At 66.4% G+C, this 55803-nt stretch carries 53 protein-coding genes (1 of these 53 cut by a window edge); 29 read left to right on the top strand and 24 right to left on the bottom strand.

The window, feature by feature from the left end:
• Positions 1 to 115: 115 nt before the first annotated feature.
• Positions 116 to 982 carry a LysR family transcriptional regulator gene (locus QX041_RS13240; protein ID WP_315717945.1) on the bottom strand — a complete coding sequence of 289 codons (867 nt, stop codon included), beginning with the start codon at positions 980 to 982 and terminating at the stop codon, positions 116 to 118.
• Between the two features lie 97 nt (positions 983 to 1079).
• Here QX041_RS13240 and QX041_RS13235 point away from each other — a divergent pair, with 97 nt between their 5' ends.
• On the top strand, positions 1080 to 2000 hold the full coding sequence (locus QX041_RS13235; RefSeq protein WP_316165586.1) for a DMT family transporter: 921 nt from the start codon (positions 1080 to 1082) through the stop codon (positions 1998 to 2000).
• Positions 1997 to 2776: an MBL fold metallo-hydrolase gene (locus QX041_RS13230; RefSeq protein WP_316165585.1), complete on the top strand. Its 780-nt coding sequence runs from the start codon at positions 1997 to 1999 to the stop codon at positions 2774 to 2776. Before QX041_RS13235 ends, QX041_RS13230 begins: the two co-directional genes overlap by 4 nt.
• An 11-nt stretch (positions 2777 to 2787) precedes the next feature.
• Here the strand turns inward: QX041_RS13230 and QX041_RS13225 are convergent, their stop codons facing one another.
• From QX041_RS13225 to QX041_RS13205, 5 genes are all read right to left on the bottom strand, one after another.
• Entirely contained in the window at positions 2788 to 3567 is a 780-nt protein-coding gene (locus tag QX041_RS13225) for a TIGR02186 family protein (protein ID WP_315717942.1), read from the bottom strand.
• Positions 3564 to 4490 (bottom strand): sulfite exporter TauE/SafE family protein, encoded by a 927-nt coding sequence (locus QX041_RS13220; protein ID WP_316165584.1) that lies wholly within the window; start codon positions 4488 to 4490, stop codon positions 3564 to 3566. The genes QX041_RS13225 and QX041_RS13220 overlap by 4 nt, the downstream gene beginning before the upstream one ends.
• Before the next feature lie 153 nt (positions 4491 to 4643).
• The gene (locus QX041_RS13215) at positions 4644 to 5477 is read right to left on the bottom strand and encodes a hypothetical protein (RefSeq protein ID WP_316165583.1); all 834 of its coding nucleotides are present in this window, start codon (positions 5475 to 5477) and stop codon (positions 4644 to 4646) included.
• A gap of 156 nt (positions 5478 to 5633) precedes the next feature.
• A complete protein-coding gene (locus QX041_RS13210; RefSeq protein WP_316165582.1) occupies positions 5634 to 9155 on the bottom strand; it encodes a hypothetical protein in 3522 nt (1173 codons plus the stop codon).
• A 188-nt stretch (positions 9156 to 9343) separates the two neighbouring features.
• Positions 9344 to 9931 carry a PadR family transcriptional regulator gene (locus tag QX041_RS13205; protein ID WP_315717938.1) on the bottom strand — a complete coding sequence of 196 codons (588 nt, stop codon included), beginning with the start codon at positions 9929 to 9931 and terminating at the stop codon, positions 9344 to 9346.
• Positions 9932 to 10068: 137 nt separating this feature from the next.
• Between QX041_RS13205 and QX041_RS13200 the strand changes: the two genes are divergently transcribed.
• The 4 genes from QX041_RS13200 to QX041_RS13185 all read left to right on the top strand — a co-directional run bounded on the left by QX041_RS13200 (position 10069) and on the right by QX041_RS13185 (position 16062).
• A complete protein-coding gene (locus tag QX041_RS13200; protein WP_315717936.1) occupies positions 10069 to 10467 on the top strand; it encodes a nuclear transport factor 2 family protein in 399 nt (132 codons plus the stop codon).
• A gap of 129 nt (positions 10468 to 10596) precedes the next feature.
• Positions 10597 to 12387 (top strand): acyl-CoA dehydrogenase C-terminal domain-containing protein, encoded by a 1791-nt coding sequence (locus QX041_RS13195; RefSeq protein WP_315717935.1) that lies wholly within the window; start codon positions 10597 to 10599, stop codon positions 12385 to 12387.
• An 83-nt stretch (positions 12388 to 12470) separates the two neighbouring features.
• Positions 12471 to 13679, top strand: coding sequence for an acetyl-CoA C-acetyltransferase (locus QX041_RS13190; RefSeq protein ID WP_315717934.1), 1209 nt, complete (start codon positions 12471 to 12473; stop codon positions 13677 to 13679).
• A 169-nt stretch (positions 13680 to 13848) separates the two neighbouring features.
• A complete protein-coding gene (locus QX041_RS13185; RefSeq protein WP_316165581.1) occupies positions 13849 to 16062 on the top strand; it encodes a 3-hydroxyacyl-CoA dehydrogenase NAD-binding domain-containing protein in 2214 nt (737 codons plus the stop codon).
• A gap of 188 nt (positions 16063 to 16250) precedes the next feature.
• Here the strand turns inward: QX041_RS13185 and gstA are convergent, their stop codons facing one another.
• Positions 16251 to 16865 (bottom strand): glutathione transferase GstA, encoded by a 615-nt coding sequence (gene gstA / locus QX041_RS13180; protein ID WP_315717932.1) that lies wholly within the window; start codon positions 16863 to 16865, stop codon positions 16251 to 16253.
• A gap of 146 nt (positions 16866 to 17011) precedes the next feature.
• Here gstA and QX041_RS13175 point away from each other — a divergent pair, with 146 nt between their 5' ends.
• The 3 genes from QX041_RS13175 (at position 17012) to QX041_RS13165 (ending at position 19861) form a co-directional block, all read left to right on the top strand.
• Positions 17012 to 17500 (top strand): helix-turn-helix domain-containing protein, encoded by a 489-nt coding sequence (locus QX041_RS13175; protein WP_315717931.1) that lies wholly within the window; start codon positions 17012 to 17014, stop codon positions 17498 to 17500.
• A gap of 96 nt (positions 17501 to 17596) precedes the next feature.
• Positions 17597 to 18967, top strand: a complete 1371-nt coding sequence (locus QX041_RS13170; protein WP_316165580.1) for a glutamate--cysteine ligase — start codon at positions 17597 to 17599, stop codon at positions 18965 to 18967.
• 243 nt (positions 18968 to 19210) lie between these two features.
• On the top strand, positions 19211 to 19861 hold the full coding sequence (locus tag QX041_RS13165) for a PAN domain-containing protein (RefSeq protein ID WP_315828023.1): 651 nt from the start codon (positions 19211 to 19213) through the stop codon (positions 19859 to 19861).
• 269 nt (positions 19862 to 20130) lie between these two features.
• Here the strand turns inward: QX041_RS13165 and QX041_RS13160 are convergent, their stop codons facing one another.
• The 4 genes from QX041_RS13160 to tldD form a co-directional block, all read right to left on the bottom strand.
• On the bottom strand, positions 20131 to 20700 hold the full coding sequence (locus QX041_RS13160) for a nucleotidyltransferase family protein (protein WP_316165810.1): 570 nt from the start codon (positions 20698 to 20700) through the stop codon (positions 20131 to 20133).
• A 76-nt stretch (positions 20701 to 20776) separates the two neighbouring features.
• Positions 20777 to 21115, bottom strand: a complete 339-nt coding sequence (locus QX041_RS13155; protein ID WP_316165579.1) for an MmcQ/YjbR family DNA-binding protein — start codon at positions 21113 to 21115, stop codon at positions 20777 to 20779.
• Positions 21116 to 21125: 10 nt separating this feature from the next.
• On the bottom strand, positions 21126 to 21914 hold the full coding sequence (gene lepB / locus QX041_RS13150) for a signal peptidase I (protein WP_316204550.1): 789 nt from the start codon (positions 21912 to 21914) through the stop codon (positions 21126 to 21128).
• Positions 21915 to 21925: 11 nt separating this feature from the next.
• Positions 21926 to 23350, bottom strand: a complete 1425-nt coding sequence (gene tldD / locus QX041_RS13145) for a metalloprotease TldD (protein WP_315717927.1) — start codon at positions 23348 to 23350, stop codon at positions 21926 to 21928.
• Between the two features lie 84 nt (positions 23351 to 23434).
• Between tldD and QX041_RS13140 the strand changes: the two genes are divergently transcribed.
• A complete protein-coding gene (locus tag QX041_RS13140; RefSeq protein ID WP_315717960.1) occupies positions 23435 to 23935 on the top strand; it encodes a GNAT family N-acetyltransferase in 501 nt (166 codons plus the stop codon).
• A gap of 84 nt (positions 23936 to 24019) precedes the next feature.
• Here the strand turns inward: QX041_RS13140 and QX041_RS13135 are convergent, their stop codons facing one another.
• Entirely contained in the window at positions 24020 to 24646 is a 627-nt protein-coding gene (locus QX041_RS13135) for an invasion associated locus B family protein (protein ID WP_315827982.1), read from the bottom strand.
• A 481-nt stretch (positions 24647 to 25127) separates the two neighbouring features.
• On the opposite strand from QX041_RS13135, the gene coxB reads away from it, so the two are divergent.
• The 10 genes from coxB to QX041_RS13085 all read left to right on the top strand — a co-directional run bounded on the left by coxB (position 25128) and on the right by QX041_RS13085 (position 32957).
• Entirely contained in the window at positions 25128 to 25964 is an 837-nt protein-coding gene (gene coxB, locus QX041_RS13130) for a cytochrome c oxidase subunit II (protein WP_315717925.1), read from the top strand.
• A 67-nt stretch (positions 25965 to 26031) separates the two neighbouring features.
• The gene (ctaD, locus tag QX041_RS13125) at positions 26032 to 27645 is read left to right on the top strand and encodes a cytochrome c oxidase subunit I (protein ID WP_315717924.1); all 1614 of its coding nucleotides are present in this window, start codon (positions 26032 to 26034) and stop codon (positions 27643 to 27645) included.
• A 146-nt stretch (positions 27646 to 27791) separates the two neighbouring features.
• On the top strand, positions 27792 to 28730 hold the full coding sequence (locus QX041_RS13120; RefSeq protein ID WP_315751287.1) for a heme o synthase: 939 nt from the start codon (positions 27792 to 27794) through the stop codon (positions 28728 to 28730).
• A 20-nt stretch (positions 28731 to 28750) separates the two neighbouring features.
• A complete protein-coding gene (locus QX041_RS13115; protein WP_315717922.1) occupies positions 28751 to 28927 on the top strand; it encodes a CoxF protein in 177 nt (58 codons plus the stop codon).
• Between the two features lie 7 nt (positions 28928 to 28934).
• Entirely contained in the window at positions 28935 to 29594 is a 660-nt protein-coding gene (locus QX041_RS13110; RefSeq protein WP_409977986.1) for a cytochrome c oxidase assembly protein, read from the top strand.
• A gap of 87 nt (positions 29595 to 29681) precedes the next feature.
• On the top strand, positions 29682 to 30539 hold the full coding sequence (locus tag QX041_RS13105; RefSeq protein WP_315751289.1) for a cytochrome c oxidase subunit 3: 858 nt from the start codon (positions 29682 to 29684) through the stop codon (positions 30537 to 30539).
• A gap of 166 nt (positions 30540 to 30705) precedes the next feature.
• Complete coding sequence (locus tag QX041_RS13100) at positions 30706 to 31095, top strand: DUF983 domain-containing protein (protein ID WP_315717920.1); 390 nt, start codon at positions 30706 to 30708, stop codon at positions 31093 to 31095.
• A gap of 205 nt (positions 31096 to 31300) precedes the next feature.
• Positions 31301 to 32062 carry an SURF1 family protein gene (locus tag QX041_RS13095; protein ID WP_316165578.1) on the top strand — a complete coding sequence of 254 codons (762 nt, stop codon included), beginning with the start codon at positions 31301 to 31303 and terminating at the stop codon, positions 32060 to 32062.
• Positions 32063 to 32146: 84 nt separating this feature from the next.
• Positions 32147 to 32614, top strand: a complete 468-nt coding sequence (locus tag QX041_RS13090; RefSeq protein ID WP_316165577.1) for a MerR family transcriptional regulator — start codon at positions 32147 to 32149, stop codon at positions 32612 to 32614.
• Positions 32553 to 32957, top strand: coding sequence for a carboxymuconolactone decarboxylase family protein (locus tag QX041_RS13085; protein ID WP_315751295.1), 405 nt, complete (start codon positions 32553 to 32555; stop codon positions 32955 to 32957). Before QX041_RS13090 ends, QX041_RS13085 begins: the two co-directional genes overlap by 62 nt.
• 25 nt (positions 32958 to 32982) lie before the next feature.
• Here QX041_RS13085 and QX041_RS13080 read toward each other — a convergent pair whose 3' ends face one another.
• On the bottom strand, positions 32983 to 33570 hold the full coding sequence (locus QX041_RS13080; RefSeq protein WP_315828026.1) for an NAD(P)H-dependent oxidoreductase: 588 nt from the start codon (positions 33568 to 33570) through the stop codon (positions 32983 to 32985).
• An 86-nt stretch (positions 33571 to 33656) separates the two neighbouring features.
• Positions 33657 to 34490 carry a PhzF family phenazine biosynthesis protein gene (locus QX041_RS13075; RefSeq protein ID WP_315827986.1) on the bottom strand — a complete coding sequence of 278 codons (834 nt, stop codon included), beginning with the start codon at positions 34488 to 34490 and terminating at the stop codon, positions 33657 to 33659.
• A gap of 1386 nt (positions 34491 to 35876) precedes the next feature.
• On the opposite strand from QX041_RS13075, the gene thrC reads away from it, so the two are divergent.
• From thrC to QX041_RS13055, 4 genes are all read left to right on the top strand, one after another.
• The gene (thrC, locus tag QX041_RS13070; RefSeq protein WP_315717913.1) at positions 35877 to 37292 is read left to right on the top strand and encodes a threonine synthase; all 1416 of its coding nucleotides are present in this window, start codon (positions 35877 to 35879) and stop codon (positions 37290 to 37292) included.
• A complete protein-coding gene (locus QX041_RS13065; RefSeq protein ID WP_315751523.1) occupies positions 37292 to 38581 on the top strand; it encodes a pitrilysin family protein in 1290 nt (429 codons plus the stop codon). Before thrC ends, QX041_RS13065 begins: the two co-directional genes overlap by 1 nt.
• A 114-nt stretch (positions 38582 to 38695) precedes the next feature.
• Positions 38696 to 39283 carry a GNAT family protein gene (locus QX041_RS13060; RefSeq protein WP_315717912.1) on the top strand — a complete coding sequence of 196 codons (588 nt, stop codon included), beginning with the start codon at positions 38696 to 38698 and terminating at the stop codon, positions 39281 to 39283.
• 142 nt (positions 39284 to 39425) lie between these two features.
• On the top strand, positions 39426 to 40043 hold the full coding sequence (locus tag QX041_RS13055; RefSeq protein ID WP_316165809.1) for a hypothetical protein: 618 nt from the start codon (positions 39426 to 39428) through the stop codon (positions 40041 to 40043).
• A 107-nt stretch (positions 40044 to 40150) separates the two neighbouring features.
• Here QX041_RS13055 and QX041_RS13050 read toward each other — a convergent pair whose 3' ends face one another.
• From QX041_RS13050 to QX041_RS13030, 5 genes are all read right to left on the bottom strand, one after another.
• On the bottom strand, positions 40151 to 40642 hold the full coding sequence (locus tag QX041_RS13050) for an ATP F0F1 synthase subunit B (RefSeq protein ID WP_315717911.1): 492 nt from the start codon (positions 40640 to 40642) through the stop codon (positions 40151 to 40153).
• A complete protein-coding gene (locus tag QX041_RS13045) occupies positions 40642 to 41217 on the bottom strand; it encodes a F0F1 ATP synthase subunit B' (RefSeq protein ID WP_315717910.1) in 576 nt (191 codons plus the stop codon). Before QX041_RS13045 ends, QX041_RS13050 begins: the two co-directional genes overlap by 1 nt.
• A gap of 28 nt (positions 41218 to 41245) precedes the next feature.
• Positions 41246 to 41473, bottom strand: a complete 228-nt coding sequence (locus QX041_RS13040; protein ID WP_006615622.1) for a F0F1 ATP synthase subunit C — start codon at positions 41471 to 41473, stop codon at positions 41246 to 41248.
• A gap of 40 nt (positions 41474 to 41513) precedes the next feature.
• The gene (locus QX041_RS13035) at positions 41514 to 42257 is read right to left on the bottom strand and encodes a F0F1 ATP synthase subunit A (protein WP_315735910.1); all 744 of its coding nucleotides are present in this window, start codon (positions 42255 to 42257) and stop codon (positions 41514 to 41516) included.
• 87 nt (positions 42258 to 42344) lie between these two features.
• Positions 42345 to 42722, bottom strand: a complete 378-nt coding sequence (locus QX041_RS13030) for an AtpZ/AtpI family protein (protein ID WP_315717908.1) — start codon at positions 42720 to 42722, stop codon at positions 42345 to 42347.
• Between the two features lie 286 nt (positions 42723 to 43008).
• Between QX041_RS13030 and QX041_RS13025 the strand changes: the two genes are divergently transcribed.
• The 3 genes from QX041_RS13025 (at position 43009) to QX041_RS13015 (ending at position 44793) form a co-directional block, all read left to right on the top strand.
• Positions 43009 to 43632 (top strand): 2-hydroxychromene-2-carboxylate isomerase, encoded by a 624-nt coding sequence (locus QX041_RS13025; protein WP_316165576.1) that lies wholly within the window; start codon positions 43009 to 43011, stop codon positions 43630 to 43632.
• A 102-nt stretch (positions 43633 to 43734) separates the two neighbouring features.
• Positions 43735 to 44301, top strand: coding sequence for a hypothetical protein (locus QX041_RS13020; protein WP_315828027.1), 567 nt, complete (start codon positions 43735 to 43737; stop codon positions 44299 to 44301).
• Between the two features lie 24 nt (positions 44302 to 44325).
• Complete coding sequence (locus QX041_RS13015) at positions 44326 to 44793, top strand: secondary thiamine-phosphate synthase enzyme YjbQ (RefSeq protein ID WP_316165575.1); 468 nt, start codon at positions 44326 to 44328, stop codon at positions 44791 to 44793.
• Between the two features lie 108 nt (positions 44794 to 44901).
• On the opposite strand, the gene QX041_RS13010 is transcribed toward QX041_RS13015, so the two are convergent.
• A complete protein-coding gene (locus QX041_RS13010) occupies positions 44902 to 46572 on the bottom strand; it encodes an MFS transporter (protein ID WP_316165574.1) in 1671 nt (556 codons plus the stop codon).
• 352 nt (positions 46573 to 46924) lie between these two features.
• Here QX041_RS13010 and QX041_RS13005 point away from each other — a divergent pair, with 352 nt between their 5' ends.
• Positions 46925 to 47599 (top strand): response regulator transcription factor, encoded by a 675-nt coding sequence (locus QX041_RS13005; protein ID WP_315717903.1) that lies wholly within the window; start codon positions 46925 to 46927, stop codon positions 47597 to 47599.
• Between the two features lie 834 nt (positions 47600 to 48433).
• On the opposite strand, the gene QX041_RS13000 is transcribed toward QX041_RS13005, so the two are convergent.
• Together QX041_RS13000 and QX041_RS12995 are read right to left on the bottom strand one after the other, a co-directional pair.
• The gene (locus QX041_RS13000; protein WP_315827991.1) at positions 48434 to 48796 is read right to left on the bottom strand and encodes a hypothetical protein; all 363 of its coding nucleotides are present in this window, start codon (positions 48794 to 48796) and stop codon (positions 48434 to 48436) included.
• Positions 48797 to 48822: 26 nt separating this feature from the next.
• Positions 48823 to 49794, bottom strand: a complete 972-nt coding sequence (locus tag QX041_RS12995) for an alpha/beta hydrolase (RefSeq protein WP_315827992.1) — start codon at positions 49792 to 49794, stop codon at positions 48823 to 48825.
• Positions 49795 to 49897: 103 nt separating this feature from the next.
• Here QX041_RS12995 and QX041_RS12990 point away from each other — a divergent pair, with 103 nt between their 5' ends.
• Positions 49898 to 50830 (top strand): LysR family transcriptional regulator, encoded by a 933-nt coding sequence (locus QX041_RS12990; protein ID WP_315827993.1) that lies wholly within the window; start codon positions 49898 to 49900, stop codon positions 50828 to 50830.
• Positions 50831 to 50844: 14 nt separating this feature from the next.
• Here QX041_RS12990 and QX041_RS12985 read toward each other — a convergent pair whose 3' ends face one another.
• The gene (locus QX041_RS12985) at positions 50845 to 54363 is read right to left on the bottom strand and encodes a PAS domain-containing hybrid sensor histidine kinase/response regulator (protein ID WP_315827994.1); all 3519 of its coding nucleotides are present in this window, start codon (positions 54361 to 54363) and stop codon (positions 50845 to 50847) included.
• Between the two features lie 598 nt (positions 54364 to 54961).
• On the bottom strand, positions 54962 to 55803 hold the 3' portion of the coding sequence (gene hemA / locus QX041_RS12980) for a 5-aminolevulinate synthase (protein WP_315717898.1). 388 nt of this gene lie beyond the right edge of the window; the window shows 842 of its 1230 coding nt (coding positions 389-1230); its start codon lies beyond the right edge, outside the window; the stop codon is at positions 54962 to 54964.

Raw genomic sequence — 55803 nt, 5'->3', positions numbered from 1 at the left:
GGCGCCAAGCGCAGCGCCGTCGGAACGGCCCCTCCCTAGCCCTCCCCCGCAAGCGGGAGAGGGAACGCAGCGTCCTCGTGGCGTCATGGTCGCCGGAGCCGCGGACGAATGCCCGTCAGGCCGCCTTCGCCTGCACCTTCTCGCAGAACTCGGCCAGCCGGTCGGCCAGGCGCAGCGTCGCCGGGCTGGCGTCGGGCGAGGCGACCAGCGCGACCTCGGTGCGCTCGATCGGCGCAAAGCCCTCGCGGGCGGTCAGCACGCGGTGCTCCGACTGCACCGACATCTCGGACAGAATGCTCAGCCCCATGCCGGCGGCGACCGCGGCCTGGATGCCGGCGAGGCTCGACGAGGTGTAGGCCATGTGCCAGGCGCGTCCCTCGCTCTCCAGCGCATGGATCGCGCGGGTGCGATAGATGCAGCCGAGCGGGAAGCCGATCAGCGGCAGCGAGCGGGCCTCGAGGTTGACCGGATGGCTCTTGCTGGTCACCCAATAGACCTGCTCCGGCCATGCCGCGATCGCTGCGTGTGCGTCGTCGGCACCGCGCTTGAGCAGCGCCAGATCGAGATCGCCGCGCTCGATGTCGCGCTTGAGGTTGAGGCTCTGGTCGGCGCGCACGTCGAGCCGCAGATCGGGGTGGGCGCGCGAGAACGCGGCGAGCAGCTTGGCGAGCCGGTAGGCCGCGAAATCCTCGGGGATGCCGAGCTTCACCGCGCCGTCGGGTCCGGGCCGCGCCACGACGTCGCGGGCCTCCTCGGCGAGCGCGAGCAGGCGGCGGGCATAGGACAACAGCCGTTCGCCGGCCTCGGTCGGCGTGACCTCGCGGCCGTCGCGGTTGAGCAGCGTCTGGCCGAGGTCGTCCTCCAGCCGGCGAATCTGCTGGCTGATCGTCGACTGCGTGCGGTGGACGCGCTCGCCCGCGCGGGTGAAGCCGCCGGCCTCGACCACCGAGACGAAGCTGCGCAACAGGTCCAGATCGAGCACTCGGGACCTCCATTCGGAAAACCACTGAGTGTCAGTCTATCATTTAATTTCCAAATGGGAAAGAACAGCCCTACACCGGCGGCGAAGGAGACCTCCGATGTCGTCCGTATCCTCCGTTGCCGTGAGCCCCGAGAAGTCCAACCTGCTGCCGCTCCAAATCGGCCTGTTCTGCCTGTTGTGGAGCTTTGCCTTCGTTGCCGGCAAGATCGGGGTGACTTATTGTCCGCCGCTGCTGCTGCTCGCGGCGCGGTTCTCGCTCGCTGGTGTCCTCATTCTTGTGGTGCCGGCGGTCCGGGGCGAGCTGCGCATGAGCTGGCGCGATGCGGCCGTGTTCGCGATCATCGGCATCGCCAACAACGCGCTGTATCTCGGTCTCGGCTACACCGGGCTGCAGACCGTGTCGGCGGGGCTCGGCGGCCTGATCGTCTCGGCCAATCCGGTGTTCACCGCGGTGTTCGCGGCGCTGCTGCTGGGCGAGCCGCTGACCCTGCGCAAAATCTCAGGCCTCGCGCTTGGCACCATCGGCGTCGCCATGATCGTCTGGCACCGTATGTCCGTCGGCACCGACCAGCTCGAAGGCATTCTCTATACGCTGGCGGCGCTGGCCTCGATCGTGACCGGCACCATTCTGTTCAAGCAGCTCGCCCCGCAGGGCAGCCTGTGGGTCGGCAACGGCATCCAGAACCTCTCAGCCGGGCTGGTGTTATGGCCGGTCGCGCTCGGCGTGTCGCACGTGGGCGAGATCGTGCCGAATGCGCAACTGATCGGCGCGTTCGCCTTCCTCGTGCTCGGTGGCTCGATCCTGGCCTATGTGCTCTGGTTCCATCTCTTGAAAGTATGCGGCGCGACCGCGGCCAGCGCCTATCATTTCGTGATGCCGCCGCTCGCGATGATCTTCGCCTTCCTGGTGCTCGGCGAGCACGTGGCGCTGCAGGACCTGCTCGGCGTCGTTCCCGTCGCGCTCGGGATCTATCTGGTCACGCGGGCGCCGGCCCGTACCATTGGAGCATCGTCATGAGTGTTGCGATCACCCTGATCGGCGGCCCGACCGCCCTTATCGAAATCGATGGCTTCCGCCTGCTGACCGATCCCACATTCGATGCTCCCGGCCGCTATGAATTGCCGCATGTCGTACTGGAGAAGCTCACTGGACCAGCGATGACCGCTGAGGCGATCGGGGAGGTCGATGCGGTGCTGCTGAGCCATGATCAGCACTCCGACAATCTCGACCATGGCGGCCGCGCCTTCTTGAGACGCGCACCGCGCGTGCTCACGACGGAAGTCGGCGCAAGCAGGCTCGGTGCGCTGGCGGAAGGATTGGCGCCGTGGCAGACGACGCAGCTCAGCAAAGGCGGCAGGACATTGACGGTCGCGGCGACGCCGGCGCGCCATGGTCCCGCCGGCATCGAGCCGCTCGCGGGCGATGTGATCGGCTTCGTCCTGATCCCGCAGCACGGCGCGCCCGTCTATGTCAGTGGCGACACGGTGTTCTATGACGGCGTGGCGGAGGTGGCGCGGCGTTTCAAGCCTGGTGTCGTGATGCCTTTTGCCGGAGCGGCGCAGACACGCGGGCCGTTCCACCTCACCATGGACACCAACGACACGATCGAGACCGCGCGCGTGTTTGCCGAGGCCGCCATCGTTCCGGTTCACACGGATGGCTGGGCGCATTTCCGCCAGAGCGCGCAGGACCTGCGCAAGACCTTCGATGCGCTCGGGTTCGGTGCGCGGCTGAAGCTTCTGGAGCCCGGTGTTCGGACGGTGATCGCCTCGTCACCCAGCTCCTCCCACTGACGAGAAAAAGATCAATCCCGACGGAACACGATCGACGCCATCCATCCCGTCATCAGCGCCATCGCGGCGGTGACGAGGCCGTAGACGAAGCCGCTCTGCCGCGCCGAGTTCGCGACGAACTGCTCGAAGCCGACCTTGACGATCTCGAACGCGGTCTCCGTCTTGGTGACCAGCGCGCCGTCGGCGAGCAGCTTGATCTCGACCTCGTAGGTGCCGATCGGCACCGCAGCGGGGAGCGGAATGCCGGTGCGGAACAGCGTCGGCGTGAGGAAGGTCACCGCGGACGTATCCTCGCGGTACAGGCCGTGCTGCGATTGCAGCCGCACGAAGGCGCTGCGGAACGCGTCGTTCGGGACCACGTCGGCATAGTCGGGACCGACGCGCTGGGTCAGCAGCACGTTGTTGAGTCCGAGCTGCTGCCGGCGCAGCACCTCGGGCGCGGCCATCGCATCGAACTGGCGGTTGGCGAACAGCGCCAGATAGCCGGGCACCTTGAGGAACTGGCGCGAGTCGGTGTTGATCCAGATGCCGAACTTGCGCTCCTTGCGCCGCGTCACCATGTCGGCCCGCGGGCCCCGGACGGTGACGACGAGGTCATAGGCGGTGCGACCCGGCGGGGTCTGGGTGTCCTTCTCGACCGAGCCGAACAGCACCAGCTCCTCCCCGGAATAGTTCGGCGTCACCGTCACGCGATGGTTGGAGACCGAGACGATCAGCCGCTCGGCGCGCGCCGATGCGGCGCCGGCAAGCAGCAGCATGAAGGTGAGGCTGGCGAGGCGGAGCGGCGTCATCTGCTGATCTCGGTCTCGCGGATCGTGAACGGGTCGTCGGGCTTGATCACGAGCTCGATCGCGAACCGGATGCCGACGGCGAGGATCAGCAGGCCGAGCAGCAGCCGCAGCTGCTCGCCGCGGATCATCTGGCCGGCGCGGGCCCCGAACTGCGCGCCGGTGACGCCGCCGACCATCAGGATCAGCGCCAGCACGGCGTCGACCAGATGATTGCTCATCGCGTGCAGCATGGTCGCGATCATCATGGTCGCGAGCGTCAGGACCATCGAGGTGCCGATGACGGTCGAGGTCGGCACGCGCAGCAGGTAGATCAGCAGGGGCACCAGAATGAAGCCGCCGCCGATGCCCATCACGGCGCCGAGGAAGCCGATGATGAGGCCGATGGCGATCACCGGAATGACGGAGACATAGATCTTCGAGCGCTTGAAGCGCATCTTCAGCGGCAGGCCGTGGATCCAGACATGGCTGCCCGGACGCCGCACGGTCGCGACCGCGCCCTGGCGCGCGCGCATCATCGCCCGCAGACCCTCCCAGAACATCGTGCCGCCGACGCTCGTCAGCAGGACGACATAGGACAACGCGATCATCAGATCGAGCTGGCCGAGCGACCGCAACAGGGTGAAGGTGGCGACGCCGAGTCCGGTGCCGAGCGAGCCGCCGATCATCAACACCGCGGCCAGCGAGGGATCGATGGCGCGCCGTCGCCAATAGGACAGCGCCCCGGAGAACGAGGAGGCGGCGATGTGGCTGGAGACCGAGGCGACCGCGACCGCGGGGGTGATGCCGACGAAGATCAGGAGCGGCGTCATCAGGAACCCGCCGCCGATGCCGAACATGCCGGAGACGAAGCCGACGGCCGCGCCCATCGCCAGCAACAGGAAGATGTTGACCGGGATGTCGGCGATCGGAAGATAAATCTGCATCCGCGCGGCCTCTGCGATCCTTCGAGCGAGCATCCCGCGCATGCGACGCAGGATGCCGAACTCCTGCATAACCGAAAATGGCAGCGAAGGGATCAGTCATTCCCGCCCAAAGTGACATCCACCGGCGCCGAGCGTGGGGGTCTGGCCGCTCCGTCAAAGGGCCTTGAGCGGCGCGGTCACCAGCCTCATGGCCTCGGCATCGCCCGGATCGAGCCAGCGGATGTCGCGGGTCTGCGACATCGCCTCGATGACCTGCGACGATACGCCCATGCGCGTCATGTAGCCGAGGATGGCGCCGGTGACGCGCTGGGTGTCGGCGACCGCGTCGGCGCCACGGGCCTCCGACGTGAAGCGGTGCACGCCGAGCGCCGAACCATCGAGGCCGTAGCGGGTGTGCCCGCCGGCAAAGGCGAACACGCAGGCGCTGGCGCAGAAGCCCGGACGGATGCGGCCGGCATTGTCGGCCACGCCGACGGCGGTAGCGAGTCCGTGGGCGCGGATGACCTCGCCCATCAGCACCCCCTGGTCGAGGTTGCCGCCGGGCGAGGACAGCAGGATCACGTCGCCGGGCTTGAGACGGGCCTCGCTGATCCGCTCGCGCAGCCAGCCGGCCGCCGCTGGTCCGATGGGGCCGCTGACGGCGAGCACGGTGCGCCTGTCGCCCAGCCCGGCAAGCGCGGGGTCGGCGACCAGCGCCGCCGACAGACTCGGCGAGATGTACTGATCCTTCCAGAACGCCCAGGCGTCGGGTCGCGACAGGTCGCGGTAGGCGCGAATGCCTCCGCCGAGCACGATTGCAACGAAGAAGATGACGGAAGCCAGCCGGCGCCATCGGAACGCCGCAGGATAGCCGTCGGTCACTTGCTGCATTCGTTGGCGAGGAGGCGGAGCAGCGGCGACGTTCGCCGTGGTCCGCGGCGGCACGCGGGGGCCCGTCGGCGACTGCAGGAAGCGCCCGCCGTCCTGTTGGTCGTTCCCCGCCGACACCCGTCGATGCTCCCTCGCGGCGCTCGTGATGATCCGCCGCGACAACCTATATCGATTGACCGCGCGACACTATGGCGGCGCGATCGCAAGCCGGGAGGATTTTTCAGGCTGCGCGCGGACGCGCGTCCATGTCGAAAGAGGGACGCTATGCCCGTGTCAGCGCGGCGCCGTCGCAGCCGCGCGCTTCGCCAGCGCCGCCTTGGCCGCGGCTGCCTTGGCGATCGCCTGCGTGCCATCCCAGCCGCCGACGGGAGCCGGCACGTTCACGGCGTCGTCGGGCTGCGGTTCGACCGTGAAGGTCTGGATCGCGAGCTTGGCCGCGGCGAGCGACTGGACATCGAGCCGCTTGGCGACATCGTCGCGCTTGCGCCCTGCGTCGACGTCACCCTGCGCTGCGGCCAGGGTGAACCATTTGTAGGATTCGGCGAGGTTCTGTTCGACGCCGATGCCACGGGCATAGAGGATGCCGAGGTTGAACTGGCTATCGGCGACGCCGCGCTCGGCGGCCTTGCGGAACCATTGCGAGGCGCTCTTGTAGTTCGCGCCCTTGCCGCCGCCGTCGGCGTCCAGCACGGCGAGATTGTGCATTGCCTTGGCGTTGCCGCGCTCGGCGGCGACCACGTAGTAGCGGCGGGCGATGTCGGCGTCCTTCTTCACGCCGAGACCCTTCTCGTAGAAGGTGCCGAGACGGAAGACCGCCGGGATCAGCCCCGCCTGCGCGGCGCGGTCATACCACTTCGCGGCTTCCTCATAGTTCGCCGCGACGCCCTTGCCCTCGGCAAAGCGCACGCCGACTTCGTAGGCGGCGGTCGGATCACCCTTCAGGGCGGCGTTGCGCAGCGCCAGTCCGCCGATGGCATCGGGCAGCTTCTCGGAGGCGGGCACCTGCACCAAACCGAGCTTCTGGCCGTTGGCAGCGGTTGGGATCGTGCCGGTGACATCAGTGGGGACGGCAGCAGGTAATGTGGCTGGCTTTTCGACGTCCTGCGGGATCGCGAGCATTGCGATCGTCTCCGCTTCGCTCGGCATGGCCCGATTGTAGGACTGACGGTCGATCGGCGTCGGCGACGTCAACGACGGCACGCTCTGGTCGGGCGTCGTCGGCCGCGGCGACAGGTTCGGCGAGGCCGACGGCATCTGCGCGCGCGGCGCCTCGCCCTGGGTTTCCATCGGCGAGATCGGTGGCGGCGTGCTGCCGCTGTCGAGCAGCGACATCGCGAATTTGAAAGTGCCGAGCACGATCACGACGACGCTGGCCCCGACCAGGAGCGAGCGGATCTTCGACCCGATGGTCGAGACTTCCTCGTCACCCTCGGCGGTGAGAGCGAACGTCGGCTTGTCCTTGGGTTTGGTCTTGGGCTTGACAGCGTCGCTGGCGACGTCCTTGGGGAGGTCTTTCGGCGGTTCCTTGGCCTTCTCCTTCGGCTTGTCCTTCTTCGCCTTCTTGGCGTCCACGGGCTGTGCAGCCGCCGCGGCCTGCGCCGCGCGGCGCGCAGCCGCGATGAAGCTCGACGTCGACACCGGCTCCCGCTTGCCGGCGGGAAGCTCGCTCAGCGCATCCTCGGACGCGGCGATCCGCTCGGCGGGCGATGCGGTCCGGCCAGGCGGACGGGTGCCGGGTTCGAGCGGATGATCCGGCGGCAGCTCGGGGACGATGACGGTCGGGCGGGGCGCCTGTGCTGTGTGCGGCTCGAGGATGTCGGCGATCGCCTTCGGCGGAATCGGCGGCGGCATGGTGGCCGCCGTCGCCTGCGCGGCGTGGAAGTCGCGCGAGGCGGCCGCGAACGCCTGTTGACCCGCGGCCGGAGCGACAATCTGTCCCGCTGGCTGCTCGGCCGCCGGATTGGGCAGCTCAGGCCGGTAGGCGGGCTCTGGCCTGGCCGGCTCGGCAAAGGCCTGGGGCGCCGGCGCGCGTGCGGCCGGCATCGGCGACTCGATTGGCGGTGCCAGCGGCGGCAGCGCGGCCGGCGGGCTCGCGGTGGCGCGCACATTGCGCAGGTCGCCTTCGATCATGGCGAGGCGGTCGACGACGTGCCCCAGCGTGTTGTGGACGGCCTCGAGCGAGTCCTGGGTGTTGCGGTCGGTCTCGGTCTGGCTGAAGCGGATGTCGGACAGCTCGCGCTTGACCATGTCGATCAGGCCGCCGTCCTGCGACGTTTCGCGCTGCGACCGGCTCTCCGCCAGCGCTGCGAAGGTCGCCTGCTGCCGTTCGAGATAGCGCAGGATGTCCTGCAGGCCGTCCTCGACGCGGGTCATGTTGCCGCCGCGCGGGTCGTTGGCGGCCTCGAGCCGCTCCAGCAGATAGCTGATCCGCTGTTCGAGATGGGTGATCGCCGATGAGCCGTCGTTGCCGACCTGCAGGCGGTCGATGCGGTCGGACAGGCCGCGCAGCGCGTCCTCGATCTGGGCAGTGTGGTCGGGCGCGGCCGCCGGCGGCTCGCGGCTTTCCAGGGTCGAGGTCAGCGCGGCAATGCGCTGTTCGAGCGCCGCAAACGACTCGTGGAACGAGTCGTGATTGTCGCGCGCCTGTGTGACCTGGTCGACCTTCGACGACAGCTGGCGGAGATCGTCCGACAGTCGTTCCAGCGCGTCGTTGGAGGCGACATTGGCGACGATCGCACGCAGCGCCGCGATGGCGCTTTCGAGCTGCTGCACGGTGCCAGGGTCGTCATTGGCGCGTAGGATCAGGTCGAGCTTGGCGCCGAGATTGCGGATCGCCTCGTCATAGACGGCGAGCTGCTCGGCAGGCTTCAGCGAGCCGACGACCTCGCGGATGTCGGTCAGCGCGCGCTCGATCCCGGCCAGTGCGTGGCCGTCGACGCCGGTGTTGCGGTTCTCGTCGATACGGCGCGACAGCGAGCGAATCTCGTTCTCGATCGACTCGATCGCCCGGCGCGGCATCGCCTCGGTGATGGCGTGACGAATTTCGGAGAGCTCGTTGCGGAAGCCGGCGATCGACTGCTCGATGCCGTCGTCGGGGCGATGCAGCGCCTCGATCTGGCTCGTGATCTTCAGCAGATGGCGTTCGAGCAGCGAGAAATCGGGAGTGGGGGCTGCCGGTTGCGGCGGCGTCAGCGGCGCGCTGATCGGTGTCATCAGCGGCGCTGCTGCGGATGCCATGGCAGGCGCGGTCGGCGGTGCCTGGTGCGGCGGCAGCGGGCGCGCATTGTCGAGCTCGCTCTGGCGGGCGCTGATCTCGGCCACGGCCACGTCGAACGAACCCGCGCTGAGCGGCTGGGCGGGCCGGTAGAGCTGCGCAGCGGCGCGCTCGACGCCGTCAGGACCACGATAGCGGTCCTCGGTGTCCGGCTTGCGCAGCGGCGTCGAGATCTGCGACAGGCGGGCGTCGAGCCGCGAGATCGCGTCGTTCAGCTGACGCGCGACGCCCTGCTCGTCGCGTGGCCCATCCTTGCGCGCGACGGGGCGCGACATTTGCTCGATCTGCCGTGCGATGGAGTCGAGCCGCTGATGGATGTCGGTCACCTCGCGGGCATCGCGGCTGACGGTCGGCGTGCTGCGTGGCGCGGGGCTGCCGCGGAAATCGGGCGGGGTCGATGCGCCGAGCGTGGAGTTGATCCAGTCGTTCAGCGTCATTCCGGCGCGTTGCGCCGCGGCCTCGGCCCTCTCGCGGACGGACGGGTCGATGCCTTCATTACTCCACGGTACGCGCGAATTCATGTCTCGTCCGGTTCCGCTTCCAGCGCTCCACCAAGCGCCTCCAGCCTCCCCACGCGTCCCGGACATGAACATGAACGGGTCCGCGCAGATCGTCTGCTCCAGGTCCCGACTTTTGACTTTTACGGTAAATAACGCGTTAAGTTTACCGCCGGCGCGGCCAGAAGTTTTGCCCTATCAAACGGCGGGTATCAGCCGGCATTTTCACGCGATGATGGATCGAGCGGCCGCACGCTGCTCGCGCCGGATATCGTCGACAGCGCGGTGATCGCTTCCTCGCACCATTCCGCCACCATGCGTTCGTGGCGCAGGCCGAGACGCAGGTTGAGGAGCTTGCCCATATCGGCCGGGGCCACGTTGCCGTCCGCATAATGCTTCTTGAGGATGCGATCGTAGCGCTCGGCGCGGTCGCGATGATGCTCGAGCCGCGCCATCAGGTCGGCCCGGATCGGCCCGATGTCGGCGGCGCCCAGTGCATAGAGCCGGACGAGAAGATCGTCCTTCGTCGAGGCCGGCGTGCTCGGCCGCGCCGCCCAGCTGCGAAACGCCGCGCGGCCCTCCGCGGTCAATGTGTAGACCAGCTTGTTGGGCTTGCCGGTCTGCACCACCTCGCGCCCCTGGATGTAGCCGCGGTCGCGCAGCCGCGACAGCTCGCGGTAGATCTGCTGGTGGTCCGTCTTCCAGAAGAAGCCGATCGAGGAGTCGAACGTCTTGGCGAGCTCGTAGCCCGTCATCGGATGTTCGGTGAGGCAGGCGAGGATGGCGTCGCCGAGGGCCATGGCCGGAAACTGCTCCCGTTTTTCTGATCGTGTTCTGCCCCGCTCCACGCTTGACATTATGCACACTAGCGCATATGCGTCAATGTGCATATGGGGTGGTTGTGGTGCTGGCCTGTTCCGCCCCGAGGAGACGCCCAATGACAATGACCGGCCTCGATGGATGGTACGGCTACATGAGGTCTCACGATCTCGGCGCTTTGCGGGAGCTGCTGCATCCCGACGCCGTGTTCGAAAGTCCCGTCGTGCACACGCCGCAACGCGGCCGCGACATTACCTTCAAATATCTCGCGAGTGCTGAGAAAGTCTTAGGCGGTCCCGGATTCAAGTATGTCGGGGAGTGGCGTAACGCCACAGGCGCCGTGCTCGAATTCGAGAACGAGATCGAAGGGATCAAGCTCAACGGCGTCGATATCATCAGCTTCGACGACGCCGGTCTGATCACACATTTCAAGGTCATGGTGCGCCCGCTCAAGGCGATCAATTTGCTGCACCGCCTGATGGGCGAACAGCTCGCCGCCATGAGCAAGCCGTCGTGACGCGACCGACAGTCGCAAACTAACGGCTGCCGCAAGCCTTGAGAAATCGCTACAGTCCGCGGCCTGCATTGCCTGCCGCGTCCGTGGAATTCCCCGTCTGAAACTTCAGCCTTCCTGCCGGAGACGCCAATGCCGATCTACAAAGCCCCCGTGGAAGATGTCACCTTCCTGCTCAATGACGTGTTCCAGATCGACCGCTACGACAATCTGCCGGGATTCTCCGATGCTTCGGCGGATGTCCGCGAGGCGATCCTCGGCGAAGCCGCCAAGCTCGCCGAAGAGGTGCTGCATCCGCTGAATCGCGTGGGTGATCTCGAAGGCTGCAAGCGCCATGACGACGGCAGCGTGACCACGCCGAAAGGCTTCAAGGACGCCTACAAGCAGATCGTCGAGGGCGGCTGGCTCGGCCTGTCGGCGCCAACCGAATATGGCGGGCAGGGCCTGCCGGTGACGCTCAGCCAGACCGTCAACGAATTCCAGTGCTCCGCCAACATGGCGTTCTCGATGTATGGCGGCCTCACCATGGGCGCCACCGCCGCACTCATCGTGCATGGCAGCGAGGAGCAGAAGAAGACCTACGTGCCGAAGATGGTCGCCGGCGAGTGGACCGGCACCATGAACCTCACCGAGCCGCATTGCGGCACCGACCTCGGCCTGCTCCGCACCAAGGCGGTGCGCCAGGCCGACGGCAGCTTCAGGATTTCCGGCACCAAGATCTTCATCTCGGCCGGCGAGCACGACTTGGCTCCCAACATCATCCACCTCGTGCTCGCCCGCATCGAGGGCGCGCCGGCCGGCATCAAGGGCGTGTCGCTGTTCGTGGTGCCCAAGTTCATGGTCAATCCCGACGGCACGGTGGGTGCGCGCAACGGCGTCACCTGTGGCTCGATCGAGCACAAGATGGGCATCCACGGCAATTCGACCTGTGTGATGAACTACGACAACGCCACCGGCTGGCTGATCGGCGAAGAGAACAAGGGCATGCAGGGCATGTTCGTGATGATGAACGAGGCCCGGCTCGGCGTCGCCGTGCAGGGGCTCGCGCAGTCCGAGGTGGCCTATCAGAACGCGGTCGCCTATGCGCGCGAGCGCATCCAGGGCCGCTCGCTGACTGGGCCCAAGGCGCCCGACAAGGCCGCCGATCCGATCATCGTGCATCCCGACGTGCGCCGGACCCTGCTGTCGATCCGCGCCTTCAACGAGGCCGCGCGCGCCATGGTGGTGTGGACCTCGCTGAAGAGCGACGTCGCGCACCGCTCGCAGGACCCGAAGGACCGCCAGGCCGCCGACGACCACATGGGCCTGATGACCCCGGTCATGAAGGGCTACATGACCGACATGGGCTTCGCCAACGCGGTCCAGGCGCAGCAGATGTATGGCGGCCACGGCTACATCGCCGAGTGGGGCATGGAGCAGTTCGTGCGCGATGCGCGCATCGCCATGATCTACGAAGGCGCCAACGGCATCCAGGCGCTGGACCTCGTCGGCCGCAAGCTGCCGCGCGACGGCGGCCGCGCCGTGATGGCCTTCTTCAACGAGGTCGGCTCGTTCGCCAAGGAGCAGGGCGGCAACGATGCGATGAAGCCGTTCGTAGCCCCGTTGTCGACCGCGCTCGGCCATCTGCAGCAGGCCACCACGTGGCTGATGCAGAACGCGATGACCAAGCCGGACAATGCCGGCGCCGCCGCGACCGACTACATGCATCTCTTTGCGCTGGTCACCTTCGGCTACATGTGGGCGAAGATGGCGAAGGTGGCGCAGGACAAGATTGCGGCCGGCGACGGCTCGACCTATCTCACCACCAAGCTGGTGACGGGTCGCTTCTTCATGGAGCGCGTGCTGCCCGAAACGGCGGCGCATCTCGCCCGCCTCCAGGCCGGTTGTGCGACCGTGATGGAACTGCCGGCGGAAGCCTTCTGAGGATCAGACGAGAGCCGGTGCGCGCCGCGCGCCGGCTCCGTCGTCAATGCGAACAACAAATCTGACCAGATGAGGAGGGCGTGATGCCTGAGGCCTTTATCTACGACCACGTACGGACTCCCCGCGGCCGCGGCAAGGCCGACGGCAGCCTGCATGAGGTGACCGCGCTCGCGCTTGCCACCGTGCCTTTGAAGGCGCTGAAGGACCGCAACAACATCCCCGAGGACGCGGTTGACGACGTCGTGCTCGGCGTGGTCGATCCGGTCGGCGAGGCCGGCTCCGACATCGCGCGCTTCGCCGCGCTGAATGCGGGTCTCGGCGATGCCGTTCCGGGCATTCAGATCAGCCGCTTCTGCGCCTCCGGCCTCGACGCCGTGAACTTCGCCGCGGCGCAGATCATGAGCGGCCAGCATGAGCTGGTCATCGGTGGTGGTGCGGAATCCATGAGCCGCGTCGGCATCGGTGCGTCCGGTGGCGCTTGGCCGATGGATCCGTCGATGGCGGTGCCGTCCTACTTCATGCCGCAGGGCGTCTCGGCGGACCTGATCGCGACCAAATACGGCTTCTCGCGCGACGACGTCGACGCCTATGCGGTGCAGAGCCAGCAGCGCGCGGCGAAGTCCTGGGAGGAAGGCCGCTTCGACAAGTCGGTCGTGCCGGTCAAGGACATCAATGGCCTGACCATCCTCGCCAAGGACGAGCACATGCGTCCCTCGACGACGATGCAGTCGCTGGCGCAGTTGCAGCCGTCGTTCGTGCAGATGGCGCAGATGGGCGGCTTCGATGCGGTGGCGATCCAGTCGCATCCGGAGATCGAGCGCGTCAATTACGTGCACCACGCCGGCAACTCTTCGGGCATCGTCGACGGCGCCGGTGCGGTGCTGCTCGGCAGCAAGGAGGCAGGCGCGAAGTACGGCATGAAGCCGCGCGCGAAAATCCGCGCCTTCGCCAATATCGGCTCGGAGCCCGCGATGATGCTGACGGGCCCGGTTGACGTTACCGAGAAGCTGTTCGAGCGCTCGGGCATGAAGAAATCCGACATCGATCTGTTCGAGCTCAACGAGGCGTTCGCCTCGGTCGTGCTGCGCTACATGCAGGCGTTCGAGATCGACAAGGACAAGATCAACGTCAATGGCGGCGCGATCGCGCTCGGCCATCCGCTGGGCGCCACCGGCGCGATGATCCTCGGCACCGTGCTCGACGAGCTCGAGCGCACCGGCAAGGCGACCGCGCTGGTGACGTTGTGTATCGGCGGCGGCATGGGCACCGCGACCATCATCGAGCGGGTGTGACGGTGTGCTCCCTCCCCCCCTTGCGGGGGAGGGGCGGGGAGGGGGGTGCCACGCGCTCCACTGCCCGTGAGGACCCCCACCCCCGACCCCTCCCCGCAAGGGGGAGGGGAGACGAAACATCGGGGCTGACGCAGCACAGACGCGCCCCTGCCAAATCTGGGAGCACCACATGGCCTTCAAGAACTTCAAACTCGAAACCGATGCCGACGGCATTGCGCTGATCACCTGGGACATTCCGGGCCGTTCGATGAACGTGCTCGACGAGACCTCGGCGATCGAGCTCGAGACCATCGTCAAGGAGACGACCGCCGACGCTGCCATCAAGGGCGTCGTCATCACCTCGGCCAAGGAGGCGTTCTGCGCCGGCGCCGATCTGTCCATGCTGGAAGGCATGAACCGCACCTATCTGGACGTGCTGAAGAGCAAGGGCGAGGAAGCCGCCAACCAGATGCTGTTCGACAACAGCCGGCGCTTCTCGCAGATCTACCGGGCGATGGAAACGTCGGGCAAGCCGTGGGTCGCCGCGATCAATGGCCTCGCGCTCGGCGGCGGCTTCGAGCTGACCCTGGCCTGCCACCATCGTGTCGCGGCCGAGAACCCGAAGACCCGGCTCGGCCTGCCCGAGATCAAGGTCGGCCTGTTCCCGGGCGCCGGCGGCACCCAGCGCGTGCCGCGCATCGTGCAGCCGCAGGACGCGATGAACCTGCTGTTGAAGGGCGAGGCGCTGACGCTCGACAAGGCCAAGGCCATGAAGCTGGTCGATGCGATCGTGCCGGCGGCCGACCTCATCAAGGCCGCGAAGGATTGGATCAAGGGCGGTGGCAAGGCCGTCGCACCGTGGGACGAGAAGGGCTTCAAGCTGCCCGGCGGCCCGGTGTTCTCGAAGAACGGCATGATGATGTTCCCGGCCGGCAACGCCATCTATCGCCGCGAGACCTACGACAACTACCCGGCCGCGCGCGCGATCATGAGCTGCGTCTATGAAGGCCTGCAGCTGCCGATCGATGCCGCGCTGCGCGTCGAATCGCGCTACTTCACCAAGATCCTGCGCTCGAAGGAAGCGGCGGCGATGATCCGCAGCCTGTTCCTGTCGATGCAGGAGCTCAACAAGGGTGCGCGCCGCCCGGCGGACGTGCCGGCGACCAAGATCAAGAAGATCGCCGTGATCGGCGCCGGCTTCATGGGCGCCAGCGTCGGCTACGTCTCGGCCCGCGGCGGCCTCGAGGTCGTGCTGATCGACCGCGATCAGGAGAGCGCCGACAAGGGCAAGGCGCATGCGCAGAGCGTGATCGACGGCCTGGTCAAGAAGGGCCGCGCCAAGCCGGGCGAGGCCGAGGCGATCATGGGCCGCATCACTGCGACCGCGGACTACGCGGCGCTGAAGGAATGCGATCTCGTCATCGAGGCCGTGTTCGAGGACCGCAAGGTCAAGGCCGAGACCTACGCCAAGGCGCAGGCCTATCTGAAGGACGGCGCGATCTTCGCGTCGAACACCTCGACCCTGCCGATCACCTCGCTGGCCGAAGAGTTCAAGGACCAGGGCCGCTTCATCGGCATCCACTTCTTCTCGCCGGTCGAGAAGATGATGCTGGTCGAGATCATCATGGGCAAGAACACCGGCGACGTCGCGCTGGCGACCGCGCTCGACTACGTCCGCGCCATCGGCAAGACGCCGATCGTGGTCAACGACTCCCGCGGCTTCTTCGCCAATCGCTGTGTGATGCGCTACATCGCGGAAGGCAACGAGATGTTCCTCGAAGGCGTGCCGCCGGCGATGATCGAGAACGCCGCCAAGATGGCCGGCATGCCGGTCGGCCCGCTGTCGCTGTCGGACGAAGTCGCGCTCGATCTCGGCCTCAAGATCATGAAGGCGACCGAGCATGATCTCGGCCCCAACGCGATCAACCAGGACCACAAGAAGCTGATGGTCGAGCTGGTCGAGAAGCAGGGCCGCTTCGGCCGCAAGAACGCCAAGGGCTTCTACGACTATCCCGAGAAGGGCAAGGGCCAGAAGAGCCTGTGGCCGGAGCTGCCGTCGTTGCAGCCGAAGCATCTCGATCCCGACACGCTCGATGTCGAGGAGCTGAAGCAGCGCTTCCTGGTGGTGCAGGCGGTGGAAGCCGCGCGCACCGTCGAGGACCACGTCATCACCGACGTGCGCGAGGCCGATGTCGGCTCGATCTTAGGGTTCGGCTTCGCGCCGTTCACCGGCGGCACGCTGTCCTACATCGACTTCATGGGGACGAAGAAGTTCGTCGAGCTGTGCCACAAGTTCACGGCGAAGTACGGCTCGCGCTTCGCCCCGCCGAAGCTCTTGGAGGAGATGGCCGCCAAGGGCGAAACCTTCTACGGCCGCTTCCCGCCGAAGAAGGCGGCGGCTTGAGACCGGAATGCTAGGCGGAAGCGAGCCGCGCTTGCTGTCCATTCCCTCCCCCCTTGTGGGGGAGGGTTAGGGAGGGGGGTAGCCACAGGCACCAGCGCTTGTGGCTACCCCCCTCTCTATCTCTCCCCCACAAGGGGGGAGAGAACACACTGCCCGAGAAGCAACAGCGAGTTCTTTCAAGATCTCGCTCACCCCGCCTTCATCAGCCCTTCCTTGGTCAGCGCCTCCTGCACTTTCGGCCGTGCGGCGACGCGGTTCTTGTAGGCCACGAGATTCGGCATCGCCGACAGGTCGAACTTCATCCGGTCCGCCCAGGTCAGGATGGTGAACAAATAGCCGTCGGCCACCGTGAATTGCTGGCCCATCAGGTAGTCGCGGCCGGCGAGCTGGCTGTCGATGTATTTGAACTTGCCCATCACGCGGTCCTTGAAGAACGCCTTGGCGTCGTCGGCGAGCACCGGTGAGAACATCGGGCCGAAATTCTTGTGCAGCTCGGAGGTGATGAAGTTCAGCCACTCCAGCAGCTTGTAGCGCTCGCCGCTGTCGCGCGCCGGGGCGAGGTTCTTGGTCGCCGCCTGGTCGGCGATCATCTGGACGATCACCGGGCCTTCGGTCACGATCTCCCCGCTCGGCAACCCCAGCGCCGGCACCTGGCCCTTCGGATTGATCTTCAGGTAATCGTCACCATTTTCCAGGGTCTTGGCGCGCAGATCGACCTTGACCAGGTCGTAGGGCAGGCCGGCTTCGAGCAGGGCGATATGGGGCGAGAGCGAGCAGGCGCCGGGTGAATAATAAAGCTTCATCTTGTATTCCCTCCGTGAGACCGTTTTGTCCTTGGAACCTATCGAGCGGTCGCACCCGCCCTTACATGCAGATGCATGGAATAGTCAAGATTGATGCAGCTGCATCGAATGCGCTAGACTGTGCATCCGAGGATACGAGCCGGCCCATGAAACGCAAACCATCGACCGAGGCGACCGCCGCCTGGATCCGCCTGATGCGGGTCCAGAGCCGGGTGCTGGACTGCGTCGAGCAGGAGCTGAAGAAGGCCGGTTTTCCGCCGCTCGCCTGGTATGATGCGCTGTTGGAGCTGTCCCGGGCGCCCGCGGGCGAGCTGCGCCCGGTCGAGCTGGAGCGGCAGATGCTGATCCCGCAATATTCCACCTCCCGGCTGATCGACCGGCTGGTCGACGAAGGTCTGGTCGTCCGGCGCGAATGCAAGATGGACAAGCGCGGCCAGTTCGTCGAGATCACCGAGGCCGGACGCGAGCTGCAGAAGCGGATGTGGTCGGCCTATTCGGCCGCGATCGAGAAGCATGTCGGCTCCAAGCTGTCGGATACCGACGCTGCCAAGCTTTGCATGCTGCTGGATCGCCTTGGCTGCTCCTGTGGTCAGGCCGCTCCGTTGGCGGCCGGAGAGGGCGCGGCGACCCGATGAAGCATCCGTTCCCATTCACATCCGCGGCCCCCTGGGGTCCGCGGCCCTTCCTGTCACCACGCGCGACCCTCGAAGCGCTTCTGAACCGAGACTCCCATGGCGCGTGACCAGATCGATATGACCCCGCTGCAGTCGCGCGACGAACTGGTGGCGTGGCTCGCGGCCGGCGTGAAGCCGCCGTCCGCCTTCCGCATCGGGACCGAGCACGAGAAGACGCCGTTCACGCTCGACGGTCATCGCCCCGTTCCCTACGAGGGCGCGCGCGGCATCGGCGCGCTGCTCGAAGGCATGAAGCTTCTGCTCGGCTGGGAGCCGATCATGGAGCGCGGCAACATCATCGGGCTCTATGACGTGACCGGCGGCGGCGCCATCTCGCTGGAGCCGGGCGGCCAGTTCGAGCTGTCCGGCGCGCCGGTCGAGACCGTGCACCAGACGCATGCGGAACTGATGGCGCATCTGGCGCAGGTCCGCGAGATCGCGACTCCGCTCGGCATCGGCTTTCTCGGCCTGGGCATGACGCCGTCCTGGTCGCGCGCCGAAATACCCCTAATGCCCAAGGGCCGTTACAAGATCATGACCAGCTACATGCCGAAGGTCGGCCGCTATGGCCTCGACATGATGTACCGGACCTGCACCGTGCAGACCAATCTCGACTTCTCTTCCGAAGCCGACATGGTCAAGAAGCTCAGGGTCTCGGTGGCGCTGCAGCCGATCGCGACCGCACTGTTCGCCAATTCGCCGTTCACCGAAGGCAAGCCGAACGGCTTCCTGTCGTTCCGCTCCGAGATCTGGCGCGACACGGACAATCAGCGCTCGGGCATGATCCCGTGGGCGTTCGAGGATGGCATGGGTTTCGAGCGCTGGGTGGACTACGCGCTCGATGTTCCCATGTATTTCGTGAAACGCGAGGAGACCTATATCGACGTCTCCGGCACTTCGTTCCGCGACTTCTTCGCAGGCAAGAACCCGGCGATGCCGGGCGAGCGTCCGACGCTGTCGGACTGGGCCAATCACCTCTCGACGATCTTCCCGGAGGTGCGCCTGAAGCGCTACCTGGAAATGCGCGGTGCCGACGGTGTGCCATGGGGCCGGCTGCCGGCGCTGCCGGCGTTCTGGGTCGGCCTGCTCTACGACGACGTCAGCCTCGACGCGGCGTGGGACCTGGTCAAGACCTGGTCCGCGTTCGAGCGCCAGAACCTGCGCGACGACGTGCCGCGCCTCGGCTTCAAGGCGCGTGTTCGCAACCGCTACGTGTTCGAGATCGCCAAGGAATGCCTGACCCTGGCGCATCTCGGTCTCCGCCGGCGCAGTCGCATCGACCATCTCGGCCGCGACGAGAGCCGCTTTCTCGAGCCGCTCGATCAGATCATCGATTGCGGCCGCTCGCCGGCCGAGGAGATGCTGGAGAAGTTCGACGGCCCGTGGGGCGGCTCGGTCGAGCCGGCCTACGACGAATATGCGTTCTGATCGGAACGGCCGAGCCTGCAGCCGTCGCAAGTTCGCTGCGTCGCCTGTTCCGCGTTGAGGCGGCACGGGTCCGCTGTTTTTTGTTGCGATTTGTGTCCCAGGTTCGATTCAGCGCCTGGGCGCCGCTGCTTTGCCTTCCGCAGCTCCCACCGGTCCGGGCCGTTCATCCGCCATACAGGTTCGTGGCGATCAAATGACTGCCTAAAAACTCGTAAGAAAACTCGAACATTAACAATGGGTCGGATGGTTCAGCGGCGGCGCGTGGGGCGCTTCATCGGGGCATGGCTGAGGGTACTGGCGTGCCTGTTCGCGGCTGCGTGCCTGACGCCGGCTTCAGCCCAGACCTATTCCGATCGTCCCGGCGGCGACTACATGAGCGCGCCGATCGCCTCCGGCGACCCGGCCGATTGCGCGCTGTTGTGCGAGCACGACCGGCGCTGCCGCGCCTGGAGCTTCAACTATCCGACCGTGATGGAAGCGGGCGCGGTGTGCTGGCTGAAGAACAGCGTGCCGGCGCGCGTGCCGGACAATTGCTGCGTTTCCGGCGTGCGCGGCGCGGGCGTCGTCGAGATCCGCAATGATGCGGTCGAGACGTCGATCGACCGTCCCGGCGGCGACTACCGCAGCTTCGACATCAAGACCACCGATCTGAAGGGCGGCGAGAAGGCCGAGAAGGCCGCTGACAAGGGCAGCGACAAGGCCGCGGACAAGAAGGAAGAGAAGGCCGCCGACGCCGAGGACATCTGCAAGGCCGCCTGCACCGGCGACAACAAATGCCGCGCCTGGACCTTTGCGCGGCCCGGCTACGCCGGCAAGGAAGCGCATTGCTTTCTGAAGAAGGAAATCAAGCCGCCGCGCCGGCGGGCGGGGTTCACGTCAGGCGTCGTGCGATAGCGCGGGGCGATGAGTCTCGCTCCTTCTTGTCGATCGTCAGAGCCACCGTTATTGCGAGCTCTCGCAATGATGCCAACTGAAGATGCGATGTCGAAGAAGCATCGTGCACCGGTGGCGCGCCAAACTCAGTCGTCATTCCGGGACGTGACGCGCAGCGGCACGGGCCCGGAATCCATAATCACGATGGTGGTTATGGATTCCGGGCTCGCGCTGCGCGCGCCCCGGAATGACGTATGAGAGAGGGGGCTCCCGATCCTGTCTGGTCGCGCTCAATCTGCCGCGGCTATCACTGTGATCTCAGGCCACAGCGCCTTCCAGCGGTCCGCCTTGGCCGTGTAGTTCGTCGCCGAGAAGTTGGCCGTGTAGTTCGGCCGCACGATCATCTGCGCGATGTCAGCGAGGCCCTTGGGCGCATAGAGCTCATATCCATCGGTAACGGGGCGGAGCCCGACCTGCGTGCTGACGGTGAGAAACCGGTCGATTCCATCGGTTGATCGCGACACGGCGGGGTAGGGCCGGCCGTGCTTGGTCGGATACCAGAGATGGACGCGGGCCTGGTTGCGCACCTCCACCTTGGCTTCGATGTCATGGAGGTAGGATGCGATGCGCCGGATGACGGCGTCCTCAGCATCCCACGACGTATCCGGATCGAAATAGAAGATGTCGTAGTCGTTGATGCCGTGATCGATCGGACGGCCGGTCCGCACGTTCCAGACGCTCTGAGTCAGGCAGCCGGCGACGACCCAGGCATCGGGCACGGCCGTTTCACGCAGCACGTGCATGATCGCGGTGTTGACGGGGTTGCGCAGCGCGGCTGCGATGAAATCGTCCTTGGTCATGATGGTCGAAGGCATCAGAACATGGGTGCCGTCGACACGTTCAATACACGAGATGGAGGACGGCGTGCAGCCCGTTTCAGCTGCGATCGAACACGGCGAGCGCCTTCTTCGAGGCCAATGCCCGCCACTGCCGGCGCAACAGCGGCTCTGCGTCGGCGCGCCTCGCCTTCGACAGGCGCAGCAGCACGATCGGATAGTCGCGGTAGTGATCGGTGACGTAGAACAGCTTCGGCCGGCTTTCCACCAGCATCGCGCGTTCGTCCGGCGGCACGCCCGGAAGGACGAGACTGTCCCCGTCCTCCTTCAGGCGCGCCAGCATCTCCTTGCGCACCTTCAGCGCGGGTGTCCCATAGGACGTGCCGGCCTCGACTTCCGGCCATGCCAGCGCAAGCGCCCTGACATCGTCGAAGGTCATCGGCGTTCGCTCAGCGCACCGCGGTGAAGAAGCGATCGAGCCGGAAGCCGGACAGCCAGGCCCAAACCGGCTGGTTCTTGAAGCCGAGGTCCCAGGAGCCGACCACGGCATCGGCGCGGCCGACGAGGTTGTCGATCGGCAGCAGGCCGACGCCGCCGTCGCGCAAGGCCACGCGGCTGTCGGCGGAGTTGTCTCTGTTATCGCCGAGCACGAACAGCTTGCCGGGCGGCACCGTCACCTCCGGCGTGTTGTCGAGCCGGCCGTTGTCGCGCATCTTGAAGATCAGGTGCGACACGCCATTCGGCAGCGTCTCGACGTAGCGATAGGCCGGCTCGTTGCGGCCGGTGTCGTCCTCGGCATCGCCGATGCCGTCGGGCTTGAGCGCCGCGGCCTGGCCGTTGATGTAGAGCTGGCCCTGGCGCATCTGGATGCGGTCGCCGGGCAGGCCGACGACGCGCTTGACCCAGGCCTGCGAGTTGTCGCCCGGCCAGCGGAACACGACGACGTCGCCGCGCTTCGGCGTCTCGCCGAACAGGCGTCCCGTCTCCGGCAGCGTGATCTGCATCGGCAGCGACGAGGTGCCGTAGCCATAGGGGAATTTCGACGCCAGCAGGGCGTCGCCGATCATCAGGGTCGGCTCCATCGAGCCCGACGGCACGTAGAACGGCTCGGCGATGGCGCCCTTGGCGACGAACACCACCATGACGACCGCGACGAGCTGCGCGAGCTGGCCGCCCCAGGTGCTTTCCTTGCGGACGCTGCCCGTGCGCGTCGCCTTGGTGGTCTTGTCCGTGGACATCTTCTCAAGGCTCATCGGCCCGTGCCTCCCACCGTAATGCGATCCATGCGAAGCGTCGGCTGACCGACGCCGACCGGCACGCCCTGGCCGTTCTTGCCGCAGGTGCCGATGCCGGTATCGAGCGACAGATCGTTGCCGATCATGCTGATGCGGTTCAAATCCGTCGGGCCGTTGCCGATCAGCATCGCGCCCTTCACCGGCGCACCGACCTTGCCGTTCTCGATCCTGTAGGCCTCGGTGCACTGGAAGACGTATTTGCCCGAGGTGATGTCGACCTGGCCGCCGCCGAAATTGACGGCATAGATGCCGTTCTTGACCGAGGCGATGATCTCGGCCGGATCGCGCTCGCCGGCCAGCATGTAGGTGTTGGTCATGCGCGGCATCGGCACGTGCGCGTAACCCTGACGGCGGCCGTTGCCGGTCGGCGCCATGTTCATCAGCCGCGCGTTCTGGCGGTCCTGCATGTAGCCGACCAGGATGCCGTCCTCGATCAGCACGGTCCGGCTGGTCGGCGTGCCCTCGTCGTCGATCGATAGCGAGCCGCGGCGCGAGGCCATGGTGCCGTCATCCACCACGGTGACGCCTTTGGCGGCGACCGGCTTGCCCATCAGCCCGGCGAAGGCCGAGGTCTTCTTGCGGTTGAAGTCACCCTCGAGGCCGTGACCGACGGCCTCGTGCAGCATCACGCCGGGCCAGCCGGCGCCGAGCACGACGTCCATCTCGCCGGCGGGAGCGGGGACCGATTCCAGATTGACCAGGGCCTCGCGCAGTGCGCCGTCGGCGGCCTCGCGCCACGCCTTGGTCTCGATGAAGCGGGCATAGGCCTCGCGGCCGCCATAACCCTTGCTGCCGGTCTCCTGGCGATCACCCTGGCCGGCGACCACCGAGACGTTCACGCGCACCAGCGGGCGGATGTCGCGATAGCTCTCGCCGTCGGGCCGCAGGATCTCCACGACCTGCCAGGTCGCGCCGAGGCTCACGGTCACCTGGCGCACGCGCGGATCCTTGTCGCGCAAGTAAGCGTCGATCTCGCCGAGCAGCTTGACCTTGCTTTCGAATCCGGGAGCGTCCAGCGGATTATCGTCGCCATAGAGCCGGACGTTGGTGTGCGGCGGCGGGCTCGCGAACGTGCCGGAATAGCCGCCGCGCACGGCGCTGACGGCATCGGCGGCGCGCATCAGCGCCGGCAGCGAGACGTCGGAGGAATGGGCATAGCCGACTGCATCGTCCTTCACCGCGCGCAGGCCGAATCCCTGGCTGGTGTCATAGGTCGCCTGCTTCAGCCGGCCATTGTCGAAGGTCAGCGCTTCGGTCTGGCTGTATTCGAAGAACAATTCGCCGTCATCGGCGCCGGCCAGGCCACGCGCGACCTCGCTCCGGACCGCATCACGGTCCAGATTGGCGCGTTCGAGCAGGGAAGTGGTGGGAGCAGTCATGGGTCAATCCGTTGTCGGAGCGTTCATTCCAAGATAGTTGTTTTGACGCCGGGGCGCGAGGGGCTGGATGATTACCGAACTGACATGGTTGAGATCGTTCCCATCACGTCCGCTCACATCGAGAGCTTCCACCGCACGCTCGATTACGTCGCGCGCGAACGGCGCTATCTGTCGTTCGTGCAGGCGCCGCCGCTGGAGTCGACGCGCGCCTTCATTCTGAACAACATCCACGAGGGATATCCGCAATTCGTTGCTCTCTCGGCCGGGGAGGTGGTCGGCTGGTGCGATGTGACGCCCAAATCGGGGCCAATCGATGCCCGGATCGGGGTGCTCGGCATGGGCCTAATGCCGCAGTTCCGGCACCAGGGCCTGGGCAGACGACTGATGGCGGCGGCGCTCGAGGCGGCGCGGGCGGCCGGCTTCTCGCGTGTCGAGCTCACGGTTTACCGCAGCAACACCAACGCCATCAGGCTGTACCAGAAGGCCGGATTCCTGCTCAAGGCGGTGCAGCCGCGGGAGCCCGGCGATGACGGGTTCGACAAGACCCTGCTGGTGATGGCGCTGGCGCTCGACGGGCGGCGCTGAGGCCGCGGGCGCGCATTCAGACGCGCGAACTCACGGCTCGATCACGGCATCGTGCTGCGAAGGGTCTGTCAATCGCGGCCGACGTCAGGGCAGCTTGTCGAAGCCTTCGGCGAGGCCGTTGAGGCTCAGCGGGAAGCCGATGCCTTCCTCCGGCGTCTCGAAGATGATGAAGGTCGCCGTCTTCGCCGTCTTGAGCTGGCCGAGCAGCTTGTCCTCCAGCACCACCTCGGCGACGCAGCCATTGGGCAGGCAACGCACGAAGCCGGCGCGGCCGACGTCCTGGTTGTCGAGCTTCAGGCCGAGGCCGGACGGCAGCAGCACGCCGAGCGGCGCCACCACGCGCATCAGCCGGCTCTTCTGGTCTGCGGTCTTCAGCATGATCACGGTGAGGCCGGCATTGGAACGGTCCTCGGCCACGACGCTCTGGATCAGCGCGCACTGCTCGCTCTGCGCGCCGGGCGGCGTGTCGCAGCGGATCTGCCAGTCGCCATGCACCGAGCGCACCGCGCCCTGCGCCAATGCGGCGTGCGGCAGGCCGATCACCGTCGCAGCGATCATCGCGACCGCGGTCGCCGCGGAGGTCATCGCGGCAACACGCGCGAGTCGCGCACGGACCGCGCTGAATCGGTACAAACGGCGCGAGTCATTCGCAGCTGGGGTCGACATGTCAGCTGTCCTGTCCGTTGAAACCCTGATCCGGGTCGGTGCCATGACAATTTCCTGTGGGTGATCTGCGCGTCCGACGCCATGATACGGCAATGATGGCGTCTTGAGGACAGCGTCACCGGCGTACGGCACGAAACGATACCAAATATGGCCGCACCCTGGTGGGCAGCTGCCGCTGCGCCTCGCCGAATCAGCCTCGCAAACGGCCGTGTCCCGTTTGCCTACATCGCGCCGCACGCCTGTCAAGCGCCCGTTGCCCGCGAAATCGCGGCATGCGGCAATCTCCCGGAAAATACGCTTGTCGCGACGAACAGCGCCGCGCGCGATATCCGGCGCAAGACTGCATTGCGATAGATCAAGAATTATGGTTTGAGAAGAAAGATTTCGTCATTCCAGTGAACTGGCCCAGGTGCTTTTCTATGCATCCGCCCGAAGGCCATTTGTCAGGAGAGCGGATCGAACGGCGCGCCGCTGCGTGAAGCGGGCGGTGCGCTGAGGGGGAAAGTTCTGAAGGGAGCGCGACGGCATGAAGATGTCGAGAGGCCAATTGAGCGCCTTGCTGGGGTTGGCTGTAACGGGCATGACGCTCGTGTCGGGTGGAGCGGCGTTTGCGGAAACGGGCCAGCCGGCGCCATGGGAAGTCAAGCTGCAGGAGGCTGCGACGCCGGTGATGGAGAACATCACCTGGTTCCACGGCCTGCTGCTGACGATCATCACCATCATCACGCTGTTCGTGCTGGCGCTGCTGGTCGCCGTGGTGGTCAAGTTCAACGCGCGCGCCAACCCGGTGCCGTCGCGGACGACGCACAACACGCTGATCGAGGTGGCTTGGACGCTGATCCCGGTGCTGATCCTGGTCATGATCGCGGTGCCGTCGTTCCGGCTGCTGTTCCTCGAGCTGGATGTGCCGAAGGCTGATATGACCATCAAGGCCACCGGCAAGCAGTGGTACTGGAGCTACGCCTATCCCGATAACGGCAAGTTCGAGTTCGACTCGCTGCTGGCGCAGGACAAGCAGCCGCGGCTGCTCGCCGTCGACAACGAGATGGTCGTGCCGGTCAACAAGGTGATTCGCGTCCAGACCACCGGCGCCGACGTGATCCACTCCTGGGCGATCCCGTCGTTCGGCGTCAAGATCGACGCCATTCCCGGCCGCCTCAACGAGACCTGGTTCAAGGCGACCAAGGTCGGCATGTATTACGGCCAGTGCTCGGAGCTGTGCGGCAAGGACCACGCCTACATGCCGATCGCGGTGCGCGTCGTGAGCGACCAGGAATTCACCGCCTGGGTCGAGGACGCCAAGAAGAAGTACGCCAGCGCGCCCACGAGCACCTATGCGTCGGCTGCGGGCGTGTCGCAGTAGCCGAGCGGGATGAACGCTGAGATTGAGGGCCGCCTTGGCGGTCCACGGGGACACTGAGGATTGGACAATGGCGACGAACGCGACGACCCTGACCGGCCATGACGATCACGCGCACGACCATCCGACCGGATGGCGGCGCTGGATCTATTCGACCAACCACAAAGACATCGGCACGATGTATCTGATCTTCGCGGTGTGCGCCGGCATCATCGGCCTCGCCATGTCGGTCGCGATCCGCATCGAGCTGATGTATCCGGGTGTGCAGCTGTTCCACGAGAACCACACCTACAACGTGTTCGTGACCTCGCACGGCCTGATCATGATCTTCTTCATGGTCATGCCGGCGATGATCGGCGGCTTCGGCAACTGGATGGTGCCGCTGATGATCGGCGCGCCGGACATGGCGTTCCCGCGCATGAACAACATCTCGTTCTGGCTGCTGCCCGCCTCGTTCGCGCTGCTTTTGACCTCGACCTTCGTCGAGGGCGAGCCCGGCGCCAACGGCGTCGGCGCCGGCTGGACGATGTATGTGCCGCTGTCGACCTCGGGCCATCCCGGACCGGCGGTGGATTTCGCGATCCTGTCGCTGCACCTTGCCGGTGCGTCGTCGATCCTCGGGTCGATCAACTTCATCACCACCATCTTCAACATGCGCGCGCCGGGCATGACCCTGCACAAGATGCCGCTGTTCGTGTGGTCGATCCTGGTGACGGTGTTCCTGCTGCTGCTGTCGCTGCCGGTGCTCGCCGGCGCCATCACGATGATGCTGACCGACCGCAATTTCGGCACCACCTTCTTCGATCCGGCCGGCGGCGGTGACCCGGTGCTGTTCCAGCACCTGTTCTGGTTCTTCGGCCATCCGGAAGTGTATATCCTGATCCTGCCCGGCTTCGGCATGATCAGCCAGATCGTGTCGACCTTCTCGCGCAAGCCGGTGTTCGGCTATCTCGGCATGGCCTACGCCATGGTCGCGATCGGCGGCATCGGCTTCGTGGTGTGGGCGCACCACATGTACACCGTCGGCATGTCCTCGGCGACGCAGGCCTATTTCGTCGCCGCCACCATGGTGATCGCGGTGCCGACCGGCGTGAAGATCTTCTCCTGGATCGCCACGATGTGGGGCGGCTCGATCGAGTTCCGCGCGCCGATGCTGTGGGCCGTGGGCTTCATCTTCCTGTTCACGGTCGGCGGCGTCACCGGCGTCGTGCTGGCGAACGCCGGCGTCGACCGTGTGCTGCAGGACACCTACTACGTCGTCGCGCACTTCCACTACGTGCTGTCGCTCGGCGCCGTGTTCGCCATCTTCGCCGGCTGGTACTACTGGTTCCCGAAGATGTTCGGCTACATGTACAATGAGACGATCGCGAAGGCGCACTTCTGGGTCACCTTCGTCGGCGTCAACCTGGTGTTCTTCCCGCAGCACTTCCTCGGCCTGTCGGGCATGCCGCGCCGCTACATCGACTATCCCGATGCCTATGCGGGCTGGAACCTGGTCTCGTCGATCGGCTCCTACATCTCGGCCTTCGGCGTCCTGATCTTCATCTATGGGGTGGTCGACGCCTTCATGCGCAAGCAGCAGGCCGCGAACAATCCGTGGGGACCGGGTGCGACGACGCTGGAATGGACCCTGTCCTCACCGCCGCCGTTCCACCAGTTCGAGGTGCTGCCGAAGGTGCAGTGAACCTGATCTCTCCGACGCGGCGCCATCCGGCGCCGCGTCGATCTCTGCCGGTGGCGCGCCTGGTGCCGCGCCGGAAGCGCGGTTCTGGCACTCCCTGTCCCAGAACCTTTTGAATTGAAGTCTGTGAATTGAAGTCTGGATTCGCCGTGTCGGTCATCGATCAGAACGCCATTGCCGTCGGCCCGCGGATTTCCGAGGCCGATGTCGGCGATTATCTCGCGCTGCTGAAGCCGCGGGTGATGTCGCTCGTGATCTTCACGGCGCTGATCGGCCTGCTGATCGCTCCGGGCCATTTCCACCCGGTGCTCGCCATCACCTCACTGCTGTGCATCGCGGTCGGGGCCGGCGCCTCCGGCGCGCTCAATATGGCGCTGGAAGGCGACATCGACTCGCTGATGTCGCGCACCGCCAACCGCCCGATTCCGCGCGGCCGCGTCACCCGCCAGGAGGCGCTCGCCTTCGGCATCACGCTGTCGTTCTTCTCGGTGCTAACGCTCGGCATCCTCGTCAACTGGTTCGCCGGTGCGCTGCTCGCCTTCACCATCTTCTTCTACGTCGTCATCTACACGCTGTGGCTGAAGCGCTGGACTGCGCAGAACATCGTCATCGGCGGCGCCGCCGGCGCCTTGCCGCCGGTGGTCGCCTGGGTGTCCGCCACCGGCTCGATCGCGCCGGAGCCGCTCTGGCTGTTCCTGATCATCTTCTTCTGGACCCCGCCGCATTTCTGGGCGCTGGCGCTGTTCCGCAGCGATGACTACGCCCGCGCCGGCGTGCCGATGCTGCCGGTGGTCGCCGGCCCCGATGCGACCCGGCTGCAGATCCTGCTCTACACCATCGTCCTGGTGGCGATCGCCGCCGCGCCGTGGCCGCTCGGCTATTTCGATGCCGTCTACGGTGTCGTCTCGCTGGCGCTCGGCACGGGCATGCTGTGGCTCGCGGTCGAGGTGTTCCGCAAGCGCGAGCGCAGCGCCTCGCTACGCGCCAACCGCAAGCTGTTCGCCTTCTCGATCCTTTATCTGTTCGTGCTGTTCGCTACGCTCGGACTCGAAGCGGTCGCGCGCATGATCGCGCCGCTGATCTGGTAAGAGGCGCGAGACTGGAAAACATGGCGACCACGATGGCAGATCCGAACGAGCAAGAGGGCATCGTCCTCACCGAAGCGCAGCTGCGCAGCCGCCGTCGCCGCTCGATCGCGATTGCGCTCGCGCTCGGCGTGCTGGTGGTGCTGTTCTTCGCGGTGACCATGGTGAAGGGTCCCGCGGTGCTGAATCGGCCGATGTAGAGACGTGATGCAGGACGGGACGAAGCAGACCGCGATGGAGACAACCGACCAGATCGTTCCGGCGACCGCGCCGGCCGCGCCGCGCCGCGGCCTCAGCCGCGATGCGCTGGTCGGCGGCATCTGCGGCGCCGTCGTGGTGCTGATGGTCGGCGCGTCCTATGCCGCCGTGCCGTTCTACAACTGGTTCTGCCGCGCCACCGGCTTCAACGGCACCACGCAGGTGGCGACATCAGCGCCATCCTCGGCGCCGCTGGCGCGCCGGATCTCCGTGCGCTTCGACTCCAATGTCGCCGGCGGTTTGCCCTGGAAGTTTGAGCCGGAGAAAACCGAGATCGAGGTCGCGATCGGCGAGGTGGTCACGGTCTACTACACGGTCACCAACCAGTCGGCGCGCACCACCATGGCGCAGGCGGCCTACAATGTGTCGCCGCTGACATCGGGCGCCTACTTCCAGAAGATCAACTGCTTCTGCTTTACCGAGCAGACCATGGCGCCGGGCGAGACCCGCGAGATGCCGGTGGTGTTCTACGTCGACCCGGCGATAACAGCCGATCACGAGAACGACAGTTTGAAGACGATCACGCTGTCTTACACCTTCTATCCCGTCCGCGACGCACCGAAGCCGGTCGCTGCGGGCGAGCCGGACAAACCGCGGGGCAGCCTATGACCGCGCGGACGTCCGATATTCGGGGACCATCGCTGTTGAACGACACCGTGCCGGCGCGACCGGCATCGATCTGGGGAGAGACTTGCCATGGCTGAGGCGCACGCCAAGCATCACGACTACCATCTCGTCGATCCGAGCCCTTGGCCGTTCGTCGGCTCGGTTTCGGCCTTCATCATGGCGTTCGGTGCGATCGGCTGGATGCACAAGATGTTCGGCGCCGCGCCGATCGTGTTCGGCATCGGCACCATCGGCGTGCTCTACACCATGGCGAGCTGGTGGGGCGACGTCATCAAGGAAGCGCAATACAAGGGCGACCACACCCGCGTGGTGCAGCTCCATCACCGCTACGGCATGATCCTGTTCATCGCCTCCGAGGTGATGTTCTTCGTCGCCTGGTTCTGGGCCTATTTCAATGCCGCGCTGTATCCGAACTTCGAGGTGCAGGCCACCCGCGAGGCCCTGTTCGGCGGCGTCTGGCCGCCCAAGGGCATCGAGACCTTCGATCCCTGGCACCTGCCGCTGCTCAACACGCTGATCCTGCTGACCTCGGGCACCACGGTGACCTGGGCGCACCACGCGCTGCTCGAGGGCGACCGCAAGGGCCTGAAATATGGCCTGATCCTCACCATCCTCCTGGGTGCCACCTTCACCTGCGTGCAGGCCTATGAGTACAGCCACGCAACGTTCTCGTTCGCCGGCCACGTCTACGGCTCGACCTTCTTCATGGCGACCGGCTTCCACGGCTTCCACGTCCTGGTCGGCACGATCTTCCTGACCGTCTGCCTGGCGCGCGCCTATGCCGGCCACTTCACGCCCAAGCAGCATCTCGGCTTCGAGTTCGCCGCCTGGTACTGGCACTTCGTCGACGTGGTCTGGCTGTTCCTGTTCATCTGCATCTACGTCTGGGGCCACGGCGCCGAGGCGATGGCCCACGGCGCGCACTGAAGCCGGCGCGCACCGGTTCCGTCGAACGTGCTAAGAAGGGGCGGCCGTCGGGCCGCCCTTTCTCGTTGCAGCGGCGCCCGGCGGTTGATCGAAATGTGATCCGCTCTCGTCGCCTCCGGCTGTATCACCATGAGGCGTCGCGCGGCCGCCTAGGGGGCAAGACACCATGACCACCCATCCGCCCGTCACTTTGGCCCAGACCGTCCTGCGCGGGCTCGCCTGCCGCTGCCCGCGCTGTGGCCAGGGCAAGCTGTTCGACGGCTTCCTCAACCTGCGCAAGCGCTGCGAAGCCTGCGATCTCGACTACGCCTTCATCGACACCGGCGACGGTCCGGCGATCTTCATCATGATGCTCGCCGGCGCCATCGTGGTCGGCGCCGCGCTGATCGTCGAGGTGAAGTATCAGCCGCCGTTCTGGGTCCATGCCGCGCTCTGGGGACCGCTGATCCTGGTGACGACGCTGCTGCCGTTGCGCGCGATGAAGTCGCTGCTCATCGCCCTGCAATTCCACCACAAGGCCGCCCCCGGCCGCCTGGTGGACAAGACGCCGCGATGAGCTGGCGCCTGCGCGTGCGAGTCGCACATCTGAGCGGCGCCGAAGGTGTGCTCCCTCCCCCCTTGTGGGGGAGGGCCGGGGAGGGGGGTAGCCCCAGCGGCAGTCTTTGTTGGGCCACCCCCACCCCCAACCCCTCCCCGCAAGGGGGAGGGGAGCGCACCGTTCGCTCCGGCAAAGCGTTCACCTCGCCGCGGACATCTCCGCAATGACGAGTGCTTCCAGCCGCAAAACGTCCTCCCGCGCCTTCGCCGCCTTCACCGTCGTCATGGTCGCGCTGTTCGCAGGCCTCGGCATCTGGCAATTGCAGCGCCGTGCGGAAAAGCACGCGCTGATCGCAGCGCTCACCGATCGCGTTGCTGCTGCGCCCGAACCGCTGCCGCCACAGACGGAATGGCGCATGCTGACGCCGGAGCGCGACGAATTTCGCCGTGTCAGCTTCACTGCCACCTACACCAGACTGCCGGACGCAATGGTCTACAGCGCCGGCTCCGCCGTGCGCGAGGACGTCTCCGGGCCGGGCACCTGGGCGTTCCTCCCTGCGCGCTTGCCGTCCGGCGAGACCGTCGTGATCGACGCCGGCTTCGTCGCCAACACGATGCAGGAACGCGCGGTGCAGGACCGCGCCACCGCCAAGCTCGTCACCGGCGAGCCCGTGACCCTGACCGGCTATCTGCGCTTTCCCGAGGCTGCCGGTTTGCTCACCGCGGCCGAGAGCCGCGAAAAGCGGCTGTGGTTCACGCGCGACCATCGCGCGATGGCCAAGACGCTCGGCTGGGGCGAGGTCGCGCCGTTCTACATCGATCTGGAATCGCCGGTGCCCGACAATGGCATTCCCAAGCCCGGCCCGCTGTCGCCGCATCTGCGCGACGAGCACATGCAATACGCGATCACGTGGTTCTCTCTGGCCGCCGCGTTGATCGTCGCGTTCGCGGTGTGGGCGCGGGGTCGGCGCGCAGCGAACCGATGAGCCCGTAGCCCGCGAAACGTCGCTTGACTTAGAGCGCACTCGAACCCGTAGCCTGCGTGGCGTCGTGAATGGAGATAGGGGCGCATGAAGATCGGCGAGCTGGCCAGGCAGTCGGGGCTGACGCCCCATACGATCCGCTACTACGAGCGGATCGGGCTGCTGCCCAGGGCCGATCGCGATCATGCCCGCCAGCGGGACTACGACGCATCGATCCTGACCTGGATCGAATTCCTCGGCCGGATGAAGGCCACGGGAATGCCGATCCGGGACATGCTGCGCTACGCCGAGCTGCGTGCGGGCGGCGCTGCCACGGAGCCGGAACGACGCCGGCTCCTGGAGCGGCATCGCGACGCGGTCCGGGCGCGCGTCGCCAGCCTGCAGGACTGCCTTCTCGTTCTCGACGGCAAGATCGCCGGCTATGCCGGCAGCAGCGAGAGGACGAACGATGATGACGCGATCCACGCCCAACCAGGCCACGACGACGAGCCCGATGCCATCCAGCGCCAACAACGATCAGGATCGGCTGGCGCGCGGCCGGCGCGCGCTCGATAGCATCGACGGCGAGGCCGGCCGCAATGTGATCGCGGCGCTCGCCGACATCGCGCCGGATTTCGCGACCTACGTGATCGAGTTTCCGTTCGGCGACATCTATTCGCGCCCCGGCCTCGATCTGCGCAGCCGCGAGATCGCGACCATCGCAGCGCTGACCGCGCTCGGCAATGCCAGCCCGCAGCTCAAGGTGCACCTCCATGCGGGCCTCAATGTCGGCCTCAGCCGGGCGGAAATCACCGAGGTGATCATGCAGATGGCGGTCTATGCCGGCTTTCCCGCCGCGCTCAATGGATTGTTCGCGGCCAAGGCGGTGTTCGCGGAAGCGGACGCGAAGCCCGCATGAATTCGGGCGCCCGCGGTGAGCACAGTCATGACGATGGCTGTGTGTTCTCATCGCCTGCGGACGCGGCCAAGGCCAGTGCGGCGATCGCATCCGCGATGGCCGCACGCATGTCGGGGGCCGCGATGCGACCATCTGCGGTCATTGCCGTCGGCGGCACCGGTACGGCGACGCAAGCCTCATCGACGATCGTCGCGCCCGCGCGCTCCAGCACCCTGCGCAGGTCGGCATGGGCGTCGTGCGCGCCACCATGGGCCGAGCAGTTGATCCAGCCGATCGGCCGTCGATAGAGGCTGCCGGCACTGACGGTCCAATCGATCATGTTCTTGAAGCTGCCCGGCAGCGAGCCCGCATATTCCGGGGTCGACAGCATGACGGCGCGGGCGTCGCCGAGCAGCTTGCGCAAGCGAATGACCGGCTCGGGCAAGGGATCGCAATCGTGGTCGGGATTGAAGTGCGGCAGCTCGCTCAGCCCGACGTAGATCGCCGGCGTGACATCCGCTGGCGCCAGCTCGGCCGCGGCGACGATCGCTGCACGGCAGGCCGAGCGGGCGCGCAGGCTGCCGCTGATCAGAACGATGAGCGATGTGTCCTGCTGCATCTCGGTCGACATCATCACGGCGTGCTCCGCTGGCGAACGAAGCGCTCGTTCTTGCAGCCCGCGCACTATGGCAGCCAAGCGCCCCGGGATTTCAAATCAAATCACGCGTGGATCAACCGGGCTCGCCCGGACACCCGGACCGGCGCGCCCGGAGGGCCGTCGAGATCGACCTGCAGGCAGCAGGGCACGCCCATGTCCTCGCCCTGGCGGATCACGATCGGCCGCTCGGTCGCCCAGGCGAGCTCGCGCAGATAGCCGGCAAGCGCCGCGGCCGCCGCGCCCGTCGCCGGGTCCTCGTAGACGCCGCCGAACGGAAACGGATTGCGGGCGTGAATGAGCTGCGGCGTCTCGACATGGACGATGGTGAAGGTGCAGAAGCGCTCACGCTGTGCCAGCACCTGGCCTCGAGCGAAGTCGTAGCTGATGGCAGCCAGGCGGCTGCGGTCGCGCAGGGCAATCACTGGATGATCCATGCCGGCGTGAGCGATCACCGGCGGGATCCGCTCGTCGAGTTCGTCTTGCGACAGCCCGAACAGCGCCAGGATCTTGTCGAGCGCCGCAGATGGCAGGGCCCGGGTCAGCGTCGGCGGCGATCGAAACGCCGCGCTCCAGTCGGTCGCCGAATGATGCCCGTCGACAGTGATTTCGGCATGGTTGAGCGTCAGTGCGAACGTGCCGGAGCGCTCGTGCCTCGCCAGCGCCGCGCCGAGCGCAATCGTCGCGTGGCCGCAGAAATCCACCTCGGCCTGCGGCGCGAAATAGCGCACCCGCCATTTGTCGCCGATGGGCGCCGCGAACGCCGTCTCCGAATAGCCGATCTCCGCCGCCGTCGCCTGCATGGTGGCGGCCTCGGGCAGCGCCTCGCAGATGACGACCCCGGCCGGATTGCCGCCGCGTGGGCCGTCGGTGAAGGCTGCGATGTGCTGGATGATCATGGAGGTCTCGCGCTCGATCTCTGTGTTGGCGATGCTAGGCTTTCAGCGCTCGCAAGTGAAGATGTACAAGACGTGACTCCACGCACCGCTGTCGTCCCTGCGAACGCAGGGACCCCGGCATGTCGCTGCGCTCATGCGGGCTACTGAACAGCGCCCCCAAAACTCCGCTGTCGTCCCTGGTCGGCATCCGTCGATGCATGCGCGTCGTCGGGCTTCCACGGGACGACACCGGGAGTGAAGCTGCTCTGCGGTCTGCATTGCGGAGCAGCGCCTGCCGCACTCGTCTGAGTCGCCCGACGGGCGACAGGATCTAGGCCCGAGCGCACCGCGAACTAATACGCCTGGCTGCTCCGAAACTTTCTTTTGGCGAGCAGGTCCAACGCCATCAGCCAATCCAGTCCAGTCTGCGCGAAAATTCCTCTTTCATATTTTCCGAAATCGTGGTTGTCTTTGTCTATCCCGCCTCGTTGCGAGGGGCGTACGCGTCGTCACGGACGTGAGGTGGGGTGCGATGGACGGGTCGGCTGCAACTGACGAGTGCGGCCGGCACGGACGGTGAAGTCGCGTGGTCCTGATACCCCGACGCTGGTATCAAGTTGGCGCTGGTGCCCATGCATCGCGTCGATGACGGTGGCCAAAAAGCCCGGTGCACCGAGGAGATCGCGTATAAGTCGTAAGCCATCGCGCAGGGAAGGCCGGGTCGCTCTGGCTGAACCTGTGGTTCCTGCCCCGTGCATTCTTGTTCGCACGGGGGCCGCGGGTGCCAGCCGGCATCCGGTCTTCCCTGCGCCCTCCGATTCGGAGGGAGGTATGCTTGCAAAGCTCGGGCGCTCATCGCGCCGCGAGAACGCTTCTCCACGCACCGCCGTCATTCCGGGGCGCCCGCAGGGCGAGCCGGAATCCATACTCCCGGTCGTGGTTATGGATTCCGGGCTCGCGCTCCGCGCGCCCCGGAATGACGAGGTGGAGAGATCGTGCCGATATCCCATGGTTCGTTCGCGTGCTCGAAGTGCCCGGCCGGAAGCCGCAGGCACCGCCGTCATCCCCGCGCAGTCGGGGATCCGGGACGCCGCGGCGGTGCGGTCGACCGCGGCCGCCGCGGCGTACGGGATCGCCCGGTTGAACCGGGCGATGAAAGCGGTGGGGCGGACGGTCCGCTGGACCGGCCCGGGTCAGCCGTTGCGACCCAAGTCTCGTAACCGATGCCCCCTGACCCATGCTCCGTAACGCCGCCGTAACCCGCAGCCGTGACCATCGCTGCGGCAACAACCGGTTTCGCAACAAGGTCAAAACCATTATGGTGCCGGACCATGTTGCCGCCGGGCGGTTCCGATTTCGAATTCAATCAACGGGTTATGGCCTGGTGACGCAGGTCAGGAGAGCGGTTTGACGCGCTATGTTTCGACCCGCGGGGAAGCCCCCGCGCTCACCTTCTGCGATGTGATGCTGACCGGGCTCGCCCGTGACGGCGGCCTGTACGTGCCCGAGACCTGGCCGCAGCTGACGCCCGCGACGATCGCGTCGTTTTTCGGCCGGCCCTATTGGGAGGTCGCCGTCGAGGTCATCAAGCCGTTCGTCGCCGGCGAGATTTCCGACGAAGAGCTCGGCCGCATGGCCAACGAGGCCTATGCGACGTTCCGTCACCCCGCCGTGGTGCCGCTCGACCAGATCGCGCCGCATCAGTTCGTGCTGGAGCTGTTCCACGGCCCGACCTTGGCGTTCAAGGACGTGGCGATGCAGCTGATCTCGCGGCTGATGGACCACGTGCTGGCCAAGCGCGGCGAGCGCACCACGATCGTCGTGGCGACATCAGGCGATACGGGTGGCGCGGCGGTCGAGGCCTTCGCCGGCCGCGACAATGCCGACCTCATCGTGCTGTTCCCGCATGGCCGCATCTCCGAGGTGCAGCGGCGGATGATGACGACGTCGGGCGCGGCCAACGTCCATGCGCTGGCGATCGAAGGTCATTTCGATGACTGCCAGGCGATCGTGAAGGGCCTGTTCAACCATCACGGCTTCCGCGATTCGGTCAGGCTGTCGGGCGTCAACTCGATCAACTGGGCGCGCGTCGTCGCCCAGGTGGTCTACTACTTCACCTCGGCGGTCGCGATCGGGGCACCCCACCGCGCCGTCGACTTCACCGTGCCCACCGGCAATTTCGGCGACGTCTTCGCCGGCTATGTCGCCAAGCGCATGGGCCTGCCGGTGCGCACGTTGCGCGTCGCGACCAACGTCAACGACATCCTCGCCCGGACGCTGACGACCGGCATCTACGAGGTGCGCGAAGTGCATGCGACGGCTTCGCCCTCGATGGACATCCAGGTGTCGTCGAATTTCGAGCGGCTGTTGTTCGAAGCCGGCGGCCGCGACGCCGGCACCGTGCGGCGGCTGATGGACAGCCTCAAGCAGTCCGGCCGCTTCGTGCTGCCGGATGCCATGCTGGCGGCGATCCGCGCCGATTTCGACGCCGGCCGCGCCGACGAGACCGAGACGGCGGCGGCGATCCGCGCCGCCTTCCGCGAGGCCGGCGATCTCGTCGATCCGCACACGGCGGTGGCGCTGGCGGTGGCCGATCGCGACGGCACCGATTTGTCGGTGCCGAACATCGTTCTGTCGACCGCGCATCCCGCCAAATTCCCCGATGCGGTCGAGGCCGCCTGCGGGATGCGGCCGCATTTGCCGGTGTGGCTCGAAGGGCTGATGAGCAGGCGCGAGGACATCAGGATCATGCGGAACGACCAGGCCGAGGTGGAGAAGTTCATCCGCTCGGTCAGCCGGGCCGCCAAGCAGGGAATTGCATGATGGGCGTGGAAGTCACCAAGCTGCCGACGGGGTTGACGGTCGTCACCGACACGATGCCGCATCTGGAGACGGCGGCGCTCGGGGTCTGGGCCGGCGTCGGCGGCCGCGACGAGAAGCCGGACGAGCACGGCATCTCGCATCTGCTCGAGCACATGGCGTTCAAGGGCACGACCACGCGCAGCGCCCGCGAGATCGTCGAGACCGTCGAGGCGGTCGGCGGCGATCTCAATGCCGGCACCTCGACCGAGACCACGGCCTATTACGCCCGCGTGCTGAAGGCCGACGTGCCGATGGCGCTCGACGTGCTCTCCGACATTCTCGCCAATCCGTCCTTCGTGCCGGAGGAGCTGGAGCGCGAGAAGAACGTGATCGTGCAGGAGATCGGCGCGGCACAGGATACGCCCGACGACGTCGTGTTCGAGCATCTCAACGAGCTCTGCTTCCCGGACCAGCCGATGGGCCGCTCGCTGCTCGGCACCGCCAAGACGCTCGAGGCGTTCGATCGCGACAAGCTGCACGGCTATCTGTCGACGCATTATCGCGGGCCCGACATGGTGGTCGCCGCGGCCGGCGCCGTCGATCATCAGCGCGTGGTCGAAGACGTGACGAAACGATTTGCCAGCTTCAATGGCGGCCCGGCGCCGAAGCCGCTGCCGGCGGCGTTCGGCAAGGGCGGCTCGCGCGTCGTGCATCGCGATCTCGAGCAGGCGCATCTGACGCTCGCGCTCGAAGGCGTGCCGCAGGCCGACCCGTCGCTGTTCTCGCTGCAGGTCTTCACCAACATCCTCGGCGGCGGCATGTCGTCCCGGCTGTTTCAGGAGGTGCGCGAAAACCGGGGGCTCTGCTACTCCGTCTACACGTTCCACGCGCCCTATAGCGACACGGGATTCTTCGGCCTCTACACCGGGACCGATCCCGCCGACGCGCCCGAGATGATGGAGGTCGTGGTCGACATCATCGGCAACGCGGTGGAGACCTTGAGCGAGGCCGAGGTCGCCCGCGCCAAGGCGCAGATGAAAGCCGGGCTGTTGATGGCGCTCGAGAGCTGCAGTGCCCGTGCCGAGCAATTGGCGCGGCATATCCTGGCCTATGGCCGGCCGCAGACGTTGCAGGAGATGGTCGCCAAGATCGAGGCGGTCAGCGTCGAGAGCACGCGCGATGCGGCGCGGGCGCTGCTCGCACGCAGCAAGCCGGCGGTCGTCGCGCTCGGCACCGGCAGGGGTCTGGACACGGCGGTCACTTTCGCCGAAGGTCTGACCGGTTCGAGATCGAAAGCCCAACTGCACTGAACGTGGTGCGGCTCGGTGCGGTCCGCGCATTGCAATCCGCCAGCGCTCGGCATCGGAGATCTGGGGTGGGTCGGAGCAGGCTTCGACCCGGAAAGAGCAGGGGGAGCATCACAGATGGCCCTGTTTCGCTTGCCATCCAACGGACCGGCTGCGCTGGCTCCGCGCGGCCAGGGCCTGCTGTTGCGCGCGCCGCAGATGGCCGATTATGCGCAATGGGCGCGGCTGCGCGAGATCAGCCGCGACTATCTCACGCCCTGGGAGCCGATCTGGCCATCCGATGACCTGACGCGCTCGGGCTTCCGCCGCCGGCTGCGCCGCTATGCCGAGGACATCTCGGCCGACCGCTCCTATCCGTTCATCGTCTTCCGCGAGCAGGACGGCGCCATGCTCGGCGGCATCACGCTCGCCAATGTCCGCCGCGGCATCGTTCAGGCCGGCACCATCGGCTATTGGATGGGGCAGCCGTTCGCGCATCATGGCTACATGACGGCGGCGCTGCGGCTGCTGCTGCCGACCCTGTTCGGCGAGCTCAATCTGCACCGGGTCGAGGCGGCCTGCATCCCGACCAATACGCCGTCGATTCGCGTGCTGGAGAAATGCGGCTTCACCCGCGAGGGCCTGGCGCGTCGCTACCTCTGCATCAACGGGGTCTGGCAGGACCATTACCTCTACGGCCTGTTGCACGAGGATTTCCGGGGGTAGCAATCGTGATCGGGATCGCCGCGGGAGAGGCCGATCGGGGCTGGTTCCGGCCTCTGAAATGGGTATAGACGCCTGGGCTGGGCGACCGAGTTGCCGGGGATATCAGACGATGCGAGAGACGAGCGTGATCAGGGCTGGAACGTTGGCAGCCGTGCTGCTGGCCTTGGGAGCCGCCGGCGCGGCGCCGCCGGCAGCCGCCCAATCGCTGACCGACCGCTTCAAGAGCCTGTTCGGCGGCGGTTCCGACAACAAGGGGCAGGAGAACCTGCCCGCCAGCGGCGGACCGCCGGTCGATCCGACCGAGGGCCTGACCTGTCCGCCGGTCAACATTCGCGCCGGCGCCTCGACCTACGCCGTGGCCGCGCCCGGCAAGCAGGCCGTCGGCAACGACGTCCGGTTCCAGGCGTCGATCACCAAGACCGCGCGCGAATGCAGTCTCAACGGGGCCGAAATCACCGCCAAGATCGGCATCCAGGGCCGCATCGTTGCCGGCCCCGCGGGCGCGCCGGCGAGCGTCGACATTCCGATGCGCATCGCCGTGGTTCAAGGCGGCATCGGCGAGAAGGTGATCGCGACCAAGTCGTATCGCACCACGGTGCAGATGACCGAGGACGGCAGCGTGCCGTTCACGATCGTCGCCGAGGACATGGTCTATCCGGTGCCGCCGCCCGGCGCCAATGCCGACAATTACGTCTTCTACATCGGCTTCGACCCGCAGGCGCTGACCCCGGAGCGGCCGCACGGCAAGAAGCGGCGGTGACGATTGCCGTGGCGCGAGGCGGTCGCCGGAGAGCGTGAATAGCAAAAGGCCGGTGCGATGGGATCGCACCGGCCTTTTGAAGTTGATGGATGGAGACGGACTGCCGCTCAGTTCAGCTTGCGGCCGACTTCCGCGATGCCTTTAGCGACGAGGTCTTCGCCAAGAGCGCCCTTGACCGACTGCGACAGCACGGTCGCGGCGGCCTGGACGGCTGCCTCCGCCGCAGCGGACCTGACGTCGGCGAGAGCCTGGGCCTCGGCGAGGGCGATCTTGCCCTCGGCGGCCTTGGTGCGACGGGCGACGAAGTCTTCCATCTTGGCCTTGGCCTCCGCCGCGATGCGCTCGGCTTCCGCCTTCGCGCTGGTGACGATCTCCTCGGCCTCGCGTTCGGCGCTGGCGCGGCGGGACTTGTAATCGGCGAGCACTTTGGCCGCCTCTTCCTTGAGCCGCTTGGCCTCCGCCAGCTCGGATCTGATGCGCTCGGATCGATTGTCGAGCGCCTTCAGGACCGTGCGATGGACACCGAGATAGGCGAACAGGCCCATCAGGATCACGAAGGCAATCGCAACCCAGGTTTCCGGATCAGCGAGCAAATGCATCAGGCTGTTCCCTTCAACGATGCATCGACCGCAGCCTCGACCGTCTTGGCCGCGGGGGCCTTGCCGGTGAGCTGCTTCACGATCGCGCTGGCTGCGTCTGCGGCGATGCCGCGGACATTGCTCATTGCGGTCGTGCGCGTGGTGGCGATGGACTTCTCAGCCGCCGCGAGCTTGGCCGCGAGGCTGTCTTCCAGCGCCTTGCGCTCGGCGTCCGAAGAAGCCGCGAGCTTCTCGCGGGTCTCCGCTCCGATCGCCTGGGCACGGGCACGAGCCGTCGCCAGCTCGCTCTCATACGCCTTCATCGCGGCTTCGGATTCATCCTTCAGCCGTTGCGCTTCAGCCAGATCGCCGTCGATCGACTTCTGGCGGGCGTCGATGACGGCCCCGACCTTCGGCAGCGCCACACGCGAAACGATCACGTACAGCGCCACGAAGGCGATCACCAGGGAGACGATCTGGGAGGGAAAGGTTTCCTTCTGGAAGGGAGGGAAACCATGCCCGCCATCGGCCTCAGTATGGGCGCTTGCGGTGCCCTTGGCCTCGCCGCCCTTGGCCTCGCCATGACTTTCAGCCACGGGCTTCTCCTGTCCGGCTCAGGCCGTCTTAGACGGCGTACAGCAGGAGCAGGGCGATCAGCAGCGAGAAGATGCCGAGCGCTTCGGTCACCGCGAAGCCGAAAATCAGGTTGCCGAACTGGCCCTGAGCGGCCGACGGATTGCGCAGAGCGGCCGACAGGTAGTTGCCGAAGATGATGCCGATGCCGGCACCCGCGCCACCCATGCCGATGCAGGCAATGCCCGCGCCAATGTACTTCGCTGCAACCGGATCCATGAAACGAACTCCTTTGAGGGGTTTGGTAGAGAGGGCCGGATCAGTGGCCCGGATGGATAGCATCGTTGAGATAGATGCAGGTGAGGATCGTGAAGACGTAGGCCTGGAGGAACGCGACCATCAGCTCGAGGCCGGTCAGCGCGACCGTGAGGCCGAGCGGCAGCAGCGCGCCAACCTTGCCGACGAAGCCGAGCGCGCCGAGCATGGTCACGAAGCTCGCGAACACCTTCAGGGTGACGTGGCCGGCCAGCATGTTGGCGAACAGACGGACGCTGTGCGAGATCGGGCGGGAGAAGAAAGAGATGATTTCGATCACGACCACCAGCGGCAGGATCACCGCGGGGATGCCGGACGGCACGAACAGCTTAAAGAACTTCAGGCCGTTCTTGTAGAAGCCGTAGATGATGACCGTCAGGAACACCAAGAGCGCCAGCGAGAAGGTGACGATGATGTGGCTGGAGACGGTGAAGGTGTAGGGGATGATGCCGACGATGTTCGAGACGAAGATGAACATGAACAGCGAGAACACCAGTGGGAAGAACGTCATGCCGTGCGAGCCGGCGCTGGTTCTGATGGTGTTGGCGACGAATTCGTAGGACAGCTCGACCACCGACTGGAACCGGCCCGGCACGAGCGCGCGCCCGGCGGCCATCATCATGACGGCGATCAGCACGACCGCGAGCAGCATGTACGCGGACGAGTTGGTGAAGGTGATCTCCTGATTGCCGATATGGCCGATCGTGAAGATCTTGTTGAGGTGGAATTGATGGATCGGATCGATCATCCGCGTGGCGTCTCATTGTTCACCGGCCACGCCGGCGCTTTGCAATTCACTCGTTGGTCTTCCGCGCCGAGGTCTTCCGCGCATGTCTCACTGGCGGGGCCTGTCGGGAGCTATGCCTGCGGATCTCACCACGTTCAACACGCCGGCGGCGAAGCCGAGCAGGAAAAACACGATGAATCCGAAGGGCGATGTCGACAGCAAGCGGTCGAAGCCCCATCCAAGCACCGCGCCGACGAGGACACCGGCAATCAACTCGGACGACAGTCGCAGGCCACGCGCCATGGCCGAAGCCCTGGCTGCAGTGTCACCGCTGCCGATTCCAGGTTGATCAGTCCCGATCGAGCGGCCGTCGCGAATTTCGGACAACCGTTGGTCGAGACTTCCGAGCCTTGCGGAAAGCGCAACCTCATCGGGCGACTTGTCGCGATCCTTGTGTCCGCTGCTCTCGTTCGTGTCATCCGCCATGTGCCATCCGCCACGTGTGGAGACCCGACCCGGTGCCGCGAGTTTCAGGAATTAGCGCCCCATCGCCCTATAAAGCCGGGCGGACCATACTGACCGCATCCCCCCAAGTCAAGATTGCGTGTTGAACTGTTAGATGCCTGAATTTACACGTTTTCTCGGCTTTTTCGTCAGATCGGTCGCGCGTGTCACCGCGCCGCATCAACAGTGTTGTGTGCGGCTGCGATCTTGCACCTGTCAATGCCCTCTGATCCGATGTCCCTGACCTCCGACCGGCACGGGAACCCGCATGTCGCGCCAGATCGATTACTATTTCTCGCTGCAGTCGCCATGGGCCTATATCGGCCACCGGCTGTTCCGCGACATCGCCGCGAGCCACGGCGCGACCGTCAACCTCAAACCGGTCATGCTGGTGGATCTGTTCGCCGAGACCGGCGGGCTTCCGCTGGCCAAGCGCCATCCGGCGCGGCAGCGCTATCGCATCGTCGAGCTGAAGCGGTGGCGCGACAAGCGCGGTCTCGATTTCCACATCCAGCCGAGCAACTGGCCCTTCAACGCCCGGCTCGCCGACGGCGTCGTCATCGCGGCGCAGCAGGCCAGCCTGGATCCCGAGCCCTATCTGCAGCGCGCCTTCCCGGCCATCTGGGAGCAGCAGCTCAATCTTGCGGATGCCGAGGTGATCGCCGGCTTGGCCGATGCAGCCGGGCTGCCGGGCCGCGATCTCGTGACGCAGGCGGCGACGGACGTGGTCGGGGCGGCCTACGAGCAGAACCGGCAGGACGCGATCGCGGCCGACGTGTTCGGCTCGCCGGCCTATGTGCTGGACGGCGAGATTTTCTGGGGGCAGGACCGCCTCGAGCTGCTGGCGGACGCGTTGAAATCCGGTCGCTCCGCCTATACGTCCGAAACATAGGTGCGGCCTGTGGCAGGGGATCGCACCTGAGGCAACGTCATGGCCGCGACACAATGTCGGCGTGCATGGCGGCGGTTGCGAATGCGCCTGGGAGAGCCAGCCATGAGTCTCACGAAGCCGTACCGGCCGTCCCTCCTCGCGCTGCTGGCGTTGAGCTGCCTCGGCGGCGAGGCGTTTGCGGTCGAGGACACCGCGCCTGACGGCGACAAGGGACGCTATACGATGTCGACGACATCGGACGGCGTGATCCGGCTCGATACCAAGACCGGTGCGGTCTCGATGTGCAACAACAGCAGTGGATCGGGCTTTGCCTGTTACGCGGTGCCTGATGAGCGCGCCGCGCTGGACGCCGAGATCGGCCGTCTGCAGGCGGAGAATGAAAAGCTCAAGGGCCAGCTCGCGTCGCGCGATCAGAGCATCTCCGGCAAGATTGATGAGCCGCTGCCGAAAGATCAGGCGCTGCCCAAGTCCGATCAGTTGAGGAAAGCCGAACCCAGGACGGGGGACAAGCCGGGTGAATCGAAATCCTCCGATGGAACGCGCAAGCTCGAGATCCCGCTGCCCAGCGACCAGGACATGGACCGCATGATGGGGTTCCTCGAGCAGGCCTGGCGCCGGCTGCTCGACATGGCAACGCGGGTGCAGAAGGACGTCTCGGGCAGGATCTGAAACCGCTTCGAGGAGGCTGTATCCATGTCGGCACGATCGGCCTCGCGCACGGCACCTTCGGTCGTTGCGATCGATACGGTGGCGACGTCGATCCTGACGGTGCAGACCTCCGGCCGCGGCTTCACTGATCTCACGCGCGAGGTCGCGGCGTTCCTGCGCGAGGTCCGTGCGAAGGAAGGGGTGGTGACCGCGTTCATCCGCCACACCTCGGCGTCGCTCACGATCCAGGAGAATGCCGATCCGACGGTGCTGCACGATCTCACCACGGCGCTGTCCCGGCTGGCGCCGGAGGATGCCGGCTGGGTGCACGACGCCGAGGGGCCCGACGACATGCCGGCTCACATCAAGACCCTGCTGAGCTCGGTGTCGCTGCAGGTGCCGGTGAGCGACGGTCGCATGCTGCTCGGCACCTGGCAGGCTCTCTATCTGATCGAGCATCGGTCTCGTCCGCATCGGCGCGAGGTGGTGTTGCAGTTCATCGGGGCGGTCTGACCGGCAAAAAGAGCAAACGCCTGGCCTGAAATGCGGAACGGCCGCGGAGCGATCCGCGGCCGTTCGTCGGAAGGGGATGCGAGCGGATGGGGCCGCTCGCAACACGGGTCACTTCGCCTGGATGTCGACGTCCTTGGTTTCCGGCAGGAACAGGAAGCCGACCACCGCAGTGATCACGGCGAAGAAGATCGGGTACCACAGGCCGGCATAGATATCGCCGGTCGAGGCCACGATCGCGAAGGCGGTTGCGGGCAGGAGGCCGCCGAACCAGCCGTTGCCGATGTGATACGGCAGCGACATCGAGGTGTAGCGGATCTTGGTCGGGAACAGCTCGACCAGCATCGCGGCGATCGGGCCGTACACCATGGTGACGAAGATCACCAGGATGAACAGCAGACCGATGATGGCAGCCACCTGCGGACGGAAGATGTCGAACGGATGCGCCATCTTGACGATGCCGGCATCACCCGCCTTCGGATAGCCGGCCTCGCCGATCGCGGCCGTCAGCGCCGGGTTGCTGGTCTTCGCGTCGGTGTAGGGCACTTCCTTGCCGTTGAAGGTGACCTTCACGCCGGAGCCGGCCGGGCCATAAACGGTCGAGTACCTGACCGAGGACTGGGCCAGGAAGGCGCGGGCGGTGTCGCAAGGCGCGGTGAAGACGCGGGTGCCGACCGGGTTGAACAGATCGCCGCAGCCGGCGGGATCAGCCACCACTTCCACCTTCGTCGCCTCGATCGCCTTCTCCAGCGCCGGGTTGGCGTTGGTGGTGATCATCTTGAAGATCGGGAAGAAGGTCAGTGCCGCGATCAGGCAGCCGCCCATGATGATCGGCTTGCGGCCGATCTTGTCGGACAGCATGCCGAACACGATGAAGAAGCCGGTGCCGAGCAGCAGCGACCAGGCGATCAGCAGGTTGGCGGTGTAGCCGTCGACCTTCAGGATCGATTGCAGGAAGAACAGCGCGTAGAACTGGCCGGTGTACCAGACCACGCCCTGGCCCATCGTGGCGCCGATCAGCGCCAGCAACACGATCTTGGCGTTGCCCCAGTTCGCGAACGCTTCCGTCAGCGGCGCCTTCGAGCTCTTGCCCTCGTCCTTCATCTTCTGGAACACGGGCGATTCGTTCAGGCGCAGACGGATCCAGACGGAGACGCCGAGCAGCAGCACGGAGACCAGGAACGGAATGCGCCAGCCCCATTTGGCGAAGTCGGCCTCGCCGATGATGGTGCGGGTGAACAGGATGACCAGCAGCGACAGGAACAGGCCCATCGTCGCCGTCGTCTGGATGAAGGAGGTGTAGTAGCCGCGCTTCCCCATCGGGGCGTGCTCGGCGACATAGGTCGCGGCGCCGCCATACTCGCCGCCGAGCGCGAGGCCCTGCAGCAGGCGCAGGCCGATCAGGATCACCGGTGCCGCGAAGCCGATGGTCTCGGCGTTCGGCAGCAGGCCGACGATGAAGGTCGACAGGCCCATGATCAGGATCGTGACCAGGAAGGTGTATTTGCGGCCGACGATGTCGCCGATGCGGCCGAACACGATCGCGCCGAACGGGCGGACCAGGAAGCCGGCGGCGAACGCGAGCAGTGCGAAAATGTCGCGGGTGGCTGCCGGATAGCCGCTGAAGAACTGCGCGCCGATGATCGAGGCCAGCGACCCGTAAAGATAGAAGTCGTACCACTCGAAGACGGTGCCGAGAGAGGAGGCCAGAATGACGAAGCGTTCGTCCTTCGTCATGCCTCCCGATCTCGCTTGTGTGGCTACCATTGTTGACATCGGCATTCGCTCCCCATGATTGTTGTGATGATGGCTTTCGCCTCCGCATGCCGGACTTGGACGGCGCAGGTCGCGGAGACCTTGCTCTTCAGTAACATTGCAGTGAAACCCGCCCCAATACGACTTTCGGCTCTGCCCTCTGCGGCGCGCGGGAAAGATGGGGACATTGCGGCGGATCAAGTTCGGTGAGCGGCCGTCGCGCTACCGATGTTGCGTTGCACAAGGTTCGGATTAACCGCCTTCCCTGCAAGTGGAATTGGACGCTTGCATGCAACCGGTGGCCGGGCGAGTATTTCCGGAAAACCGGGCGCGTGCAGTTGCAGCATGTCGTCGGTCTCGCAAGGTCAAGTCTGGATTCATGGCGGCTGCCAGCACCCATCTCGTCATTGCCGATGATCACCCGCTGTTCCGCAACGCTTTGCGGCAGGCGGTCGCGAGTGTGCTCGCGGAGGCGGTGGTCGACGAGGCCGGTTCGTTCGAGGACCTCACCGCGCTGCTGGAAAAGGATTCCGAGGTCGATCTCGTACTTCTCGACCTCACCATGCCCGGCATCTCCGGCTTCTCGGGCCTGATCTATCTGCGCGCGCAATATCCGGCGATCCCGGTCGTCATCGTGTCGGCGAGCGACGATGGCGCGACGATCCGCCGCTCGCTCGATTTCGGCGCCTCCGGCTTCATCCCGAAGCGGTTCGGCGTCGACACGCTGCGCGATGCCATCAAGAAGGTGATGGACGGCGACGTCTGGGTGCCGCCCGACACGGACTTGGCCGCCGGCGCCGATCCGGAGATGACCAGGCTGCGCGACCGTCTGGTGACGCTGACCCCGCAGCAGGTGCGGGTGCTGATGATGCTGTCGCAGGGGCTGCTCAACAAGCAGATCGCCTACGAGCTCGGTGTCTCCGAGGCGACCATCAAGGCACATGTGTCGGCCATCCTGCAGAAGCTCGGTGTCGAGAGCCGGACGCAGGCGGTGATTGCGGCGGCGAAGATCGCGGGCAGCGCCTGGCGGCAGGACGCGCCGACGGGGAAGTAGGCGACGGGAAAATCTGGATGAGTCGTCATTCCGGGTTCGGCTCTGCGAGCCGCCCCGGAATGACGATACCCCGCAGCTATCTGCCGGAGTCACCATTGGCCGGCGCTTGATGACGTCTTGCAGTGTATGTGGACAGCGTCCATTCCGCACGCCTTCTGCTCCACTCGCGACACACCTTCACGGCCTCGCGACGCATCGCGCGTCCGAGCTTTGCTCATTGTCCGCCCTCTCGAAGACAGAGGGCGCAGGGAAGGCCGGGCGCTGGCCGCGCCCGTGGCCCGCCTGCAGAAAAAAGCAGGCGGCAGTCACCACAGGTCTGGCCGAACACACCCGGCCCTCCCTGCGCGATGGTTTTGACGGCTGCTCCGTGCTCTCCCCGGGGACCGGCGTTCTTGCCCCCGTCATCCGCAACATCGTCGCTACGGACTTGGCATCAGCACCGGGATGCCAGGACCACACGGCTTGACCGTGCGCGCCGGATCGTTCGTCCGCAGGACCAAGCCCGCTGCGACCCGACGCGCCCACCGCATCCCGCACCCCACGTTCGTGACGATCGCGAAGCGCCCCTCATGACGAGCACGGGACGACTCAAGGGGTAGCACGATTTCGGGAAAAAAGAAAGTCTGTATCTAGGGGGACGCAGAGCAAAGTGCGCAAGCTCCGCTTAGGCCCATCTCCGTGCAAGTCTCCCCAAAGCCACGGTAAGATTCCGCAGGTGTGCCAAGGCGCCCTGCCGCGAGGTTTGCGACGTTGAGTTTTGTTGGACTGTTACCGAGGCCTTCCAGTCTTGTGGAGCAAGTGACGCCTTGTTGGTCCGTACATCAATCCGGTCGGCTAGACCTGATCTTTGAGATCGAGTGTAGCAATCTTCTCCCTCACTTCGTCGCTAAGATAATTGGGATTGACCGTTCGCAGATATCGAAGTGCTTCTACGTCATTGGCCTTGTACTCAAGGCGTCGCTTGTAAAATGTTAGGCGACCTTCGGATTCCGAGATTATCTGACCCCAGGTCTTTACCCAAACTCGAACCTTCGGCTCGTCATACTCGGCCAACCCGGCGTAGCCGGCGGCGTCGAACAGCTCGACCCACCGATCCCACGAGCCGGGCTTCAGCCACAGGCCGTGGATGAAGATGATCGCGCGCCTTTGCGAGGCGTTGGCTGCGACGATCGCATCATCGCATGTGTGGGTCGACATGATCGGCGCCCTTCTGCTGCGTTGGATCAGTTGCGCGGCGGCGTGGCGGCGGACTGCCCGTTGAGGAAGGCGTCGATCGCAGCGACCGTCGCGGCCGGCTGCTCCTCCATCAGCCAATGGCCGGAGCCGGGGATGACCTGCTCCTGCACGTTGGACGCGCCGGCCCGTGCCACCACCGCCATGGTCGGGCCGAAGGACGCCGCGCCACCGATCGCCAGCACCGGCATCGTCAGCTTGCCATGCGCCGCGAGCCAGGCGCGGTTGTCGATCGCGTCCTGATCGAAGGCGGCGAACTGGCTGAAGCCCGCATGCATCCGCCCCGGGCCGGCATAGAGCTGCGCGTAATGGACGCGCGCGGCCTCCGGGAAGTGGGCAGGGTTAGCCGAGAACTCGTTCCAGAAGCGGTCGAGATAGATGCGCTCGCGCCCCTCCACCAGGCGCTCCATGTCGGGGCCGCCGAAGCGGAAGTGCCACAGCAGCGGGTTCTTCAGGATCTCCTCCCACGGGCCGATGCCCGGCACCGGCGCATCCATCAGCACCAGCTTGGTCACGCGGTCGGCGTGCCGCGCCGCCAGCGCATAGGCGACCATGTTGCCGATGTCGTGCGCCACGACCTCGGCGGTGCGGGCGCCCAGCGCGTCCATGACGCCGGTGATGTCCTCGGCCTGGTTGGCCTTCTCAAAACCCTTGTCGGCGCGGGCGGACAGGCCGAGCCCGCGCAGGTCGGGCACGATGACCGTGTGGTTCTGCGAAAGCTTGGCGGCGAGCGGCACCCACATGTCGCCGGTGTCGCCATAGCCGTGCAGCAGCACCACCGCGGGTCCAGTGCCGCCGACGCGGACGTGGAGCGTGGTGCCGTTGGTCGGGATCTCCTGGGTGCGGAAGGTCTTGGGGAAATTCCCGGGCGCCTCGGTCGCGTCGGCGAGGGCGGCGCTGGTCAGGACGGTGAGCGCGGTGGCGACAAAGGCGGTTCGTTGCAGCAGGCGGGGAAGGGTCATGGCGATCTCCTCAGTGGCCGTGTTGATGCACGCAAAGCTAGACGAGCGAGGTCCGCGGTATTAGAGGGTAGTCACGCCAAGGATTTTTGATCGGGACGCAAAGATGGTATTGTCCAGCGCGGACCGTGCGCGGGATCTCGAAGTGTTCTGCGCCGTCGCCGGCAGCGGCAGCTTCTCGGCCGCCGGTCGCAGTCTCGGGCTGACGCCATCGGCTGTGAGCCGGACGCTCGACCGCATCGAGGCGCGGCTTGGCGCGCGGCTGCTGTTGCGAAGCACGCGGGCGCTGACGCTGACCGCCGAGGGGCAGTCCTATCTCGCGGCCGCCCGTCGCATCCTCGCCGACCTCGACGAGGCCGAGCAGGCGATCGCAGACCAGGGCGCGCCGCGCGGGCGCATCCGGGTCAGCGCCGCCCTCTCGCACGGCCGCGTCTGCATCGTCCCTCTGCTCGGCGAGTTCGTGCGGCGCTATCCGAACATCCTGGTCGACATCAATCTGAGCGACGGGCTCGTCGACGTGGCGGCGGGGCAGGCGGACGTCGCGATTCGCGGCGGTCCGCTGCCCGACAGCGCGCTCACCGCGCGCCGCCTCGGCGACAACGGCCGCACCATCGTCGCCTCGCCCGACTACCTGGCGCGCTGGGGCGTGCCGGAGGCGCCGGAAGACCTCTACAACCACAATTGCCTGAACTTCAGCTTTCGCCGCGCCGAGCCGGTGTGGCCGTTCCGCCGCGATGGCGTCGACTATGCGCTGAAGGTGCGCGGCGCCGTCGAAGCCAACAGCGGCGACACGCTCAGCCAGCTCGCGCTCGATGGCGTCGGCATCGCCCGCGTCGGCGATTTCAGCCTCGGCAACGCGATCGCAGAGGGGCGGCTGGTGCCGCTGCTCGAAGCGTTCAATCCCGGCGACAGGGAGGTCTTTCACGCCGTCTTCGTCGGCGGCGCCAACACGCCCGCGCGTGTTCGGGTGTTCGTGGACTATCTGGTCGAGCGGATGGGGGACAGTCCCGGCAAGGCAGCAACGCGGCGAGGGTCGTGACTTGGCAGCCGCCCTTACTCCGCCGCCACCATCTGCTGAATCCGCCACTGTCCCAACAACGCCCGCAGCGACGCCGGCTTCAGCGGCTTGTTGAGCACGGCGATGTTGTCGTCGCGGGCGGCAGCGCGGACGTGGGGGCTGCGGTCGGCGGTGATCAGGATCGCGGGCAGCGCCTCGTTGAAGCGGCGGCGGATGTCGCGGATGGCGGCGATGCCGTTGCCGCGGTCGAGATGGTAGTCGACGAGCAGGCCGGTGACGGCGCCGTAGCGCGCCGCGATCGCCTCCATCGCGGACTCCGGATCAGGGACGGCGATCACCTCGGCGTCCCACGCCGTCAGCAGGGTCTTCATGCCGTCGAGGATCGCCGGATCGTTCTCGATGCAGACGATCAGGGCGCCCGCAATCGGCGTCGTCGCCAGCGGGGTCGCGGTGGTGACGGCGGCGGTGTGGTTGATCGCCTTGGCGATCGGCACCGTCACTGAGAACACCGAGCCGCGGCCGGGCCGCGAGTCCAGCGCAATGCCGTGGTTCAGCACGCGCGCGATGCGCTCGACGATCGACAGCCCCAGGCCGAGGCCGCGCGCGATCCGCGCGCCCTGCTCGAGGCGGTGGAATTCCTTGAAGATCTCGCCGCGCTTGACCGGGGGGATGCCGACGCCGGTGTCGTAGACGCCGATCTGCAGCGACTGGCCGTGGCGGCGGCAGCCGACCAGCACGCGGCCCTTGGGGGTGTACTTGATGGCGTTGGAGATGAAGTTCTGCAGCAGCCGGCGCAACAGCAGACGGTCGGACTCGACCGGCAGCGACGACGGCACGAACACCAGCTCCAGACCCTTGGCGCGCGCGGCGGGCGCGAACTCGATCTCCAGCGAGCGCATCAGGTCGGCCATCTTGAAGCTCGAGACCTGCGGCGTCATCGCGCCGGCATCGAGCCGGGAGATGTCGAGCAGCGCGCCGAGAATCTCCTCGATCGCCTCGAGCGAGTCGTCGATGTTCTCGACCAGGCGCGAATCCTCGCCGGCCGTCTGCCGCTCGACGAGGCTCGTCACGTAGAGCCGCGCCGCGTTCAGCGGCTGCAGGATGTCGTGGCTGGCCGCCGCAAGGAAGCGCGTCTTGGAGATGTTGGCGTCCTCGGCGGCGCTCTTGGCCAGCGCCAGCTCCGAATTCAGCCGCGTCAGCTCCTCGGTGCGGTCGCGGACGCGCTTCTCCAGCGTCGCATTGGCGCGCTCCAGTGCCTCGGCGGCTTCGAACGAGGGCGTGACGTCGGTGAAGGTGATGACGAGGCCGCCATCCGGCATGCGGTTGGTGCGGACCTCGATCACCATGTGGCGGTCGGCGAGGCGTTCCAGATAGGGCTCGCCTTCGGTGGTGTAGGCGGCGAGCCGCCGCGCCAGCAGCGCCTCGCCGTCCTCATAGGTGGGCGCGCCGATCGTGCCCATGAATTCGAGGATCTCCTTCAACGGACTGCCGATCTGCACCAGATCCGGCGGCAGCCCGAGCAGGTCGACGAACTGGCCGTTGGAGCAGATCAGTTGCAGGTCGGCGTCGAACACCGCGATGCCCTGGCGCACATGGTTCAGCGCGGTCTGCAGGATCTCGCGGTTGAAATGCAGCGCGGCATGGGAATCGTCGAGCAGCTTGAGCGCGGCCTTGGCGGACACCGTGCGCTTGCGCAGGAGCAGCGACATCACGAGGCGCGACGACGCCGCGCCGATCGAGGAGGCGATCAGGTGCTCGGCATGGCGCAGCAGCTCGAAATCGGCCGGCGCGGCCGGATCGAGCGGGAGGTTGCGCTGGGCGGCGAACGCCTCGAACGAGGCGCGGGCGCGGTCGGGACCGAGATATTGGCCGACCGTGCTCTGGATGTCCTGCACCGTCACGGTCGAGCGCCAGCGCCGGAAGCTCGGCGCACTCGGCGTCAGCTCGGCCGGCACGAAGATGTCGGCCTGCAACAGCTCGATCGACGACGGCTGCCGCGCCAGCGACAGCACGACGTAGGTCAAGAGATTGAGCGACAGGCTCCACAGCACGCCGTGCAGCAGCGGCGGCAAATCGGTGCCGAGCAGCGCCTGCGGCCGCAGCGGCTCGAAGCCGAACGGACCGTGCTGCAGGAACAGGATGCCGGCGGTGGAGGTGTCGAGGAAGCTCGGGATGAACAGCGTGTAGAGCCAGACGGCGAAGCCGACCAGCATGCCGCCCATCGCGCCGCGCGCGGTCGCGCGCCGCCAGAACAGGCCGCCGAAGAAGCTCGGCGCGAGCTGCGCGATGGCGGCGAACGACAGCAGGCCGATCGCGGCGAGCTGGGTGTTGCCGAGCGCGCGGTAGTAGAAATAGGCCATCACCATGATGGCGAAGATCGCGATGCGGCGGGTGCCGAGCAGGAAGCCGGCGAAGTCGCGGCCGATCTCGCGCTGCTCCTGGCGCTGCAGCACCAGGGGCACGACGATGTCGTTGCACACCATGATCGACAGCGCCACGCATTCGACGATCACCATCGCGGTCGCCGCCGACAGGCCGCCGACGAAGACCAGGATCGACAGCCATTGCGAATTGGCCTCGATCGGCAGCGCCAGCACGTACATGTCGCTGTCGACGGCGCCGAACGGGAAGGTGATGAGGCCGGCGAGAGCGATCGGGATCACGAACAGATTGATCGCGATCAGATAGAGCGGAAACAGCCAGCGCGCACGCGACACCTCGGCATCGTCGGCGTTCTCGACCACGCTGACATGGAACTGGCGCGGCAGCAGCATCGCGGCGCAGAACGACAGCAGGGTCATGGTGAGGAAATTGCCGATGCCCGGCACATATTCCAGCGCGCGCTCGGCCTCCGGCGATTTCATGGCCCGCTCGATCAGCTCGACCGGCGAGAACATCCAGAAGGTGACGAAGGCGCCGGCGGCGATGAAGGCGACCAGCTTGATGATCGACTCGGTCGCGACCGCCAGCATCAGGCCGTGCTGGTGCTCGGTGGCGTCGGTCTGCCGCGTGCCGAACAGCACCGCGAAGACAGCCATCGCCAAGGTGACCATCAGCGCCATGTCGCCGACGAAGGGGATGTGGGCGAAGGCGCGGTCGTCGATCAGGATGGTCTGCAGCGACGAGGCGACGGCCTTGAGCTGCAGCGCGATGTAGGGCACCGAGCCGATGATCGCGATCAGCGCCACGGTGGCCGCCACCGCCTGGCTCTTGCCGTAGCGGGCGCCGATCAGGTCGGCAACGGAGGTGATGTTCTGCGACTTGGCGAGCCGGATCACCCGGCGCAGCAGCGGCGTGCAGGCGCCGACCATCAGGATCGGCCCGAGATAGATCGCGAGGAAGTCGACGCTGGTGCGGGAGGCGAAGCCGACCGAGCCGAAGAAGGTCCAGGACGTGCAGTAGATCGCCAGCGACAACGGGTAGATCAGCCCGGCCAGCCGACCGCGGCTCTCTGCCGGCCGCCGTTCGCCGGCCCGGTTGCCGCGGCTGGCGACCAGGAACAGGAACCCGATATAGCCGAACGCGGCCAGGATCACGCCCCAGTCGTGCAGCATCTCCTACGCGTCTCCGACGTCTTCCTCGAAGGCTCCGGGCTGATCCCGTTGTCCGGGAAATCTAGCCCGTTGCTGGAGGCAGGGCGATAGCGATCTTGCCGAGAGAGCGCGGAGCTGGAGTCATCGTTAGCGCGAGAGACCCCGCAGTCTCCGCCGTCATTCCGGAGCGCCCGCAGGGCGAGCCCGGAATCCATGCCGCCTGATGCCGTGCTGCCCGATGGATTCCGGGCTCGTGCTTCGCACGCCCCGGAATGACGGAGAGGGTGTTGCTCGGTCAGCTGGGCGGCAAGCGGGGCAAACGGGCCACCACGTTTTCCGCCGTCATTCCGGGGCGCCCGCAGGGCGGGCCCGGAATCCATGTCGCCTCATGCCGTGCTGCCCGATGGATTCCGGGCTCGTGCTTCGCACGCCCCGGAATGACGGATAGGGTGTTGCTCGGTCAGCTCGGCGGCACGCGGGGCAAACGGGCCACCACGTTTTCCGCCGTCATTCCGGGGCGCCCGCAGGGCGAGCCCGGAATCCATGTCGCCTCATGCTGTGCTGCCCGATGGATTCCGGGCTCGTGCTTCGCACGCCCCGGAATGACGGAGAGAGGGAACTACTCCGCCGCCAGCGGCTTCTTGTGCAGCGCGAGTCCGAGCCGTTCCCAGACCTGCAGCAGGGCTTCCGCCAGGCGGTCGATCAGGCCGTCGTCGTGGTAGGGCGAGGGCGTGATGCGCAGGCGCTCGGTGCCCTTGGCGACCGTCGGGTAGTTGATCGGCTGGATGTAGATGCCGTGCTCTTCCAGCAGGAGATCGGAGGCCTGCTTGCACTTCTCGGGATCGCCGACGAACAGCGGCACGATGTGGGTGTCGTTGGTCATCACCGGCAGGCCGGCGGCGTTGAGGACCGCCTTCACCCGTGCGGCGCGGTCCTGGTGGCGCTCGCGCTCCCAGCTCGACGATTTCAGGTGCTTGATCGCAGCCGTGGCGGCCGAGCAGATCGGCGGCGGCAGCGCGGTCGTGAAGATGAAGCCCGGCGCGTACGAGCGAACCGCGTCGATGATCTCGCCCTTCGCGGCGATATAGCCGCCGAGGCAGCCGAACGCCTTCGCCAGCGTGCCTTCGAGGATGTCGATGCGGTGCATGACGCCATCACGCTCGGCGATGCCGCCGCCGCGCGGGCCGTACATGCCGACCGCGTGCACCTCGTCGACATAGGTCATCGCATTGTAGCGCTCGGCGAGATCGCAGATCGCAGCCAGCGGCGCCACGTCGCCGTCCATCGAATACAGGCTCTCGCAGGCGATCAGCTTCGGCCTGTTAGGACCGGCGGCGATCAGGAGCTGTTCGAGATGGGCGAGATCGTTGTGGCGCCAGATCTGGCGCTCGCAGCCGGACTGGCGCACGCCCTCGATCATCGAATTGTGGTTCAGCGCGTCCGACAGGATCAGGCAGTCGG

It is taken from the genome of Bradyrhizobium sp. SZCCHNRI2009 (genome assembly GCF_032485115.1).
In the GTDB taxonomy this organism is placed as follows: Bacteria; Pseudomonadota; Alphaproteobacteria; order Rhizobiales; family Xanthobacteraceae; genus Bradyrhizobium.
The sequence above is the reverse complement of the archived record's forward strand: the minus strand, read 5'-3'. Positions and strand labels throughout refer to the sequence as shown.

Bases quoted from the DNA above. Each gene is read 5' to 3' on its own strand.
- QX041_RS13105 (WP_315751289.1), top strand. From the start codon at position 29,682: ATGGCTGAGGCGCACGCCAAGCATCACGACTACCATCTCGTCGATCCG.
- lepB (WP_316204550.1), bottom strand. From the start codon at position 21,914: ATGTCCACGGACAAGACCACCAAGGCGACGCGCACGGGCAGCGTCCGC.
- QX041_RS12985 (WP_315827994.1), bottom strand. From the start codon at position 54,363: ATGCTGCACGACTGGGGCGTGATCCTGGCCGCGTTCGGCTATATCGGG.
- QX041_RS13200 (WP_315717936.1), top strand. From the start codon at position 10,069: ATGACAATGACCGGCCTCGATGGATGGTACGGCTACATGAGGTCTCAC.
- QX041_RS13010 (WP_316165574.1), bottom strand. From the start codon at position 46,572: ATGCCGATGTCAACAATGGTAGCCACACAAGCGAGATCGGGAGGCATG.
- QX041_RS13110 (WP_409977986.1), top strand. From the start codon at position 28,935: ATGCAGGACGGGACGAAGCAGACCGCGATGGAGACAACCGACCAGATC.
- QX041_RS13000 (WP_315827991.1), bottom strand. From the start codon at position 48,796: ATGTCGACCCACACATGCGATGATGCGATCGTCGCAGCCAACGCCTCG.
- QX041_RS13005 (WP_315717903.1), top strand. From the start codon at position 46,925: ATGGCGGCTGCCAGCACCCATCTCGTCATTGCCGATGATCACCCGCTG.
- QX041_RS13235 (WP_316165586.1), top strand. From the start codon at position 1,080: ATGTCGTCCGTATCCTCCGTTGCCGTGAGCCCCGAGAAGTCCAACCTG.
- QX041_RS12990 (WP_315827993.1), top strand. From the start codon at position 49,898: ATGGTATTGTCCAGCGCGGACCGTGCGCGGGATCTCGAAGTGTTCTGC.
- QX041_RS13185 (WP_316165581.1), top strand. From the start codon at position 13,849: ATGGCCTTCAAGAACTTCAAACTCGAAACCGATGCCGACGGCATTGCG.
- QX041_RS13135 (WP_315827982.1), bottom strand. From the start codon at position 24,646: ATGGCACCGACCCGGATCAGGGTTTCAACGGACAGGACAGCTGACATG.
- coxB (WP_315717925.1), top strand. From the start codon at position 25,128: ATGAAGATGTCGAGAGGCCAATTGAGCGCCTTGCTGGGGTTGGCTGTA.
- QX041_RS13030 (WP_315717908.1), bottom strand. From the start codon at position 42,722: ATGGCGGATGACACGAACGAGAGCAGCGGACACAAGGATCGCGACAAG.
- QX041_RS13140 (WP_315717960.1), top strand. From the start codon at position 23,435: ATGGTTGAGATCGTTCCCATCACGTCCGCTCACATCGAGAGCTTCCAC.
- QX041_RS13075 (WP_315827986.1), bottom strand. From the start codon at position 34,490: ATGATCATCCAGCACATCGCAGCCTTCACCGACGGCCCACGCGGCGGC.
- QX041_RS13225 (WP_315717942.1), bottom strand. From the start codon at position 3,567: ATGACGCCGCTCCGCCTCGCCAGCCTCACCTTCATGCTGCTGCTTGCC.
- QX041_RS13025 (WP_316165576.1), top strand. From the start codon at position 43,009: ATGTCGCGCCAGATCGATTACTATTTCTCGCTGCAGTCGCCATGGGCC.
- QX041_RS13205 (WP_315717938.1), bottom strand. From the start codon at position 9,931: ATGGCCCTCGGCGACGCCATCCTCGCCTGCCTCACCGAACATCCGATG.
- gstA (WP_315717932.1), bottom strand. From the start codon at position 16,865: ATGAAGCTTTATTATTCACCCGGCGCCTGCTCGCTCTCGCCCCATATC.
- QX041_RS13175 (WP_315717931.1), top strand. From the start codon at position 17,012: ATGAAACGCAAACCATCGACCGAGGCGACCGCCGCCTGGATCCGCCTG.
- QX041_RS13090 (WP_316165577.1), top strand. From the start codon at position 32,147: ATGAAGATCGGCGAGCTGGCCAGGCAGTCGGGGCTGACGCCCCATACG.
- QX041_RS13170 (WP_316165580.1), top strand. From the start codon at position 17,597: ATGGCGCGTGACCAGATCGATATGACCCCGCTGCAGTCGCGCGACGAA.
- QX041_RS13160 (WP_316165810.1), bottom strand. From the start codon at position 20,700: ATGACCAAGGACGATTTCATCGCAGCCGCGCTGCGCAACCCCGTCAAC.
- QX041_RS13065 (WP_315751523.1), top strand. From the start codon at position 37,292: ATGGGCGTGGAAGTCACCAAGCTGCCGACGGGGTTGACGGTCGTCACC.
- QX041_RS13015 (WP_316165575.1), top strand. From the start codon at position 44,326: ATGTCGGCACGATCGGCCTCGCGCACGGCACCTTCGGTCGTTGCGATC.
- QX041_RS13020 (WP_315828027.1), top strand. From the start codon at position 43,735: ATGAGTCTCACGAAGCCGTACCGGCCGTCCCTCCTCGCGCTGCTGGCG.
- QX041_RS12995 (WP_315827992.1), bottom strand. From the start codon at position 49,794: ATGACCCTTCCCCGCCTGCTGCAACGAACCGCCTTTGTCGCCACCGCG.
- QX041_RS13100 (WP_315717920.1), top strand. From the start codon at position 30,706: ATGACCACCCATCCGCCCGTCACTTTGGCCCAGACCGTCCTGCGCGGG.
- ctaD (WP_315717924.1), top strand. From the start codon at position 26,032: ATGGCGACGAACGCGACGACCCTGACCGGCCATGACGATCACGCGCAC.
- QX041_RS13165 (WP_315828023.1), top strand. From the start codon at position 19,211: ATGGTTCAGCGGCGGCGCGTGGGGCGCTTCATCGGGGCATGGCTGAGG.
- QX041_RS13115 (WP_315717922.1), top strand. From the start codon at position 28,751: ATGGCGACCACGATGGCAGATCCGAACGAGCAAGAGGGCATCGTCCTC.
- QX041_RS13155 (WP_316165579.1), bottom strand. From the start codon at position 21,115: ATGACCTTCGACGATGTCAGGGCGCTTGCGCTGGCATGGCCGGAAGTC.
- QX041_RS13195 (WP_315717935.1), top strand. From the start codon at position 10,597: ATGCCGATCTACAAAGCCCCCGTGGAAGATGTCACCTTCCTGCTCAAT.
- QX041_RS13085 (WP_315751295.1), top strand. From the start codon at position 32,553: ATGCCATCCAGCGCCAACAACGATCAGGATCGGCTGGCGCGCGGCCGG.
- QX041_RS13230 (WP_316165585.1), top strand. From the start codon at position 1,997: ATGAGTGTTGCGATCACCCTGATCGGCGGCCCGACCGCCCTTATCGAA.
- QX041_RS13190 (WP_315717934.1), top strand. From the start codon at position 12,471: ATGCCTGAGGCCTTTATCTACGACCACGTACGGACTCCCCGCGGCCGC.
- QX041_RS13220 (WP_316165584.1), bottom strand. From the start codon at position 4,490: ATGCAGATTTATCTTCCGATCGCCGACATCCCGGTCAACATCTTCCTG.
- QX041_RS13050 (WP_315717911.1), bottom strand. From the start codon at position 40,642: ATGCATTTGCTCGCTGATCCGGAAACCTGGGTTGCGATTGCCTTCGTG.
- QX041_RS13060 (WP_315717912.1), top strand. From the start codon at position 38,696: ATGGCCCTGTTTCGCTTGCCATCCAACGGACCGGCTGCGCTGGCTCCG.
- QX041_RS13095 (WP_316165578.1), top strand. From the start codon at position 31,301: ATGACGAGTGCTTCCAGCCGCAAAACGTCCTCCCGCGCCTTCGCCGCC.
- QX041_RS13080 (WP_315828026.1), bottom strand. From the start codon at position 33,570: ATGATGTCGACCGAGATGCAGCAGGACACATCGCTCATCGTTCTGATC.
- tldD (WP_315717927.1), bottom strand. From the start codon at position 23,350: ATGACTGCTCCCACCACTTCCCTGCTCGAACGCGCCAATCTGGACCGT.
- QX041_RS13040 (WP_006615622.1), bottom strand. From the start codon at position 41,473: ATGGATCCGGTTGCAGCGAAGTACATTGGCGCGGGCATTGCCTGCATC.
- QX041_RS13210 (WP_316165582.1), bottom strand. From the start codon at position 9,155: ATGAATTCGCGCGTACCGTGGAGTAATGAAGGCATCGACCCGTCCGTC.
- QX041_RS13035 (WP_315735910.1), bottom strand. From the start codon at position 42,257: ATGATCGATCCGATCCATCAATTCCACCTCAACAAGATCTTCACGATC.